Origin of the sequence: Micromonospora sonneratiae, from assembly GCF_042679305.1 — a bacterium.
Classification (GTDB): domain Bacteria; phylum Actinomycetota; class Actinomycetes; order Mycobacteriales; family Micromonosporaceae; genus Micromonospora_H; species Micromonospora_H sonneratiae.
On the sequence record NZ_JBHTMP010000003.1, the window covers coordinates 56,978 to 114,648 of the forward strand.

Annotated in this window: 50 protein-coding genes and 1 pseudogene (2 of these 51 running past the window's edge); 26 read left to right on the forward strand and 25 right to left on the reverse strand. The window is 66.6% G+C overall.

Annotation, left to right across the window (positions count from 1 at the left end):
• Window positions 1-914: the 3' portion of a helix-turn-helix transcriptional regulator gene (locus ACFQ4H_RS03300; protein ID WP_377566772.1), read on the forward strand. The gene continues 55 nt to the left of window position 1, outside the view; 914 of the gene's 969 nt are visible here — the last part of the coding sequence; its start codon lies beyond the left edge, outside the window; its stop codon occupies window positions 912-914.
• 33 nt (window positions 915-947) lie between these two features.
• Here the strand turns inward: ACFQ4H_RS03300 and ACFQ4H_RS03305 are convergent, their stop codons facing one another.
• Window positions 948-1,526, reverse strand: a complete 579-nt coding sequence (locus tag ACFQ4H_RS03305) for a YdeI/OmpD-associated family protein (protein ID WP_377566774.1) — start codon at window positions 1,524-1,526, stop codon at window positions 948-950.
• A 252-nt stretch (window positions 1,527-1,778) separates the two neighbouring features.
• A complete protein-coding gene (locus tag ACFQ4H_RS03310) occupies window positions 1,779-2,147 on the reverse strand; it encodes a nuclear transport factor 2 family protein (RefSeq protein WP_377566776.1) in 369 nt (122 codons plus the stop codon).
• A 52-nt stretch (window positions 2,148-2,199) separates the two neighbouring features.
• On the opposite strand from ACFQ4H_RS03310, the pseudogene ACFQ4H_RS03315 reads away from it, so the two are divergent.
• From ACFQ4H_RS03315 to ACFQ4H_RS03335, 5 genes and pseudogenes are all read left to right on the forward strand, one after another.
• Window positions 2,200-2,370: pseudogene (locus ACFQ4H_RS03315) on the forward strand (MerR family DNA-binding transcriptional regulator); the annotation flags it as partial.
• A gap of 140 nt (window positions 2,371-2,510) precedes the next feature.
• Entirely contained in the window at window positions 2,511-3,047 is a 537-nt protein-coding gene (locus ACFQ4H_RS03320) for a hypothetical protein (protein WP_377567051.1), read from the forward strand.
• 309 nt (window positions 3,048-3,356) lie between these two features.
• On the forward strand, window positions 3,357-3,539 hold the full coding sequence (locus tag ACFQ4H_RS03325) for a hypothetical protein (RefSeq protein ID WP_377566778.1): 183 nt from the start codon (window positions 3,357-3,359) through the stop codon (window positions 3,537-3,539).
• Window positions 3,540-3,579: 40 nt separating this feature from the next.
• The gene (locus ACFQ4H_RS03330) at window positions 3,580-5,277 is read left to right on the forward strand and encodes an HsdM family class I SAM-dependent methyltransferase (protein WP_377566780.1); all 1,698 of its coding nucleotides are present in this window, start codon (window positions 3,580-3,582) and stop codon (window positions 5,275-5,277) included.
• Entirely contained in the window at window positions 5,265-5,903 is a 639-nt protein-coding gene (locus ACFQ4H_RS03335; protein ID WP_377566782.1) for a restriction endonuclease subunit S, read from the forward strand. Before ACFQ4H_RS03330 ends, ACFQ4H_RS03335 begins: the two co-directional genes overlap by 13 nt.
• Window positions 5,904-5,994: 91 nt before the next feature.
• Here ACFQ4H_RS03335 and ACFQ4H_RS03340 read toward each other — a convergent pair whose 3' ends face one another.
• The 9 genes from ACFQ4H_RS03340 to ACFQ4H_RS03380 form a co-directional block, all read right to left on the reverse strand.
• Window positions 5,995-7,569, reverse strand: a complete 1,575-nt coding sequence (locus tag ACFQ4H_RS03340; protein ID WP_377566784.1) for a serine/threonine-protein kinase — start codon at window positions 7,567-7,569, stop codon at window positions 5,995-5,997.
• Window positions 7,570-7,598: 29 nt separating this feature from the next.
• Window positions 7,599-10,799 (reverse strand): type I restriction endonuclease subunit R, encoded by a 3,201-nt coding sequence (locus tag ACFQ4H_RS03345; RefSeq protein WP_377566786.1) that lies wholly within the window; start codon window positions 10,797-10,799, stop codon window positions 7,599-7,601.
• A gap of 387 nt (window positions 10,800-11,186) precedes the next feature.
• On the reverse strand, window positions 11,187-11,708 hold the full coding sequence (locus ACFQ4H_RS03350; protein WP_377566788.1) for a PIN-like domain-containing protein: 522 nt from the start codon (window positions 11,706-11,708) through the stop codon (window positions 11,187-11,189).
• A 3-nt stretch (window positions 11,709-11,711) separates the two neighbouring features.
• Window positions 11,712-12,350, reverse strand: a complete 639-nt coding sequence (locus ACFQ4H_RS03355; RefSeq protein ID WP_377566790.1) for a DUF433 domain-containing protein — start codon at window positions 12,348-12,350, stop codon at window positions 11,712-11,714.
• 140 nt (window positions 12,351-12,490) lie between these two features.
• Window positions 12,491-13,006 carry a SitI3 family protein gene (locus ACFQ4H_RS03360; protein ID WP_377566792.1) on the reverse strand — a complete coding sequence of 172 codons (516 nt, stop codon included), beginning with the start codon at window positions 13,004-13,006 and terminating at the stop codon, window positions 12,491-12,493.
• Window positions 13,007-13,060: 54 nt separating this feature from the next.
• The gene (locus tag ACFQ4H_RS03365) at window positions 13,061-13,483 is read right to left on the reverse strand and encodes a hypothetical protein (RefSeq protein ID WP_377566794.1); all 423 of its coding nucleotides are present in this window, start codon (window positions 13,481-13,483) and stop codon (window positions 13,061-13,063) included.
• Window positions 13,480-14,715 (reverse strand): helix-turn-helix domain-containing protein, encoded by a 1,236-nt coding sequence (locus ACFQ4H_RS03370; RefSeq protein ID WP_377566796.1) that lies wholly within the window; start codon window positions 14,713-14,715, stop codon window positions 13,480-13,482. Before ACFQ4H_RS03370 ends, ACFQ4H_RS03365 begins: the two co-directional genes overlap by 4 nt.
• On the reverse strand, window positions 14,712-14,855 hold the full coding sequence (locus tag ACFQ4H_RS03375) for a hypothetical protein (protein ID WP_377566798.1): 144 nt from the start codon (window positions 14,853-14,855) through the stop codon (window positions 14,712-14,714). The genes ACFQ4H_RS03370 and ACFQ4H_RS03375 overlap by 4 nt, the downstream gene beginning before the upstream one ends.
• Window positions 14,856-14,877: 22 nt before the next feature.
• Window positions 14,878-15,159: a hypothetical protein gene (locus ACFQ4H_RS03380; RefSeq protein WP_377566800.1), complete on the reverse strand. Its 282-nt coding sequence runs from the start codon at window positions 15,157-15,159 to the stop codon at window positions 14,878-14,880.
• 449 nt (window positions 15,160-15,608) lie between these two features.
• On the opposite strand from ACFQ4H_RS03380, the gene ACFQ4H_RS03385 reads away from it, so the two are divergent.
• The 5 genes from ACFQ4H_RS03385 to ACFQ4H_RS03405 all read left to right on the forward strand — a co-directional run bounded on the left by ACFQ4H_RS03385 (window position 15,609) and on the right by ACFQ4H_RS03405 (window position 19,382).
• Window positions 15,609-17,009 (forward strand): tetratricopeptide repeat protein, encoded by a 1,401-nt coding sequence (locus tag ACFQ4H_RS03385; RefSeq protein ID WP_377566802.1) that lies wholly within the window; start codon window positions 15,609-15,611, stop codon window positions 17,007-17,009.
• Window positions 17,010-17,064: 55 nt separating this feature from the next.
• A complete protein-coding gene (locus ACFQ4H_RS03390; protein ID WP_377566804.1) occupies window positions 17,065-17,253 on the forward strand; it encodes a DUF397 domain-containing protein in 189 nt (62 codons plus the stop codon).
• Window positions 17,254-17,654: 401 nt separating this feature from the next.
• Window positions 17,655-18,155, forward strand: coding sequence for a DddA-like double-stranded DNA deaminase toxin (locus ACFQ4H_RS03395; protein ID WP_377567041.1), 501 nt, complete (start codon window positions 17,655-17,657; stop codon window positions 18,153-18,155).
• Complete coding sequence (locus ACFQ4H_RS03400; protein ID WP_377566806.1) at window positions 18,152-18,610, forward strand: Imm1 family immunity protein; 459 nt, start codon at window positions 18,152-18,154, stop codon at window positions 18,608-18,610. Before ACFQ4H_RS03395 ends, ACFQ4H_RS03400 begins: the two co-directional genes overlap by 4 nt.
• Before the next feature lie 211 nt (window positions 18,611-18,821).
• Entirely contained in the window at window positions 18,822-19,382 is a 561-nt protein-coding gene (locus tag ACFQ4H_RS03405; RefSeq protein WP_377566808.1) for a hypothetical protein, read from the forward strand.
• Between the two features lie 74 nt (window positions 19,383-19,456).
• Here the strand turns inward: ACFQ4H_RS03405 and ACFQ4H_RS03410 are convergent, their stop codons facing one another.
• The 3 genes from ACFQ4H_RS03410 to ACFQ4H_RS03420 are packed head-to-tail and all read right to left on the reverse strand — an operon-like array spanning window position 19,457 to window position 24,601.
• Window positions 19,457-20,779, reverse strand: coding sequence for a restriction endonuclease subunit S (locus ACFQ4H_RS03410; protein WP_377566811.1), 1,323 nt, complete (start codon window positions 20,777-20,779; stop codon window positions 19,457-19,459).
• Complete coding sequence (locus ACFQ4H_RS03415) at window positions 20,776-22,767, reverse strand: type I restriction-modification system subunit M (protein ID WP_377566814.1); 1,992 nt, start codon at window positions 22,765-22,767, stop codon at window positions 20,776-20,778. Before ACFQ4H_RS03415 ends, ACFQ4H_RS03410 begins: the two co-directional genes overlap by 4 nt.
• A gap of 40 nt (window positions 22,768-22,807) precedes the next feature.
• Complete coding sequence (locus ACFQ4H_RS03420; protein WP_449289015.1) at window positions 22,808-24,601, reverse strand: N-6 DNA methylase; 1,794 nt, start codon at window positions 24,599-24,601, stop codon at window positions 22,808-22,810.
• A 283-nt stretch (window positions 24,602-24,884) separates the two neighbouring features.
• Here ACFQ4H_RS03420 and ACFQ4H_RS03425 point away from each other — a divergent pair, with 283 nt between their 5' ends.
• From ACFQ4H_RS03425 to ACFQ4H_RS03445, 5 genes are all read left to right on the forward strand, one after another.
• Window positions 24,885-25,007: a hypothetical protein gene (locus ACFQ4H_RS03425; RefSeq protein ID WP_377567053.1), complete on the forward strand. Its 123-nt coding sequence runs from the start codon at window positions 24,885-24,887 to the stop codon at window positions 25,005-25,007.
• Window positions 25,008-25,155: 148 nt separating this feature from the next.
• Window positions 25,156-26,382 (forward strand): DNA sulfur modification protein DndB, encoded by a 1,227-nt coding sequence (locus ACFQ4H_RS03430; RefSeq protein ID WP_377566816.1) that lies wholly within the window; start codon window positions 25,156-25,158, stop codon window positions 26,380-26,382.
• 185 nt (window positions 26,383-26,567) lie between these two features.
• On the forward strand, window positions 26,568-30,650 hold the full coding sequence (locus tag ACFQ4H_RS03435; protein WP_377566818.1) for an AAA domain-containing protein: 4,083 nt from the start codon (window positions 26,568-26,570) through the stop codon (window positions 30,648-30,650).
• Complete coding sequence (locus ACFQ4H_RS03440; RefSeq protein WP_377566820.1) at window positions 30,650-31,486, forward strand: hypothetical protein; 837 nt, start codon at window positions 30,650-30,652, stop codon at window positions 31,484-31,486. Before ACFQ4H_RS03435 ends, ACFQ4H_RS03440 begins: the two co-directional genes overlap by 1 nt.
• 76 nt (window positions 31,487-31,562) lie before the next feature.
• Window positions 31,563-33,407, forward strand: coding sequence for a hypothetical protein (locus ACFQ4H_RS03445; RefSeq protein ID WP_377566822.1), 1,845 nt, complete (start codon window positions 31,563-31,565; stop codon window positions 33,405-33,407).
• Between the two features lie 92 nt (window positions 33,408-33,499).
• Here ACFQ4H_RS03445 and ACFQ4H_RS03450 read toward each other — a convergent pair whose 3' ends face one another.
• Entirely contained in the window at window positions 33,500-34,519 is a 1,020-nt protein-coding gene (locus tag ACFQ4H_RS03450; protein WP_377566824.1) for a M64 family metallopeptidase, read from the reverse strand.
• 109 nt (window positions 34,520-34,628) lie between these two features.
• Here ACFQ4H_RS03450 and ACFQ4H_RS03455 point away from each other — a divergent pair, with 109 nt between their 5' ends.
• From ACFQ4H_RS03455 to pruA, 3 genes are all read left to right on the forward strand, one after another.
• Window positions 34,629-35,627 (forward strand): LysR family transcriptional regulator, encoded by a 999-nt coding sequence (locus ACFQ4H_RS03455; protein WP_377566826.1) that lies wholly within the window; start codon window positions 34,629-34,631, stop codon window positions 35,625-35,627.
• Between the two features lie 235 nt (window positions 35,628-35,862).
• Window positions 35,863-37,371, forward strand: a complete 1,509-nt coding sequence (locus ACFQ4H_RS03460) for a S28 family serine protease (RefSeq protein ID WP_377566828.1) — start codon at window positions 35,863-35,865, stop codon at window positions 37,369-37,371.
• Between the two features lie 184 nt (window positions 37,372-37,555).
• On the forward strand, window positions 37,556-39,190 hold the full coding sequence (pruA, locus tag ACFQ4H_RS03465) for an L-glutamate gamma-semialdehyde dehydrogenase (RefSeq protein ID WP_377566830.1): 1,635 nt from the start codon (window positions 37,556-37,558) through the stop codon (window positions 39,188-39,190).
• Window positions 39,191-39,339: 149 nt separating this feature from the next.
• On the opposite strand, the gene ACFQ4H_RS03470 is transcribed toward pruA, so the two are convergent.
• The gene (locus ACFQ4H_RS03470) at window positions 39,340-40,680 is read right to left on the reverse strand and encodes a M64 family metallopeptidase (protein WP_377566832.1); all 1,341 of its coding nucleotides are present in this window, start codon (window positions 40,678-40,680) and stop codon (window positions 39,340-39,342) included.
• Between the two features lie 263 nt (window positions 40,681-40,943).
• On the opposite strand from ACFQ4H_RS03470, the gene ACFQ4H_RS03475 reads away from it, so the two are divergent.
• Genes ACFQ4H_RS03475 through ACFQ4H_RS03495 form a run of 5 tightly spaced genes read left to right on the forward strand, consistent with a single transcriptional unit; the run spans window position 40,944 to window position 46,703 of the window.
• Window positions 40,944-41,915 (forward strand): ABC transporter permease, encoded by a 972-nt coding sequence (locus tag ACFQ4H_RS03475; RefSeq protein ID WP_377566834.1) that lies wholly within the window; start codon window positions 40,944-40,946, stop codon window positions 41,913-41,915.
• Window positions 41,916-41,942: 27 nt separating this feature from the next.
• The gene (locus ACFQ4H_RS03480; protein ID WP_377566836.1) at window positions 41,943-43,688 is read left to right on the forward strand and encodes an ABC transporter substrate-binding protein; all 1,746 of its coding nucleotides are present in this window, start codon (window positions 41,943-41,945) and stop codon (window positions 43,686-43,688) included.
• Window positions 43,689-43,744: 56 nt separating this feature from the next.
• Window positions 43,745-44,722, forward strand: a complete 978-nt coding sequence (locus ACFQ4H_RS03485; protein WP_377566838.1) for an ABC transporter permease — start codon at window positions 43,745-43,747, stop codon at window positions 44,720-44,722.
• Window positions 44,719-45,705, forward strand: coding sequence for an ABC transporter ATP-binding protein (locus ACFQ4H_RS03490; RefSeq protein ID WP_377566840.1), 987 nt, complete (start codon window positions 44,719-44,721; stop codon window positions 45,703-45,705). Before ACFQ4H_RS03485 ends, ACFQ4H_RS03490 begins: the two co-directional genes overlap by 4 nt.
• Complete coding sequence (locus ACFQ4H_RS03495; RefSeq protein WP_377566842.1) at window positions 45,705-46,703, forward strand: ABC transporter ATP-binding protein; 999 nt, start codon at window positions 45,705-45,707, stop codon at window positions 46,701-46,703. Before ACFQ4H_RS03490 ends, ACFQ4H_RS03495 begins: the two co-directional genes overlap by 1 nt.
• Before the next feature lie 83 nt (window positions 46,704-46,786).
• On the opposite strand, the gene ACFQ4H_RS03500 is transcribed toward ACFQ4H_RS03495, so the two are convergent.
• Both ACFQ4H_RS03500 and ACFQ4H_RS03505 read right to left on the reverse strand, forming a co-directional pair.
• Window positions 46,787-47,716, reverse strand: a complete 930-nt coding sequence (locus tag ACFQ4H_RS03500; RefSeq protein ID WP_377566844.1) for a proline dehydrogenase family protein — start codon at window positions 47,714-47,716, stop codon at window positions 46,787-46,789.
• Entirely contained in the window at window positions 47,716-48,999 is a 1,284-nt protein-coding gene (locus ACFQ4H_RS03505; protein WP_377566846.1) for an alpha/beta fold hydrolase, read from the reverse strand. The genes ACFQ4H_RS03500 and ACFQ4H_RS03505 overlap by 1 nt, the downstream gene beginning before the upstream one ends.
• Before the next feature lie 189 nt (window positions 49,000-49,188).
• Between ACFQ4H_RS03505 and ACFQ4H_RS03510 the strand changes: the two genes are divergently transcribed.
• Window positions 49,189-50,151, forward strand: a complete 963-nt coding sequence (locus tag ACFQ4H_RS03510; RefSeq protein WP_377566848.1) for an NAD(+)/NADH kinase — start codon at window positions 49,189-49,191, stop codon at window positions 50,149-50,151.
• An 86-nt stretch (window positions 50,152-50,237) separates the two neighbouring features.
• Here the strand turns inward: ACFQ4H_RS03510 and ACFQ4H_RS03515 are convergent, their stop codons facing one another.
• From ACFQ4H_RS03515 to ACFQ4H_RS03545, 7 genes are all read right to left on the reverse strand, one after another.
• The gene (locus ACFQ4H_RS03515; protein WP_377566851.1) at window positions 50,238-52,226 is read right to left on the reverse strand and encodes a hypothetical protein; all 1,989 of its coding nucleotides are present in this window, start codon (window positions 52,224-52,226) and stop codon (window positions 50,238-50,240) included.
• A complete protein-coding gene (locus ACFQ4H_RS03520; RefSeq protein WP_377566853.1) occupies window positions 52,223-53,389 on the reverse strand; it encodes a 5'-methylthioadenosine/S-adenosylhomocysteine nucleosidase family protein in 1,167 nt (388 codons plus the stop codon). The genes ACFQ4H_RS03515 and ACFQ4H_RS03520 overlap by 4 nt, the downstream gene beginning before the upstream one ends.
• Entirely contained in the window at window positions 53,386-54,120 is a 735-nt protein-coding gene (locus ACFQ4H_RS03525) for an NUDIX hydrolase (protein WP_377566855.1), read from the reverse strand. The genes ACFQ4H_RS03520 and ACFQ4H_RS03525 overlap by 4 nt, the downstream gene beginning before the upstream one ends.
• Window positions 54,121-54,350: 230 nt before the next feature.
• On the reverse strand, window positions 54,351-55,820 hold the full coding sequence (locus ACFQ4H_RS03530) for a fibronectin type III domain-containing protein (protein ID WP_377566857.1): 1,470 nt from the start codon (window positions 55,818-55,820) through the stop codon (window positions 54,351-54,353).
• Window positions 55,821-55,937: 117 nt separating this feature from the next.
• Window positions 55,938-56,621, reverse strand: a complete 684-nt coding sequence (locus ACFQ4H_RS03535) for a hypothetical protein (protein WP_377566859.1) — start codon at window positions 56,619-56,621, stop codon at window positions 55,938-55,940.
• 132 nt (window positions 56,622-56,753) lie between these two features.
• Window positions 56,754-57,134, reverse strand: a complete 381-nt coding sequence (locus ACFQ4H_RS03540; protein ID WP_377566861.1) for a VOC family protein — start codon at window positions 57,132-57,134, stop codon at window positions 56,754-56,756.
• 5 nt (window positions 57,135-57,139) lie between these two features.
• Complete coding sequence (locus ACFQ4H_RS03545) at window positions 57,140-57,502, reverse strand: DUF1801 domain-containing protein (RefSeq protein WP_377566863.1); 363 nt, start codon at window positions 57,500-57,502, stop codon at window positions 57,140-57,142.
• A 156-nt stretch (window positions 57,503-57,658) separates the two neighbouring features.
• Here ACFQ4H_RS03545 and ACFQ4H_RS03550 point away from each other — a divergent pair, with 156 nt between their 5' ends.
• Window positions 57,659-57,671, forward strand: the start of a protein-coding gene (locus tag ACFQ4H_RS03550; protein ID WP_377567045.1) for a LysR family transcriptional regulator. Its footprint extends 890 nt past the window's final position; the window shows 13 of its 903 coding nt (coding positions 1-13); its start codon is at window positions 57,659-57,661; its stop codon lies beyond the right edge, outside the window.

The following is a 57,671-nucleotide window of genomic DNA, read 5'->3' on the forward strand; positions in this document are numbered from 1 at the left end:
TTGCGGAGCGGCTGGAGGTCAGCGACCGTACGCTGCGCCGCGATGTGGAACATCTTCGGGAGTTGGGCTACCGGATCAGCGCGATCAAGGGGCCGGACGGCGGCTATCGGCTCGACGCGGGTTCCGAACTGCCGCCGCTGCTGTTCGACGACGACCAGGCCATCGCGCTCGTCGTCGCCCTGCAGGTCGCCTCGGTCTCGGGCGCGGCAGACGGCGAGGCTGCGCTGAGGGCTCTGACGACGGTGCGGCAGGTGATGCCGTCGCGCCTGCGCCACCGGATCGACGGCGTGGCGTTCACGACGCTTTCCGCCGACAACGCCGCGACGATGGCAGTGGATCCGGAGGTGCTCATCGCGGTCAGCGCGGCGGTCCGGGCACGAGAGGTGCTGCGGTTCGACTACGTCTCGGTGGGGCGAGGCCCCGATGGGGATCCTTCCCTACGGCGCGCCGAGCCCCATCATGTCGTGTTCAGCAGCGGACGCTGGTATCTCGTCGCCTGGGACCTCGACAACGACGATTGGAGCGTGTTCCGGCTGGACCGGATGACCCCGCGCATCCCGACAGGCCCCCGATTCACGCCGCGCACCGTGCCCGGAGGCGACGTCCACGATTTCCTCGCCGGCTGCTTCAAAGGATCGGACCGCGGCAACACCTGGCCCTGCACCGGGGAGGTCGTCCTGGAACTGCCCGCCCGGAAGGTGATCCCCTTCGTCCACGACGGCATCGTGGAAGAGGTCGCCCCCGACCGCTGCCGCCTCGTCGTCGGCTCCTGGTCATGGGTCGCGCTGGCCGCCTCGATCGGTCGCTTCGACACGGCCATCCTGCAGGCCGCACCCCGTGAACTCGCCGATGCCTTCAGCCTGCTCTCCCAGCGTTTCGCCGAAGCCGCCACCCGAAGCAGCGCCGACGACTGAAGCATCCGCCCGGCCAGGGCCTTCTTCTCGGCTTCAGTCCTCCGACGTGGCTGCCGGCTGAGCGTTCCCGAGCCGCTGGACCAGGGCGGCGATCCGTCGTGCCCGTAGTGCGGGCGCAGCGGTCATGATCGGGAAGAGATGTGGGTAACGCTCGCCCGCGTTCAGGGCTGCGAACCGGGCGGCGGCGGTCGGCGATGCAGCGAGCGCGGCGGTGAGGTCGTCCGGGACCTCGGCGGTCGCGGCCCCGGGATAGGCCCGGTCCCATCGGCCGTCGATTTGTGCCCGGGTGATCTCCGCCTGACCTCGTGGCCGCATCCGCCCCTGCTCGATCAGGGTTTCCACCAGCCCTACGTTTCGCTGCGACCAGATCGACCCGCGCCGTCGTGGCGTGAATCGTTGGAGGAACGTGGCGCTGTCCAGCCCGCGTTTCTGCCCGTCGATCCACCCACTGCACAGCGCCTCGTCCAAGGCCTGGGCGTATGTCAGCGTCGTGGGTGACACCGTCCCCTTCTTTGCCAGGACCAGCCAGACGCCGTTCGAGAGGTCCTCGTTCGCGTCGAGCCAGGCCCGCCAGGCCGCAGCGTCCGGGATCAACAGCGACTGCTCATCCATAGAATCGTTACCTTTGCCGGGTGATGACTTGACGGCCGGGATCGGGCTCGTGCCGATCGGCCGGTCCGCCAAATGCGTGGGCGATGATGACCATACCCAGTTTGACTGTCGGGGTGGCGGCCACGACGTGCGGGCCGCCGTCGTTCGTCGTTCGCCATCGAGTAGGTCTCTGTCGCCTACGAGCAGGCTACGGAGATCCGCGCCGCAGGGAGCTGAGGTCGTGCCCTCGCCCCCTGTGGGCGGCGAGGGCTGCTAGGGGCTGATCGTCAGTTCTTGGATCAAGGGGCCGGTCAGGGTGAACCGGTAACGCAGGTCGACCCTGCCGCCGGGGAAGTTCCCTTCGAGATGCTGGACCACCTCGAAGTGTCCATCGTCGACTCCTGGTGGCGGCGATGGGTTCGGTCGTGTGGTCGTACTCGCTGCTGCGCCGTCCAGCCAGGCCCGGATCTCGTTTCGGCCGCGACAGGTACGGCCGTCGTCGGTCACGACGGCATTGGCGGCGTAACCCGCGATTGCAGTACCGGTATCGCGCTTCTGATGCTCGGCAAGATAGGCAGTGATCAGGTCTGGCAGGTCCGCCAGCGGGATCCTGGTGCCGGTACTCCAGTCGACGGTGTTCATGAGCCCACCTTCAGGTCTCTCCTGGGGAGAGGGTCAAGGAAAGACTGTGCTGATGCGTACGGGATTGACCATCGGGGAGTTCGCCATGCTCAGCCACCTGAGCGTGCGGACCCTGCGCCGCTACTACGAGGCTGGGCTACTGGTGCCCGCCACGGTCGACCAGCATACGAGCTACCGCTACTACCTGCCTGACCAGATCCCCACGGCGCAGTTGATCCACCGACTCCGGCAGCTCAGCGTACCCTGGTCGAGCTCAGGTCCATCCTCGCCGCGGACGATCCGCAGCAGCGCGCCGACGCGATCACGGGCCACCTGCGGCGACTTGAGGACGAGCTCGACCGCACCCGATCCGCGATCGCATCGTTGCGCCGGCTGCTGCACCCCGATCCGGCGGCGCTGCACGTCGAGCTGCGTTCCGTCCCAGCCCGTACCGTCGTTGCCGTCAGCGACCATGTCGCCCTCGACGAGGCGGTCGACTGGTACGACACCGCCATGGCGGAGCTGAACGCCGCCTTCCCACCCGCCGAACGCACCGGACCGCCAGCCGGACGGTACGCCAACGAGCTGTTTATCGAGGACGCGGGCACGATGACGGTCTTCCGGGCGGCACGGGAACCGCGCTGGTCCGCGCGGATCGACGTCGTCGAGCTGTCGGCGGTCGACCTGGCTGTCGCCGTCCATCCGGGGCCGCACGACGACATCGACGTCACGTACGGCCGCCTCGGTGGGTGGTCACGCATGCCCCGGGCGTCGACGGGCCGATCCACGAGACCTACCGCGTCGGCCCCCGCGACACCAGGGACTCCGATCGGTGGCGTACGAGATCGGCTGGCCGGTCCTCCAGCTCGCTCTCGGTTGACTTCCGCCCCAGTCACCGAGCGCGCGTGGCAGAGGACATGATTCTGGCAACCGCGCTCGATGTTTCACCGACGAGGTTGGATGCTCAAGTGCAGTGTTGCTAGCTGCTGGATTAGGCCGGCGATCCCGCGACTTTGCCAGCACGTCCTTTTTGGAGGCTCGGTCGATACGGCGTCTGCCTCGGCACCGGGGCGTCCGGATGGTGCCCCTTTTGTTCAACCGCGGTGATGCTGGGCCGACTGCCGGCCACCGGCGAAACAGATTTCGCGTATCATTGCTGCGCGCTGTCGCGCGTAGGGCTGCGTTGCCTACGGTCGTTCCGTGGTAAGCGCAGTAGAGGAGGAGCCGGGCATGGTTGCCAGGTTGATCGACGCGGTGGCGGTCGTCGATGCACGCATCGTGGTCCCGATGGTGGCGGTGCTACTCGTCGGGTTCCTCAGTTGGGTGATCTTGAACGAGGGGCGTACTCGGCGCATGGAACGGCTGATCCGCGCTTTCAGGGGCCCGGACAAGGGAGATGACGAGGATGCCTGACCGTGCAGTGAGCGGGCCGGAGCGGTCCGGTGAACAGTCGTTGCTGACCAGGGCGCAGATTGCCGAGGCTGCTGGGGTCAAGGAGCAGGCGGTCAGCAACTGGGTGCATCGGTACCCTGACTTTCCCAGGCCGGTCCAGGGGGATCAGCAGATCCTGTTTCCCGCCTGGGACGTTGCGGCCTGGTTGGACCGTCGCAAGATCCAGCGAGGCGATCTGCGGAAGGGGGAGGTACTCGGTGTTACCTATGGTCACCGGTTCCGTGGCGTGACCGGCCTGCGGGCCGTCGCTCCCCACGCGGCGCCCACTGTGGATACCGCGGTCGATCGACTCAAGCACGGCCTGTGGAAACGCCTGGAGTCCAGCTACAAACAGAGCGCAGACCCCAGCATGTTCGAGGAACTGGTCATGTCGCTGGTCTGCGTGCAGGCCCTCGCTCCAGCGGGGTGGGCGTCGATCGCGGCCGCGTCCAGGCAGGCGATCCCCGAGGTCTTCCACCACGTCTGGTCTGTGCTGCCGATTGCACACAGCATGCGTACCGAGCTGATGATGAAGATTAGGCAGGACGGGTGGTGGCGAGACCGTCTCAGCGCCAGCACCGATGCATTGCGGGGCCATGTGCAGCCCGGCGGCGTTCTGACACCGACTACGGCGGCTGGCCGGATGACGGCGGTGGAGGCGTTCGACTTCCTTCTCGACCGGTTCGCGCAAGCCCGCCACAGCAGCAACGACGAATACCTGACCCCGGTGGAGGTGGCCCGGCTGATGGTGCGGCTCGCAGACCCCGAACCCACCGACCGCGTCCACAACCCGTGCTGCGGCTCTGGCGAAATTCTGACGGCCGTGCTGGCACATCAAGAACAGCCCGGACCGGGCCCGGTAAGACCCGGCCGTGTCAGTGGTCGCGCTCTGGCCGCTCGAACCTGGCGTCTGGCCGTCATGAACGCCGCGGTACACGGCGGATCCATCGACCTCGGCGACCAGCCGCCCGAAGACCTGGCCATGATTGACGTAGGCGTCGGTCCCTATGACGTCATCGTGACGAACCCGCCCTTCAAGATGGACGACTGGCAGTCGTCGGCAGGCCTTCTACCGACAGGCTGGCCCTACGGCGAGCCACCCCGTCACAACCCGAACTTCGCCTGGCTGCAACTGGCCGCAACGGCCCTGGCTCCCGCAGGCCGGGCGGTCGTCGTCCTACCTCAGACGGCGGCCTCCAGCCAGAACCCCAAGGACAAGCAGATCCGCGCCGCCATGGTGAAAGAAGGCGCAGTGCGGTGCGTCATCGAACTGCCGGGCCGCATGTTCCGGGAGACGGCGAGCCCGATCACGCTGTGGGTTCTCGGCCGTCCCGAGGAGCGACCACACCACGAGGTTCTCTTGATCGACGGGAAAGAGGCCACAGAACGCGACGGTGCCACCCACCGTGTCCTGACCGACGACAGTAGTGACACCATCGTCCACCTCTATCAGGAGTGGCTCACCGACGGCAGCAGACTGCCTCAGCGGCACGGCAACGTGACCGCCACGCCGGTCACCCTCGACCGTCTCGAACAGCACGGCTACGACCTACGCGCGGCGGCCTACCTCCGCCCCTGTCAACCGGACACCGTGCTACCACCAGGAGCAACGACCATCGCCGACCTACGTGACAATCTCCGCATGCTCGACTTCGCGGCCGCCGAGGCCGACCGCATCCTGAATCTTCGTCTTGATCGGTTGCAGCCGTGGAACCTTTGATCAGTCCCACCCCCGACAACTGGCAGCATCGGCGACTCGACGAGCTCTGCACCGTACAGTCCGGACCAGGCGGGTCGATTCTGAAGGCCACCGACCGAGTTGCCTTCGGCATACCGGTCATCAAGACGGTCGACATCGGCGATGGTCGGATCACTGCGGCACCGCCCTTCATGGTTGGTGAGGAGAAGGCACGACGCCTCGATCGGTATCGACTTGCCGAGGACGACATCCTGCTCGCCAGGCTCCGCGCCACCACCAGCCATGCGCTCATTACCTCGGTAGAGTCAGGGTGGCTGATGGGCGGCTCCACCATCAGGGTCCGCGTCACCGAGGCCGCCGGCTCGGAACTCCTACCGCGCTACCTCAGCTGCTACCTGAGACACCCATCGGTCCACGAGTTCCTGACCCGTCAGATCAAGCAGGGGCTCGTACCCAGCTTCACCAGCACAATCGTCGGTGGACTACCCCTCGCCTTACCACCGCTGGAGATCCAACGGCGAGTGGTCGAGGTAGCTCAAGCCATTCACGACAAGATCGAGGCCCACGAGCAGATCATCCACGCCACCCGCGAACTCGGAGGCGCGCTGATCCCGCGGCTTGTTTCCGGTGAGGTCACAGCCACGTAGGGGGTCGTGCCCTTTCTTGTCGGATTCCGGCACCCGCTCGGCAACAGACCGTGGCGATCCGCGCCGGTCACACACGGCAACTCGAGGCTGCTTATCCACCGCCAGCTCGCCGGAGGCGGAGGAGTACGTCGGCGACCTCCTGGGTCTCCTCGTGATCCGGCCCGTAGACCAGGCATAGGTCCTCATGCAGTGGTACCAGCTCGGCCGCTGCCTGATCGAGATCGCCTTCGGCGAGTAGGAGTATGCCGATGTCGCGGCGCAGTTCCAGGGCCTCGGTGGATACGTCACTCTCGGCGGCACGGACATGGTCGAGGACCTGCCGGAACTGGCGCAGGGCAACGGTGGCCTGGCCCAGCTCCGCCCGGCAGTGGGCCGCCTGCCGGAGGCAGGACAGCGCATCGACACCGGTTGGCCCGCTGGTACGGGCGAAGGCCGAATACAAGGCGTCGAATTCGGGCAGAGCCTGGCGGAAGTCGCCACCGACGACGAGGATGGCCGCTCGGCGCTTACGAAGGGTAAGTACTCGGGGGTTCTCGACGCCAAGCGCGGCGCTGGCGGGGGTGATGACCTGTTGTAGTGCCTCCGCCGCCTGGGCGTAGCGTTCCTCGGCCAGCAGGTCGTTGGAGTGCGACAACGCGTTGCTGATCGCTCCCCGGAGATCCGTGGTCGGCACTCCGTCTGACGAGGGCGGCAGGGTAGGGAACGGGCGGTTGCCCAGCTCGGGTGCGGGCTCCGGGCGCTGCCTGGGCGCGTTGGGGCGGCGGTAGAGCAGGGTCGGATCGGGTACGACTCCAGAGGGCGACGCTGCCGGGACCGTAGCGCCCGGCATCGGGAGGTACGGCAACAGTCGCTCGTGGACGTCGTACGCGTCCTCGGGCCGGTGCTCGGGAATCTTGGCGGTGAGCTGGAGTACCAGATCTTCGAGGGCTTCGGGGACGTCGGCGCGCAGCTTCCGCAGCGGCACGGGTGAATCGTTGACGTGCTGCCGCATCAGCTCGAACTCGCCGGGGCCGTCGAACAGCGGCTTGCCGACGAGGAGTTCGTGCAGCAGGCAGCCGAGGGCGTACAGGTCGCTCTGCGGGGTGATCTTGGCACCGCGGATCTGCTCGGGTGACATGTATCGGTGCGTGCCGAGCATCTGCCCGGTGACAGTCAGCCGGGTGGCGTCGGTACGCAGCAGGGCGGCGACACCGAAGTCGAGCACCTTCACCGCACCCGCCTCGGTGACCAGCACGTTGTCGGGCTTGAGGTCCCGGTGCACCACGGGGATCGCGTGCGCGTGGGAGAGCACCGTGCAGATCTGGGCGGCGACTGCGGCAGCCCACGAGACGGGCAGCGGCTGGCCCGGCCGGAGGTACGCCCGCAGGGACGTGCCGGGTACGTACTCCATGACCAGATAGACCCGGTCGTACGTCTGGTCGAGCACCGCGTCGTACACCTGCGGCACGCCATGGTGCTGGATGCGGGCGGTGATCCGCGCTTCCCGGCGGAAGCGTTTGGCGAATTCCTCAGCCTCCTCGGCGGAGGAGATGACGTCGGTGCGGATCAGTTTGACGGCGACTTCGCGGTCGAGCACTGCGTCGTAGCCCCGCCACACCTGCCCCATCCCGCCGGAGCCCAACTGCTCCACCAGCTCGTACCGGCCAGCGATCGGCTCGGGCCGCACTGCCACCCCCTAACGTATCGATCACACTGTCAGGCCACGTCGTCGATGACGCCTTCCTGCTGGCGGATCATCCGCCAGGCCGCGCTGCGGGCACTACGGTTGAGCGAGCTGCGGAAGTCCCGATCGGGTCCGAAGTACTTACGGCCGAGGTCGGCGACGGTGTCGAAGTGGTCCATCATCTTCTCCTCGAACACCGGCTCGAAGACGTGACCGAAGTTCTCCTCGTCGTCGTTGGCGACCGCGGCGAGCCGTACCTTCGGGTCGGCGACCGCCTCCTCGAACGGCTTGACCACGTCCTCGTCGGTGAAGCTGGTGCCGAACCGTTCGTTGAACCGAGCGATTAGCTCGGAGAGCAGGGACTTTTCCGGATCCTTCGCCCCGCCGGTGCCGTTGCCGAAGCCTGTCATCTCGGCTGGGCCTTCGGGGTCGAGGCTGACGTCGTGCTCACCGGTCTTTTCCACCCGCAGGTGGCTGAGGTCGACCTCGCCGATGTCGACGCCACCGTCGCTGCGCCGGGGCAGCTTGTTGAGCAGGTGCCGGCCGTAGAGGTAGAGCCGTTCGAGTTCCGCATCGGCGTAGGGGACGATCTGGGCGAGGAAGCCGTACTTGCGGACGTAGTCGGTCAGGTCCGCCCGGAACCCCTCGGCAGCCTCCCGATCCTCCTCGTCCTCGCTGTGCAACAGTGCGGCGAAGCGCACGACGGCCGGCGCGAGGTGCCGGTACAGCTCGGCGTGTAGCTTCTCCCTCTTCGCCGTGTTGCCGGCGGCCTGCTCCTCGGCTGCCAGATACGCTTCGACGAACGCCTGCATCTCCGCGTCGACCAGCAACGACCGGGACATCACCCGGCTCTGCGCGGTGTAGAGCAGGTTCGGGTCCGAGGGCAGGGTTTCGGCCTCCTCGAAGTACGGCCGGAACGCGTCCTTGATCTCCTCGGCGTCGTTTACGAAGTCCAGCACCGCCAGGTCGCTCTGGCTTTTGCGTTGGGCGGTCCGGTTGAGCCGGGACAGGGTCTGCACGGCCGAGACACCGGTGAGCTTCTTGTTGACGTACATGGTGGTGAGCAGCGGCTGGTCGAAGCCGGTCTGATACTTCTCGGCGACCACCAGGATCCGGTATTCACGCTGCCCGGCGGCCGTGCCGGCGCGGGCGCTCCTGTCGTCGGCCCGGGTGTAGGCGAACGCCTTCGGTAGGGCGGACTCCGCCAGACCGCCGTTCTCCTTCGACTCGGTGACCTCCTCGCCGTCGTAGCTGAGGGTGCCGGAGAACGCCACCAGTACGCCCGGGTCCGGGTAGCCGCGGTCGCCGAGGTAGCGCTTGATCGTCCGGGACATCTGCACCGCGCTCTGCCGGGAGGCGGTGACCACCATCGCCTTGGCTCGGCCGCCGAGCCGACCGGCGGTGTGCGCCCGGAAGTGTTCGACGACGATCTGCGCGTGCTGGGCCACGGTGGAGTCGTGGGTGAGCGCGTAGCGGGCGAGCTCCTTGTTGGCCTTGGTGGAGTCGACCTCGCGCTCGTCCGGATTCTCGTTGACGAGCTTCCAGTACGTCCCGTAGGTGACGTAGTTCCGTAGCGGATCGAGGATGAAGCCTTCCTCGATCGCCTGCCGCATCGAGTACGTGTGGAACGGGTGGTACTTGCCGTCCTCGCCGAGGCGGCCGAAGAGTTCGAGGGTCTTGTGCTTCGGGGTGGCGGTGAAGGCGAAGTAGGAGAGGTTGGCGCTGCGCTGCCGCTTACGGGCGCTTACCGCGAGTTTCTCGTCGGCGGTCTGTGGTCCGTCGGTGCTGGTCGCGCTCGCGTCTGCACTGGTCGCGCCCGCGTCGTCGGAGTCAGCGTCGAGGCCGAGGTCGCGCAGCACCCGCCGGACGTCGGTGGCCGCCTCGCCCGCCTGCGACGAGTGCGCCTCGTCCACGATGATGGCGAACCGGCTGCCCCGAATCTCGGTCGGGTTGTGCTTGAGGTAGTCGACCAGGGCCGGGAAGGTGTGCAGGGTAACCGTGACGATCTTGCCGGTCTCCTGGGAGAGCGCCTTGGCCAACTGCTCCGACTTCGCGCCGTGGTTCTCGTCGATTTTCACGACGAGCCCGGCGGTCTGCTCGAAGCTGCCGACAGTGTCCCGGAGTTGGGTGTCAAGGTTCCGCCGGTCGGTGATGATGACGACCTTGTCGAAGACCGGGCTGCCCAGCTTGACCCCGGCGGCGAGCGCATCCGGGTCGAGCGCAGCCGGGTCGTTCGGGGTGTGCAGTGACGACAGCCGGTGGGCGAGCCAGGCGATGGTGTTCGACTTGCCGGAGCCGGCCGAGGCCATCACCAGGTAGTTGTGCCCGGCCCCGTGCCGCTCGGCGTGCGCGGTCAGCTTCCTCACCGCGTCCCACTGGTGGTAACGGGGGAAGATCAAGACCTTTCGGGTACGCCCGCCCGCGCCCTTTTCCTGGTGCAGGTGGACGAAGCGTTCCAGCAGGTCGAGCCAGTTGTCCGGCTGCCAGATCTCTTCCCACAGGTAGGAGGTGGCGTACTTGCCGTAGGTGGTGGCCGGCGGGTTGCCCTTGCCGCCCGGTCGGCCCGGCCCGGCGCTGCCGGTGTTGAACGGCAGGAACCAGGTCTTCGCGCCCCGCAGTTGGGTGGTGACGAAGACCAGGTCCGGGTCCACGGCGAAGTTCGCGACGACCCGACGCGAGAAGATCAGCTCGGTCGGGTCACGCTCGGCCCGGTACTGCTCCTTGGCGTGCTCGACCCCGGAACCGGTGAGCGGGTTCTTCAGCTCGGCGGTGGCGACGGGGATACCGTTGAGAAAGAGCGTCAGATCGAGTCGGTTGCCCCGATCGGCCTGCTTGGTGGCGTAGGGCAACTCGCGGACCACGGTGAGCCGGTTCTCGCGGTAGTCGGCCAGGATCGCGTCCGACTCCACGAAGGACGGCTTGAAGTACGCGAGGCGAATGCGTACCCCGTGGTCCTTGACGCCCTTCCGGAGTACGTCGAGCAGCCCCCCGTCGGCGATCGCCTGGTCGAGCCGCTTGACGAACCCGCGCTGCGCCTCGTTGGGGTCGCCACCATAGTAGGTGACCAGGTCATCCCACTCGGCGGCCTGGGTCGCCCCGATGAAGGTGAAGAGCTGGCGGGTGTCGAGCCCAAGCTCGGGCCGGTAGTCGGCCGGGTTCCCCTCCGACCAGCCATTGGCGAGCATCGCCGCGACGATCGCTTCCCCGAAAACTGACTCGTGATGCACCGCCATGCCGCCTCGCCGCCTTCCGTACCGGTCCGTGCGCCGCAGCCGGACCACCGCTGAGCCTACTGATCGAAGCGGATCTAGGCGAGTGATCTTCGGCCGCCGATGTGCACTTCCAGACCACTACCGCGCCGGCCTTCGGCAGTATCCAGTCATCGACCGATATGGCGATAAGACGTGTGTCATGCAGGCTGGGGGTACATTCCACGAATGCCGGACGGGTGAGGGTGAAGTAGTCCAGTCCGCGAATCCGCGCGTCATCAAGATCCCCCCAATCGACCAGGGGCGACGAAGGCTCTCGGGACCACAGCCAACCTAGCGCGCTACACGATGTCCGAAATGCGCATGCAGTGCGCGGGCGCGCAAGCCTGCGAGCGCGTCACGCGGGAAGGGCTAAGAGTCGCGCTGCTTGCTGGTAGTGCTGTTTCTTCGCTGCTGTGGGGGCTTCCTGCCTGAGTTGTTACCAGCTCGACCCCTGCCCGGCCAGTAGGTAGGAGGATTAAGTCGAGGATCTACGATCTCGTACTGTTTCCTATCACTGCGTACGGGCTTGAGTAGCACCAGTCGTTGACCGTCCGCCTGCTCAAGCTCGGGCAGAACGGCCGGCAGACCCGCGACGATGGTGGCTATCACGCTCGCCATCGCGGTGATCCCCGTCCCGACCTGTTGGAACCGTACGTGATGAAAACCGTACTTACGAATGAGCTTGCATTCCTCTTCCCGGTAGAGCTGGTTCAGGTCCGCGGTAACCAGAATCTCGTATCCCCGGGCAGCCAGATCGGGCAGGAGCTGAATATCCTTCTTGCGCTTCCAGCCGATGGTTTGGACATGATCAACAGTATGGCGAGGGTGAAACATTTGACTCAGCGGGCCGATTACGGGCTGTGGTACCTGCTCATCGAGGAGAATTTTCAATTTTTATGCCGTCCGCTTGTTGGCGTCCCGTCTGTTGTATGTCCGGACGTAGCGGTCGAACTCCACCGCTCCGGTCACCCCTGTCTCATCCACGGACGGATAGAAGTACCGGATGCCTGCTAGGTCCAGGCCATCGGTCACCAGACCCGACACTGTGCTGTAGGGGATGCGGGTGCTCTCAATGACCGGGAAACCCTGCAGAACGTCGGGATCGATTTCAACACCGGCCTTGGGTCTGCGTAGTGGAACGATGGTCGCGCCCGTCCATCCTTCGAACTCCCCGAGCACGTCCTTCATAGTAATCAGCAGTCTCTGCCCCGGCTGCTTAAGAATGTCCACCTGTTCGCCCTCGGTGGCCCAGACTATGGTACGACCGTCGCCGAGTAGGCGATAGTTGGCAAGGTGTTCGACGTCAGTGAGGTCTTGTAGGTTGGCTAACGCCTTGCGGATCTTTTGCAGCGAGAAGTCGGTACGGAGGTTGGCAACCGTACGGATCGCTATGAGGTCTCTGAAGCTGTATTGAATCGGCCTGGTCGAACTTGTCTCGGGAACCAGGAGCGGCGATGATCCAGACCGCCATCGGCGGAGCTGATGGACGGTCACACCGCCAAGCGCTGCGGTCAACGCCTCGGGGTATGCCACTGCCTCCCACCCTCCTGAAGTACGGCCCAGCTGAGGTCCACCTTACTCAATACGTGGACTGATCTGGGTCCCAAAATTCGGGCAACGCGCCAACCGAGAGAACAAGACCGATTGCCCGAAGGGCTGAAGCTACTGGTGAGTCAGGCAGATGGTGGCAGTGCTGCCGAGGGCGGCCATGACCTAGCTAGGGGCCGGTGCTGCCGATCATCGAGCGAGGAGTCCTCGACCCCGTAGTGGCTCCACCACGTCGTCCTGTGCTTGCGCAGTTCGCCGTCGATGCGCGTCAGTAGCAGGTAGTCGCCGTTTTGCACCAGGGCCGCGTCCTCGCTGCGACCTGCCAGGATCCGGGCCACAGCGGCGACCACGTTAGGGATCCCCTTGTCCACCAGGTCGTCCGCGCCCATAGAGAAGTCGACGTCGACATAGGTCTCCGGCTCCCACTCCCAGCGTGATCCGTCGTCGTCCTCGGCGTCGAAGTAACCGTGGTCACCGGAGTAGACACTGAGGGCATACCCGCGCTGGTCGTAGAGTCGGGCGGTGAGCAGTCGGGGATTAGCAGTCGGTGCCGGCTTCTCGGTGATGTTGACGGCAGCAAGTTCGGCCACGTCCTCCAGCGGGATGTCACCGGCCAACGTCAGTCGGAACTCCACAGCCATCTCCGCAACCTCTTCTCAGTCCCGCCGCACGATCTGCGCGATTGAGCACCTTTTCTACATGTACTCGGCGGCGAGTTGCTCAGCCTCGGCCACGAACTCATCGAGCTCTGCTGGGGTCAGGTGCGCCAGGGGAAGTAGGTGACCGAGGACGAAGATCTCGATCCCGAGCATGTCTACGGCAGCAATGGGGTCGGCGAGTTCCGGCTCGCCGAGGGCGGCCTGGATCAGGTGCTCCATTTCGAGAGCTGGCAGGCAGTCGAGTTTCTGGTATGCCGCCCGGATCATCGACACGAAGGCGGCCACGTCGGTCGGGGTGGCATTGGCTCCGAAGTGTTCGTTGACCGCGAGCGCGAACGCGGCTCCGATGACTTGCAGGCCGCCGGCCCAACCGTCGCGGTCGATCTTAATCACGAGGGCATCGGCGGCGTCCCAGTCGGCTCTGGCCAGGGCTCGGATCAGGTTGCTGAGCGCGATCATGTTTGGTGGCGGGTCAGGCCGATGGTGGCGGCGAGGCGGGTCACGTCGGCCGAGGTGGTGCCAGCGCGGAGCACGCTGGTCAGCACTGCGCGGGCGGCGGGGCGGATGCGGGTTTCGGCGGGGGCGATCCGGTCGGCGGTGACCAGTGCCCGGCCAGCGGCCGGGTAGTCGCCGAGGTCGAGGTGGGCGCGGGTGATGTCGATGAGGTGGGCGGCCCGGTGTTCGGCGGGCAGCCGTCGCCAGGCGTCGCCGCTGGTGGCGTACTGGTGGGTGGTGATGGCTTGGTAGTTGTCGCCGAGGTCGGCGGCGATTAGGGCACGGGCGAGATCGACCACAGTGGACCCGAATCCGAGGTCGCCGCTGTCGCGGTCGGGGTGGGTGTCGTGGAGTTCGGCGAGGCGGGCCGCGTGGTCGGCCAGGTGATGTGCGGCGGTCGCGTCACCGCAGGTGGCGGCGGAGAGGGCGGCTTCGACCAGCAGGGTTCCGGTCAGGGCGAGGTCGTCGGGCGCGGCATCGTGGGATGGCGGCGGGGTGAGCTGGCGTACGGCGGTGAGGGTGGCGGCCGTCGCCAGCCGGCCCCGGTCGAGTGCGCGGAGCGCCTGGGCGAGTGGGATGGCGGCGACGGCGGTGTGTCGTGGATTGCCGGTGGCGGTGGCCATTGCCCGGTCGGCGGCCAGCCAGGCCAGGTTCGCTTCGCCGAGTTTGACCAGCACCTGGGCAGTGAGCCGGTATACCTGCACCAGTGGATCGAGGGTGTGTTCCGGGCGGGTCGTGGCGGCAAGGGCGCGGGCGTCGCCGAGCAGGCCGGGCAGCATCCGCAGCACCTGTGGGTGGTGAGCGTGCTGGTACGCGGTCCAGGCGTACTTCAGTTGGGCCGCGACTGGCGACGGCGGCTGGTGTTCGTCGACGCCGGGGGCGGGGGAGTCGTAGCAGGCCAGGGCGGCCCGCACCTGCTCCACTGCTCCGGTGACGTCGTCGGTGGGTTTGGGCTGTCGTACCTGGCGGGTGAGCAGGATTTCCGGGCTGACGCCGAGCACCTCGGCGACCGTCTCGATGACCGAGAGTCGGTCGAGGTGTCGTTCGCCGCGTTCGACCTTGTCAACCCAGCTCTTCGACCTACCGATCCGGTTGGCGAAGACCTGCTGGGTCATTCCGCGTCGGGCTCGTAGCTGCGCCATTCGTCGCCCGATCGGCGGCATCTCGCTGTTGCGCTGCCGGCCTGGCCCGGTCATCGGTGGTCCGTGCGGTGCATGGCCTCGGTGGATTCGCCGCAGCGTGGGCACCACCGCGACTTGACCTTGAAGGCAAGGAGTCCGAGTACGAACCCCGGCAGTAGGCCGCCGAACAGGATCGACAGGATCTCCTCGATCACGAGAGCTGGCACCTCCGCCCGGTCACCGCTGACCACCGACGATCCGGCGCAGGGCTTCGCAGCGTACGCGTAGCTGGATGCAGGGTGGGTGGTATTCGCTGCTGGGCCAGGTGCATTCGGGGGCGTGACCGGTGACCCAGACGGAGAAGCTGGTGGCGGATGAGCTGTCGGTGTGGACCTTGGCGACGATGAGGGCAACGTCGCGGTCGATCTCAAAGGTGGCTTCGTCGGGGTGGTACCAGTCTTCGCTGTCGAGCAGAAGCAGGCTGCCGGGTGGGATGTCGGGCAGGTCCGGTGCGGTCATCGGCTGCCTCCCCACCCTGGGAGGATGCGCTGCTGGGCGTGGGTGAGGACCGGCCCGATCAGGGCGGTCGGCGCGTCCCACGCCGGCCGGGTAGGGGTAGCGGGTCGCCGGTCCTCCAGCCGATGCCGACCGTGGTAATCCCGCCGCCGGCTCACCGCGGTGTCTCCGGTTCTATAGCTCTGAGTAGGGACTTCGGTAGCAAAGGGCCGTACAGAATCGACAGGTCTTCGTCAATCACGAGCACTCTCACCTTCTGGCGTGGCCGGGGGCAGGGGCGTTGCCGCGCCCGCAACCCCGGCCGTTCCACCGGACTCGAATCGGGTCACCGTCCGTTCGGGTGCGTCGAGTTGACCTCATCGAGGCGGTGGTGCGGTTCGGTGCGCGCGGTGCCTATCGGTGCGGATCAGTGCCGAGGGCTTCCTGATCACGATGGGTTCGATACTCTGCGTGTGACCTACCGCTACGCATGGGGGGCAAGGAAGGTGGCATCCAGCGGCGAGGCGATCACCCGGTTGCTGGCCGAGGTGGGCTGGCAGCCCGAACAGCTCGCCCGGCGTCTCAACGAGTGTGCTGATCGGCATGGCCGGACAGAGCGGCTACATCTCAAGACGCCGTACAAGTGGAAGAAGGGCGACGTTCCCCGCAGTCCGTGGCCATCGTTGACCATCGCGTTGTTGTCCGAGCAGTTACGGCGAGCGGTCACCCTCGATGAGCTGGGTTGGCCTGACGACGGGTTCGAGGCGGTACCCGCCTCTGCTGGTTTGGAGCTGTCCTGGTCACCAGCCGGGGCCTTGCAAGCGGCCGAGGTTGTGAACGAACCTGAAGGAATGATGTACCGACGGATGTTTCTCACTCTGCTCGGTTCTGCACTGACGTCACCAGCGCACGAGTGGTTGGTCGCGCAGCCGCCGGTTGATGTTGCGTCGAATACCGGTCGTCCGCTTTCCGGTGAGGTTGTCGACCACCTGGACGCCGTGACGGCCAGCTTGCGACGCATGGATGACCATCTTGGCAGCGGTCAAACCCTCGGGATGGTCCGGCAACACCTGAACACGGTGGTCGGAGTGCTGCGCAACCGCCGCTACACCGACAACGTAGGCCATCGCCTGCACGCCACCGCCGGTGAGCTGCTGCGACTTGCCGGTTGGCTCTCATTCGACAACGGTTACCACAGTCAGGCTCAGCGCTTCTGGATCGCCGGTCTCTACCAGGCACACACTGCTGGTGACCGGGGTCTCGGGGCAAACATTCTCGGATTCATGTCCTGCCAGGCCAAGGACCTCGGCCAACTCCGGCAAGCCGTGACCCTCGCGGAAACCGCGCGGGCGAGTTACCCAGCCACGAGCCCGAGGGTGGCGGCAATCCTCGACCTACGGGCTGCCGAGGCGTACGCCAACAATCAGTCGGTGGCTGATACCCGCCGTGCGCTAGACAGCGCCTTCGACCGGCTCGCCGAAAACCGGCCTGAGCATGGTGATCCTGGCTGGGCCTATTGGATCAACGAGGCGCAAGCCCACGCACAGGCAGGCTACTGCTACGTCAAGCTCGAAGATTGGCCACGTGCCCGAGAGCACCTACGAGCAGCACTTCGTCTGCAGGGCAACGAATACAGCCGCGAAGGTGCGCTGCGTAACGCCCTGCTTGCCGCTACGTACGTCCGGCAGGGACATCCCGACCTGGACAAAGCGCTAGCCCTCGGCGACCAAGCCGTCGAGACCCTTACCGGCCAGGTCACCTCCGCGCGGTGTATCAAGCACGTCCGCAACCTCGTCGGCGCTCTGGCCCCGTACCGCCGTACCCCCGCCGTCAGCCGATTCTGTCAGGACGCCAAAGACCTGATTGCCACGTGAAGAGGCTACGTCCTTGATCGGTGGGCCGAGTGAATCGAGGAGTTGAGCAAGCACGATGCGTAACGTCTGGCGTAAGTCAAGCCGATCGGGCAGCAACGGGGGCCAGTGCGTCGAGGTGCGCGATCGGGGCACTCAGGTCGACCTACGCGACTCCAAGGCCCCCACCGCCGGGATGCTGAGCTTCGACCGCGCCGCATGGGCCGCCTTCACCGGAAGCCTCAAGGCCAGCGGCATTCGCCCATAACTCATTATCGCGGTGGTCGATCTCCACTCTCGGGAGTGCCCCGTTTCGCTCGTACGGAATCTCGATGCCGCCGACGGACGTGAGGGTGAGATGCACCGCTGCGCGAGACCTGTTCCGTCAGATCGATGAACTGATGGAGGGACATGGGTGCACTCGCCGAGGTCGCTGCGATCGTACGTGCCAAGATCGCTGACCTGAATGCCGCAGTCGCTGCCCTGTACACAGCCCGTACTAAGCTTGACCAGGCGTATTGGCGGCTCGCTTTCGCTACGCAAGGAGCGGAACGGCAGGAACTTGCCGACGCCGCGACCACGCTATCCGGGGCAGCCGGGCGAGCCGACGAGGCCGCCGCGCTTACCGTGCGGGCTGCTGAAGCGCTCGCCTACTACTCGACCGACGCCATGGGATTCCCGCTGTCCGCCGCAGGCAGCACAGCTGCGGGACAAGTAGACTTGCCAGCCGCATCCGCTGTTCCTGATTGGGTGCACCGCGTTGGGGATGATATCCGTCGACTGCTTCCTCGGAACAACAAGACCGTCGGGGTGCTTGCGACCGCCGACGGACTTACCCGGAGCAAGCCGATTTGGAGTGGGGCACACGGGCCAGCAGCCGGGGCCCTGGGATTACGCCGTGACGACAAGAGCAACCAATGGCATCGACTTAAGTCGGCAGTCGAGCACGTAGAGGGGCATGCCGCCGCGATTATCCGCCGGCCGAATGGCCCGAAGGATGCTGTCTTGGTGGTTTCTGCGCCGCCCTGCCCCGGTCCGTACGGCTGTAGCACGATCTTGTCCGCGCTGCTACCAGCGAACTCACGTTTGTCGGTCTACGTTATGGGGGCGGATGGCCGGGCGAGGTTCTGGAGAACATACGTCGGTACGGGAGAAGGAACCACGGGATGACCACCTATGAAGCGACCTGGCTCGGTACTGGTCACGCCACACTGAACAGGCCGGAGCAGGTCGATCAGGTCCTTGTTCCGCTGCACGAGATGGGGCAGCCGATCGTGGTCGATGTGTTTCGCTATCGCGACGGGCGACCCGACGGCGGCGTCCAGGTCGGTGTTGGTCACCCGGATCGGTCGTTTGTGCTCTACTTCGGCCATCCTGAAGGTGGCTACGCCGTCGTGCCCGATGTCAGCTTGTGGAAGAGCGACATCGAGTTCAGCTATGGCGGCCAGGCCACCGACTATCACCCTGCCGAAACCCGCATCACCCCCGAGTTGGCTTTCGAGGTCGTACGGCAACTCGTCGCGACAGACGAGCGACCTACTTTCGTCGATTGGGGCGACCAGATCGAGGCAGATGACGATCCAGTGGGTCATGACCGGCTGCTGGCCAGTGATCCTTGGGACTAGGCGCTTCTATCGTGGTGGCCTGACCACCGATGCTTTGTGTGTGTGTAGGACCTCGGTCTAAGCGGCGGCCAACCGCGGCTAGTCCGCCAACACCTCGTATCTCCGCCTGGGCAAAGAACCAACTGTCCACTGTCGACTATCGACTCCTCGCCTGGAGGAAAGTCCGACTTCGGACACCCTGCTGTAAGCCCAACGTCGGGGGCGTTTCTCCATGGAGCAAGCTGCGTTGAAGGTGTTGTACCGGGCCATCCCCAACCTTGTCCCCGGGTTTGCTAGGTCAAGCGGTGGGGAGGCCATACCCTCAACGCATAGGAACGGCATGAAGATCGATAGCAGGGTCGAGTCGATCGTGCGGAATACCATCTATCCGGCTGTCATAAGCGACTTTGCCAGGCTGGATAAGGCCCTACAGGCTTTCCCGGATGACGAAACCACTCGGAAAGCTATAGAGCTAGGTCTCTCGATCGTCTATACCCTGATGTTTGACATTTATGAGGGCAAGCCAAGTGAGGGCGAGATTCGGGGAGTAGCTGCCGAGATCGTAAGGGCCGAAGCCTGGGCTAGACCGACAGATGAGGAGGTGAGCGCCTTCCTCCTTCGGCTAATGAATGGTGAGCCGTTCGTCGGCGTGCTCCCGATCGAGAGCATTATTATTCTGACGTTCGTTGTTGCGGCTCACCTGTTGTCGTCCTGTCGGCGTGACGACGAGGACTGGTGGGACTACCTGGACCGGGTAGAAGCGTTCCTGGAGAATGCCTACCAAGGTGGTTGAATAAGGTGAACTCCCGGGTGTCCTATTGCCCGGGAGTTCTTGTTTGTGGCTCTCAACGCTGCTTCGATGGATGCTCAGGCGTTGACTGTGCTAAAATCCTGACCGCCAGTCGTTGGTATATCGACTTGCCCTGTCACTGCTGCCGTAATCAACGTCTGTCGTCGCTCGGTAAGTAGCGCTAGCTGGCGGTCGAGTTCCTTCTTTGTTCGGTTGAGGACTTCCTGTCGCCGCATAAGGTCGCAAACAAGTTCGCGCTGAAGAGTGACGGGTGGTAGTGGGATAGGGAAACTCATGATTTTGCTGCTGCTGGTTGAGGCGAGGTTAGTTGTCCGCGATCCAGTACTTTCGAAATAGGCTCGACCATGCAAGGTCTGTGTCATGAGGGCTAAGTAGTGAGCATCAAGCCGATCGGGCTCGGGGCGCAGTGCAAAGACGTGATTTTGGTGTAGGCACCCTTCAAGTTGGCCATCCCAGACGGTCCCTCGGCCTAGCTTATCGATGTCCCCGCCTTCGGTCATGAGGACATCTCCCGGGCGCAGTGTGCTGCGTTCCGCCATCGTTCTAGGGACGGTAACTTCCGTTACAGACGTCAGGTCTATGTGGCTGGATTGAACATTGGCTACACGAAGGTATGGGCGGGTAACAGCATCCCTATCGACCTCGCGATTGCCGTCCACGGTAATACCGCCTTGTAGACGGCATACGTAGCCGAGTCGCACCAGAGGTCGCTCCTTCTGCATCGGCGGTAGCCACGGCCATGGCCCGGCTCCGCGAGCCGCCTGCGTTGATCCAGGAATGAGGGTCTCGGAGACACCGGCGTACCAACGCTCATCCAACATTGCGCGTTGTCGGATGCGAGCGCCAACGAGGTAATCAATGCGGGCGGTTTCGACGTCGAGGAAGTCGGCGATGCGTCGCTGCTCGTCAGGGGGTGGAACTTTTATCCGAAGTGCTCGTACGCGCTCGGCGCTCAAGTGATAGATGTTTGCGCCGCCGGCAAGCGAGGCAAAGACGCCTGAGCCGAACGCTGACTGGGCCCACCAGCCTAGAAACCTTCCATCCATGACGTAGCTGCGCGGCCGCAGGCGTAACAAAGTGTTTTGGAAGCAGATCGGCCCTTTTATCTCGCCCTGCCACACTGCGGAGGCCCCGACGGAAGACAAGCTTCCGCTGCCTTCAGTAACGAGAACATCTCCCGGATGTAAGGCGAAGATCCGCTGCTCGCCTGGGGTGAAGTTCATAGACTTCATATCGCTAAGGTCGAGTACTCCGTCCTTGACGTTAGCCGCCCGGAGATACTGCACCATGAACGGGCCTTCGGCGTGCTGCGGTGAGCGCTGCCGCCCGAGAGAAACATCTGCAACGGCCCGTAAGGCAACGTTTTGAGCCCAGGTCACTTCGTTACCTCGCTGAGGAGGGTTTGGATTTCGGCTTCGAGGGCCTTCAGTTCGGCGTCGATTTCGGCGAGGGGCCTTGGGGGCTTGTAGACGTAGAAGTGACGGGTGAACGGGATTTCGTACCCGATCTTGGTTTTGGTGTGGTCGATCCAAGCGTCCGGGACGTGCGGGAGCACCTCGCGGCGCAGGTATTCGTCCACGTCCTCGTGCAGCGGCACGTTTTCGTAGTCGCGCAGCTCCGGGTCGGGCTCAGGCTCGCCCTTGACGAGCTGCACCTCGCCCTCTGGGTCGCGTACGCCGAGGACTTCGCGCAGCGCCTTCTGGAACGGGGCACCGCTGGGCCAGAGCACGCCGCCCTCGGCCATCGCCGAGCGGACCGAGTCCCAGGCTGCCCGCTTCGTCTTCCACGATCGGCCGACCAGCGGCTTCAGCGCGACCTCGAACGCGTCGACATCCAGCGCCTTGCCGATCGCCTTCGAGTCGCGTACCTGGGTCAGGGTTTCCTCGGTGACCTCGAAGCGGAGCTTGAGCGGACGCTCCACAGTGATCCGCCGGTAGCCGAAGTCCTCGTTGGCGAAGACCTTCACCTTCTGGTGCAGCCTGTGCTCGGGATCTTTGGCGACGTGCAGCGCCTCGGCGTAGAGGTTGGTGATCTCGGTGATCTGCTCGGAGGTCAGATATTTGCGCTTGTCGCCGAGCGACTTGCGCATTTTGGCGAAGTACTCTCGGGCGTCCAGCAGGATGACCTTGCCCTCGTGGTCGGGCAGCTTGCGGTTGGTCAGGATCCAGAAGTACGTCGAGATCCCGGTGTTGTAGAAGAGCTGGTCGGGCAGGGCGACGATGCCCTCCAGCAGGTCGTTCTCCAGGATCCACTGGCGGATGCGGGACTCGCCGGACTCGGCCGCCCCGGTGAACAGCGGCGAGCCGTTGAAGACGATCGCGATCCGGCTGCCGCCCTTGCCCTCGGGGGTCACCAGCTTCATCTTCGAGATCATGTGCTGGAGGAAGAGCAGCGAGCCGTCGTTGATCCGGGGCAGGCCGGCACCGAACCGGCCGCTCTCACCCTGCTGCTCGTACTCCCGCTCGACCTCGTCCTTGACCTTCTTCCACTCCACCCCGAACGGTGGGTTGGCCAACAGGTAGTCGAACTTGGCGGTCCGGTGGCCGTCGTCGCTGAACGAGTTGCCGAACTTGATGTTCTCCGGATCCTGGCCCTTGATCATCATGTCGGACCGGCAGATCGCCCAGGACTCCGGGTTCAGCTCCTGTCCGAAGACCTCCACCGTCGCCGACGAGTTGTGCTTGGTGATGTGCTCCTCGGCTGCGGACAGCATGCCGCCGGTGCCGCACGCCGGGTCCATCACCGTACGCACCACGCCGGGCACGCTCAACGCGTCCTCGTCCGGGGCGACCAGCAGATTCACCATCAGCTCGATCACCTCACGCGGGGTGAAGTGCTCACCGGCGGTCTCGTTGGACTGTTCCGCGAAGCGCCGGATCAGCTCCTCGAAGACGTACCCCATCTGGTGGTTGGAGACCACCTCGGGCCGCAGGTCGAGGTCGGCGAAGCGGCCGACCACCTGGTAGATCAGGTTCGCGCCGTCGAGCCGGCGGATCTGCTGCGGAAACTCGTAGCGGTGCAGCACCTCCTGCGCGTTCTCAGAGAACGCCCCGATGTAGGCGAGCAGATGCTTCGCCGTCTGGCTGGAGTCGTTCGTGATCGACTTCAGGGTGTAGCCGCTGATGTTGTAGAAGCCGTGCCCGGCGGCGCGACGCAGGAACCGCGCCACGTCGACATCCTCACCCTTGTACTTCTCGTACGTCTCCAAGACCTTGTCCCGGGTCGGTGCCAGGACACACTCCAGGCGGCGGAGCACTGTGAACGGCAGGATCACCTTGCCGTAGTCGGACTGCTTGTAGTCGCCGCGCAGCAGATCGGCGACCGACCAGGCGTGGTTTGCCAGTTCCGTGTGCTTGCTGGTGCTCAACGGATTCCTTCCGCTTCAGACCGACGTCAGAACGAGGATGTCAGGATGTCGAGGATGGGGCAGGTGGGGCAGTCTCCGGTGGGAGCAACGCGCCGCCGGTGAGCCCGGCAGTGAGCGTACGCGTTGTCTCGTCCGCCAGCAGGTTGGTCAGGTCCGCCGTCGCGCGGAGCGTGTTGAGCTGGCGAAACGCTTCGCCATACTGCCGCTGGGTGGCGAGCGGAAGCAGCGGGATCCGCAGCCGGCGCGGGTCGACACGTACCACCGTGGAGCCGGACGACGCGGCGTTGAGGTTGCTCTCGGCGGACAGGAACCCGGCGAGGAACCACGAATCGAGACGGCTCGGGTCGGGACGCAACAGATGCAGGTGCCGGCCGAGGAGGTGACCGGCGTCGGCCGCGTCGGCGACCCGCGCTGTGCCGGCCCGCTCGGGCAGCATTTCGGGAAGGATGATGTCCCCCTCCTGGAGGAGGATCCTCTCGTCCATGGGCTGCTCATCCGCGTCGCCCGAAGCCGGCCGACGAGACATTACGTCCCGGGCGGTGAGCGTGCGAAGTGTGGTCGAGCCCGGTCCGCTGGGGGAGACGCTGCGGATCGCCACCGACGCGCGGAGCAGGGTCAGGGCCTCACCCCGCACCAGGTCCGCGACACTTGCCGTACGCCAGGAGAGCGGCGCGGCACCGGCCGGCTGCCAACTCGCTTCGCTGCTGAGGTTGAGCAGCCCGGTCACCGCCCGGCGTAGTTGGCTGCGCAACTCGTGTGCCATTTCGGCGAGTTCGTTGGGCTCGACAGGTGCCGGGGCGGCCCGGACGTGGCGGGCGGGAGTGAGGTCGACCGCCTCGTCGAGCAGATCGATCACGGATACGGCGCGGGCCGTACCGCTGATTGGTGGGAAGTTGTCGGGCTGCTGGGTGAAGTCGTGCCAGGTGTCGAGCACCCTGCGGGAGATCGTGGACCAGGCCGGGATGTTTCGCTGGTTTGTCGGCTCGCCCGCCGCTCCGACGGCGTCCGGGGCGGCGGTGTCCACCAGAAGGACACTCGACGGCAGGGGCGCCTCGGACCGGGGCCGTTCCAGTAGCCACAGATGCAGACCGATATGCAGCGGCGGTGCGATTCCGGCCGGCAGGGCGACGACGGCTCGTAGTGCCCCACTGCGGAGCATCTCGGCCCGGATCCGCCGACCCGCTGGGCGCTCTGCGCTGGCCGGGGGCATGAGCAGCACGGCCCGGCCGCCCGGGGGCAGGTGGGCAAGGCAGTGCTGCAGCCAGGCGAGTTCGGGCTCGCCCCTGGCCGGCAACCCGAAGATCCACCGAGGGTCGTACGCCAGGTCTTCGTGACCCCAACCGCGCTGACCGTACGGCGGTGCACAGAGCACGGCATCGGCTGTCAGCGTCGGGAACGCGTCGGCACGCAGACTGTCGCCCACCCGGATCTGCGCCTCGCTGACCTCGACCTGTACGGCAAGGCGGGCGGCGGCCTGTGCGGCGGCCAGCGGTAGGACGTCCTGGCCGTACAGCTCATCAGCTCCGTGCTCGGCGGCGGCCAGGAGTAGCGCGCCGGTGCCGCACGCCGGATCGAAGACCCGGTTCGGGTACGCCTTGTCGGGGCGGGCGAGCAGCGCCGCCATCAGGTCGGCCAGCGGTGTCGGCGTGTGATAGACGCTGGTCGCCTTGGTCTCGTTGGCGTCGCCTTCGGCGAGCACGTCCATGGTCTGCACCGCACCTACCTCGGCGACGCAGCGCAGCAGTGCGCGAAGCAGTTGGGCCGATGTGGGCGGAAGGTTCAGATCGCCGGTTTCGGGGGAGTTGGCGGAGGCTGACCGGGTTGCCTGCTGCACCCATGTGGACAGTTGTTCATCAGAAAGTTCAGCGACCTTTTTCAGTTCTGTGTCGGATTGCCGACTCGCGGTCACAGCGAGTGAGAGCAATCTGCTTCTGTGTGCGGGGTCGGCTGCGGTGGCGCGCAGGGCAATGCGCAGACCGTCGGTGGGGGTGCTGGCAGGTAACTGTCCGCGTGCGGCAAGCCAGGCTCGAACAGCGTCCAAGTCGTACGTCGGGCTCGCCTCTGTCCCGCCAGTTGGGGCGGGGAAGTCGGGGTGCCGCCGACGCCAGTTGCTCACGGTGGCGCGCGTGACCCCGGCCAGCCGGGAGATTTCGGCGGCGGTGACCTGGGTGGGCTGCGGCATGGGAGTCCTGTCGGTTGCTGGCCTGTTCTCGCACACCTTACAGGAGTCGAAGGCGTAGATGTCGTTTGACACTGCTTTCGCTTATGGCTGTGCTAAGGTCTGGTTTCAGTTGAGGTGGCTCGCTTCCTGATCCGCCGCTGACGCCCCGGTTCCCCCTGCCCGCGTACGACCAGGCGGGCTAAAACCCCTGCTCAGGAGGACCCTCCGTGTCCATCACCCTCCCCACTGCTGCTGTCGAAGGCATCCAGCTGACCGTCACCCCATTCCGCGCCGATGCGGTGATCGGCACGATCGGGCTGCCGGCACTGTTGCAACTCGTCCCCTCGCCCAAGGTGGAGGAGGACAAGCGGGCGTTGAAGTTCTCGTCCGGGGCGATGCGTCGGCACGCCGAGATCCGTTCGCTGGTCCAGCGCACCCTCAAGGCAACGCAGAAGGGCCGCAACGTCGCTGGCTACGCCCGCTACATCGCCGCCGGCATCAACGGTGACTTCGGCTCCGGCTGGTCCACCCCGCCGATTACCCTCTGGCTGGCCGACGAGCCCGGTGCTGTCAGTGACGAACTCGTCCCCGGAACCGGCATCCGGAGGATCACCCTGTTGGCCGGTTCCTCGGTCGTCGCGATCGACGGCGAGACCCAGGTGACGGCACTGCACGAGCTCTACGACGACCCGGAGCAGTACGGTCTCACCTACGCCGCCCTGAACACGGTCCGGCTGCCCTTCGAGCTCTACTGGGGACTCACCGTCGAGGATGCCCGGCAGATCTTCTACGACCGCAACGTCGAAGGCGTTTCCGTCGACAAGAATCTCGCGATGTCCATGGACCAGCGGGACTTCGGCACCCAGCTCGCGCACCGTATCGCGGAGGCTGTCAAGGTCGAACACGGCGGCAAGCTGGTCTCCTTTAGCACCTTCGTCCAGGCTCGCAAGCGTCAGCTCACCAAGACCGACCCGGAACTGATCACCCTCTCCGCGCTGCGGGTCCTTGTCATCACCACCATCTTCGGTCGGCCGGGGCTCGGCCTCTCCTCGGCAACCGTCCGCGTTAACGACCTGCCCGAGTCGGTGACCGCCGAACGGATCGAACGTCGCGTCGTACCGCTGCTGTCCACCCTGCTCGCGCAGCTCTATCCGCAGCTCGCCGCCCGGTCCGCAGCCTCCGCCCCGGCGGTCCTGGCCGGCCTCGGCATCGCCACGCACCAGGCCACCGGCTGGGCTACGGGCGGCATCCCTCTCACCGAGGGCGACCTGCTGGACCTGTTGCAGAGCATCCGCTGGGAGCGCGAGGCCCGCTACTGGGACGGCGTTGCCGCCAGCGCCAACGCCGCCGGCGTGCTCAACTTCGGCGGTGGAGCGAAGGACTCCGGTGGTCGGGTCGCCGACGCCATCCTCTACCCCGACACCGAAAGCGGTCGCAAGATCCGCGGTCGGTAGCCCGTCCGGCTCTGCGCTGTCACCGGCCACAGAGCCAACGATCGGATGGCCGGCTGGTTAACCGGCCATCCGATCGTCACTGTCGGAAATCCGACACATACGCAGAAGTGCCCTGAGTCCTATCCTGGAGGGCTTTGCCTCGGGCCGGTGGCCCGGCGAATCGGCATTGGCCTATGCCAACTGACATGGGAGACGAGATGGTGTCGACCCAACCGGATGTGCTCAACCTCGTCCAACAGGCTGCCGGCCGATGGGCAGACCAGCTAATCGACTTCGGTCCGCGCAACACGTTGCTCTACTTCAAGGAGCGACAGGCCGCCACGCTTGATCTTGCCGGGGCCGCCACCGAAGCGGTCGCCGATCTGCTGCGCGGGCAGAAGGTCCGCCTGAGGACGCTCTTTCCAGACCAGTCGCGCCACAGCAGCGCCTGCACCACTGCCCGCAGTCTGCGTCGCAAGCTGGTGGAGTTGGAGGAGGAGCAGGGCATTCAAGCCGGTTGGGTAGCTCGCGGCCTGCTGTGCATGGTCGACTCGTACACCCGTGGATCCGTACCGATACAACTGCTGCGGGCACCTCTGATCCTGCATCAAATGACGCTGGACAGTCGGACCGCGACCGAGAACGAATTCACACTGGAGCTCTCCGAGTCGCCCGAGATCAACCCCGTGCTGCTGTACGCGCTTGAGCGGCAGTACGGCGTGGAGGCGGACATCAACGCCCTACACGAGAGCCTGACAAACATGTTGGGCGACACCACCGATCCGGAACAGCAGTTGAATGCCGCGTACGAGATGATCGCCAAGGCTGTCGCGCCCAGCGGCCTGTCTCTCCGGCTTGAGCCAACTGTGATCGCTGGCGTCTTTAGCTTCGACAAGTTGCCCATGGTCCAAGACCTACGCAATTCGGCCGAACTGCTGGCCTCGCACCCGGTGATCGCGGCGATGGCCGGCGGACAAGACGCCAGGCAACAGTTGCGCACTGAGCCGGCTCAGGAGCCCAACTCCAGCGCTGATCGAATCGACCCGGCCAAGGAGTTTCTGGTTCACGACGCGGACTCGTCTCAGCAGTGCGTGATTGACGCGGTGCTGTCGGGACGGCATGTGGTGATCGAGGGGCCGCCCGGCACCGGCAAGAGCCAGACGATCGCGAACATCATCGCGTTCATGGGCGCCATGGGACGCAGCGTCCTGTTCGTCTCCGAGAAACGGGCCGCCATCGAAGCGGTGACAAACCGTCTTGGCGACGTGGGACTCGACAACCTTGTGCTCGACCTGCACGATCGCAAGATCAGCAAGCGGCAGGTTGCTCAACGTATCGCCGAGGTCCTCGCTCAGGCCGGCACAGAGCCGCCAGTCGACGTTGGTGACCTTCACCGACGCCTGCGCGGCCGACGCACCGCAGCACAACGGCACCCGGCCGAGCTGCACGAAATCCGGCAACCCTGGGGCGTCAAAGCCTTTTGGGTGATCGAGCAGCTACTCGCCCTACCGGCGTACGACGTCAGTAGGTACAACCTGCGGGCATCAAGCCTCAGACACCTGGACCGGTCGGCCGTGGAGGCTGCGCGGGAGGATCTCCGGACCTTCGTGGACCGGGGCGGCCTGCGGATCTGGCGCGGGGAGTCGCCATGGGCAAAGGCTGCCATCCACACATCGGACGACGTGGCCGATGTGCTGGTCCACCTTGACAGACTCGCTGCCGGTGTACTGCAAGGCGCACAGCAGCAGATCCGAGAGCTCGTTGACCGGGCCGGGTTGGACGTACCCGATGACTTCGCCGCCTGGGCGGAGCTGTTCGAGCTGCTCAGCGAGGTGGAGCGCAGCATCGCCAGCTATGGCGAGCAGGTCTTCGGCCCGGAGTTGGCCGACTTGGTCTACGCGACGGCACCGAGACGCCTCAGGCCACACCGGCTGGAACCACTCGGGCTGCTCCGACGGTTCCAGCTACGCCGAGAGCTGCGGCGGCGTTGCCCAGCCGCGCCTCGGAAGCGACCCGAGATGTACCAGGGCCTGGTAGCCGCAGCGGATCAACGTGAGCGTTGGCAGAAGCTCAGCCGCCAGGACATCGCACCCACGGCGCTGGCCGGCACGGATCTTTGTGTGTCCTCCTTCGTGCAGGTGCGCAACCATCTCGCTGCGGTGGCGGCCTGTGCCCGCATTGACGGCCTGGACCGGGGATCAGCCGCCAGCGCCGCCAATGCCCTAGCGGAGCTGGACGCCGACCGCGACACCCTGTTCCGGATGCCCGACCTAAACAAGCAGCAGGAGCGCTTCCGCTCTCTGGGACTGAGCTACCTGCTTGACGATCTCGCCGCGCGGCATGTCTCGAGTGACGAGGCAGCCGACACCCTGCTGCGGGCCTGGCTTCAGGTGGTTTTCGACGAGATGCGCATGCGGGTGCCGTACCTCGGCCAGTTCGTGGGGCAACAGCACGCCGCGGTGGTCGAGGACTTCCGTGCAGCGGACAACGCGCACATCGCCGTGGCCGCCCAGCGGGTGCGCCGCAACGTAGCGGTGAACCTGCGCAAGGTTCGGGATGCCAACCCGGACCAGAACCAGCTCGTACGCGGACAGGCGGCTAAGAAGACCCGGCACCTGCCGTTGCGGAAGCTGCTCAGCAGTGCACCGGAGGTGCTCCTCGCCGCGTTTCCGTGCTGGGCCATGTCGCCCCTCGTGGTCAGTCGCATCCTTCCCAGCGAGCGAGTCTTCGACGTGGTGATCTTCGACGAGGCGAGCCAGGTCGAGCCACACGACGCGGTCGCGTCGATCATGCGCGGTAGTCAACTCGTCGTTGCCGGCGACCCGAAACAGCTCCCACCCACGTCGTTCTTCCGGCGGCTCGCCCAACAGACCGACTCTGGCGATGACGATGACGACATCGAAGAAAGCCTCGCTGACTACGAGTCCATTCTCGACGTCCTCAGCGGCATGGTTTCGGATCGGTACCGCCTGACCTGGCACTACCGCAGCCGGGACGAACGATTGATCGCGTTCTCCAACGTCGAGATCTACGACCGGACGCTGGTGACCTTCCCTGGTGTGCAGGTCGACAGTCCGCTGCGCTTGGAGACGGTGGATGGCCGCGTCGTCCCGGGGCAGGGATCGTCGCCTGAGGAGGTCAATCGGGCGGTCGAGCTCATTCTGGAGCATGCTGAGCAGCGCCCGAACGAAAGCCTGGGTGTAATCACCATGGGGCAGAAGCACGCCCAACGGATCGAGATGGCACTGCGTAGCCGGCGTCGTGACCGCGAGGACCTCAACGACTTCTTCTCCCAGGACCGGGCCGCGAGTCAGCGCTTCTTCGTTAAGAGCCTGGAAAACGTCCAGGGCGACGAGCGAGACACGATCATCCTGAGCATCGGCTATGCCAAGACCCGGGATGGGCGACTGCCACTGAAGTTCGGACCGCTCAACCAGGAAGGCGGGGAACGGCGGCTGAACGTCGCGGTCACCCGAGCGCGGAGCCGGATGACGGTGCTCAGTGCCTTCTCACACCACGACATGGATCCGACCCAGACCGTGGCGACAAAGAACCGTGGCCCCGAGTTGCTGCGTCGCTACCTTGAGTTCGTTGCCCTCGGTGGCGACCTCGGCGCGCGGCAGCATACTGAAATCAAGTCGAATGGCCTCGAGCAAAGTGTTCTGGCCGCGGTGAGGCAGCAGGGCATCGTTGCCGCGCCGCAGTGGGGGGTGTCCGGCTACCGGATCGACCTGGCGCTCGCCCACCCGGAGCAGCCCGGCCGGATGGTGCTTGCCGTGGAGACCGACGGGCATGCGTACCACGAGGCGCACAGCGCCCGGGACCGGGACCGGCTGCGCCAGCAGCATCTGGAGCGGCTCGGCTGGGAGTTCCACCGGATCTGGTCGACCGACTGGTACCGGGACCCGGCAGGCGAGACCGCACGGCTCGTCGCCCGTTGGCGGCAGGCGGTAGACCGTGCCGACCAGGCTGACCGGGCTGATCGGGTGGCAGAGACCAAGCCGGCAACGGCCCCGAGCCCGGCAACTCAACCGCCGTCGACCCCGTCGTCCCGTCGTGGCCCGCGTCCCAACGTTCCGGCTGGTCTGAGGATCACCGAATACACCCGAGAACAACTGGTGCGGGTCTGTACCTGGCTGCTGAGCGACCAGCTCCAGCGTGATCGGGATGAACGCGTACAGGAGGCCATGACCGAGCTCGGGTTCCGTAAACGGGGGTCCGTGATCTTCCGGCGTCTGACCGAAGCACTCGACATCGCGCAGCAGCGCGTCGACCTGGAGGTGTCCTGATGGTTTCCCTCGACCCGCTCACCCTGGAACGGGTGGCTCGCCTAATCTGTGACGTCGATGGTCCGTACGAGCGGACCGGATGGCAGATCGAGCGATTCCTGACCCGGGTCCGGTGGCCTGGCGATCCGCAGTACGACGGCTCGCCGAGGGTGCCGTGGCTTGCCGAACTGCTGATCAAGCATGCGGATGATGCGGCAGCGCTCGACAGACTGCTTTGCCGCATCGGCGATCCGCTTGAGTACGACGGCGGCATCGAGGTTGCGGAGCCCATCGCGCAGGAGCTGAATCGCATCCTGGCTCCCGAACAGCTCACCGTCACGTATGTCAGCGGGCGCCCGGTGCTTGGCCAGCTCAGTCAGACCAGCGACATGCCCCTGTACGGACCACCGCCCGACCTCCACGCGCGGGTGCGGCGACTCGTCGCGGACAGCAAGGTAGCCGACATCCTTTTGGCGCGCGCCGATGAGGCATCGATCTGTCAGAACCACGGTGCCTACGCGTTGGCGATCATCGGTATCGGCAGTTTCGTGGAAGGACTCCTGCACATCTTCGTCACTGAGCGTGATGAAAACGTCCGGAGGAATGGGCTGGTCGGTCGTAACGGCCGTAGGTTTTCGGCTGAACGTGCCGGCCTACAACTCCTGCTTGAGTACGCGCACCGACAGAAGTGGGTGCAGACCGATGCCAAGGACTTCATGGAAAAAGTCCGGGATTACCGGAACTTCGTCCATCCCCGGCAGCAGATCGAATACGGGCTCATACCCGACCTGGACACCGTGCGGATGTGTTGGGCACCCGTACACGCTTTCCTCAACGACTTGGAGTCTGCCCTCTAATCCAGCCGCAGTCACGAGCGAGTCGGGCTAGGCAGCTGGCCTAGCCCGTTCGCGGACAACCCCTCAGGACGGCATCATGCTCGGATTCAGGTCGGTGTTCACGACCCACCATGAACGGAACTACCTACTACCACTGGTACGGAAAGAACTCGACCGGTGGATTGCGGGCCCCAAGGGCTGGGATCCAGGTGCGCTACGCCTGAACCGGTGGGCGACGATCGGCGATAACGTGCGGGCGCTGGTTCTCGAACACGAGGGCCAGGACGGCTCGGCGTCGGTTCGGGTACGGATTGTCGAGAAGAAGTCGGACGGCCAGTGGGTCACGCAGTTGACCACACATGTGCCCAATGCCAGGGGTCGTGCGGCGTGGGCCTGGATCGACATCGAATCTCCGGACCCCGACGGTGATAACCCACGCAGTCGAGCCCGCCGCGCCGGCACCCCCCGGTTTGTCGCACCGATTCTTGATGTCATCGATGCGTGGGACGGTGCTGCTCGGCTGACGACCCGTCCAGTAGTCATCCGTGGCGATGAAGTCGACGAGCTTTACCGTGCTCTGGTCGATCCGGATCGGCGGGGGGTCGCCTTCGTTGCTGGGAACGACGACACATTGCCGTTCGGCCCGTGGGTGGATTTGATTGCGAAGCTGACTCAGTTCACTAAAGGCGTGGCCTCGTGTTATGTGCTCGACGGTGAGGCGACCCGGTTGCTTAACGACCGGGTAGGCCAGGCTCACGCCGTTCTACCCGGTCGGTTGCGCACCTATCGATCCCAGGTCCAGCCGGACTCGGACGTCGACGGACTGCGTCACCGGGTGTTGAGCACCGAACGGATCAACGACTACAGCGAACATCTTCGGTTGGCGCGGATGCTCGCCGCGCACGCCCAACTTCAGGCGCTTGAGCAGCCGCTGCCGACTGCGGTGACCCGGGTGCACCGGATGCTGGAACGTATCGCTGACGAGATTCTGGTGAATCGCCTCGGCGACGCCGGCGCTAAACCGGCACCGCCGGTGTCCTTGGCACCTCCGGCAACGGCTGCCGAGGCGCAGAAAAGCGATCGTCATCCGGACGAGGTCACCGAGCAGCAGAGCATGCTGCTCGACTACCTGAAGATAAGGCTTGGCCTGGAAATCCTGACCGTTGACCGGATCGACGAGATCGCCGAGTGGGTCGAGATCGGCGGGTCGTCCCAGGAAGCACAGAAAGACATCGCTGCCCGACTGGAGCAACTGCAGACCGAGCTTGACGAGACACAGACAACCCACCGAGAAGTCATCCGGCAGTTGGAGGACGAGCAGCTCGAAAACCGTGAGGCGGTTAAGCGTCTGACCCGGTCCGAGGAGACCGTGCGGGTGCTACGCCAGCAGTTGGCATCGAGCGGTCAGGCGGATGTGGCCTGGACAGCGCAGCCAGCCGAGGAGGATGTACTGCGGCCGGACAGCTTCGGCGAGTTGCTCCGTTGGCTGCCGAAGCTCAAGCACGTCGAGTTCACCGGCGATCCGGATCCTGCAGCAGATCTCGACAACAACGACATCCTGGGTGCCTGGGCCTCGAAGACCTGGGACGCGTTGTTGGTGCTGGAGGACTACGCGACCGCGAAGGCTGACGGACGCTGGGACCGGGACGTGCACGGCTTCCTTGAAAACACCCCGGACGGCTGCCACGAGTGGCCGACGAGACGGCATGCCCGTGACGAAAGCGAGGAGGTACGAAATAACCGGACATATAAGAGGGTGCGTGAGCTCCCCGTCCCCACATCGGTCCACCGGAACGGGAAGACTTTCATGGGAGCACACTTCAAGATCGCCCAGTTCGCGATGATCAGCCCGAGGATGCACTACTACGACGACACGGCGCAGAGCGGCCGGATCTACGTCGGCTACATCGGCAAGCACCTGCCGACCGGGCAGACGAACTGACGTCAGCGCTGGATGGCCGTCGCCGGGGAGGGCGGGCGGATCGTCCAGAAGACCCTCCCCAGCGCGGACCGGATCGAGTAATTACGCAGTGCCTACCCGCCTGTTTCCAGATCGGCGACGAACGTGGGCGGGGCGTTGAGGTTGATCTTCGCGAGGAGCTTCTGCGTCATGACGGTCAACCCGATCGTGTTGAACGGCTGGCCGAGCGAGCGCATGAGCGAGTTCTGTGAGGGCCGGTAGAGGCCGTACCTGTAGTACGCCGCCCCTTCGTACGCACCGATGACGCCACCGTCGGGGGTGCTCTGTCCCAGCAGCCCGTACCACTTGGCCTTGCGGGAGGTGAGTTGGCTGGCGGTGTACCGCGTCACGTTGGGCGCGCTGGGTTCCGCCCCGGAGTAGCGGTTGTACGGGGTGTCGTACTCGTCGGCCAGACCCCCGATGGAGTGGCCCAGTTCGTGCTGGACGATCTGGCCGGACTGGGCGTTGCCACCGGATGCGGTCGAGAGGCTGTTGTAGCCGGCGCCGCCGTATTTGGTGCTGTTGCCGATGGCGACGATCATGTCGACGGCCGGGGCGTTCGCCGCGTACGACTGGGCCGACGACTCGTTGAGGCACAGCAGGCGCTCGGTTCCTGAGCACCAGAAGTACATGCCCAGTGCCGTGTTCTTGCTGATTCCCTGGGTGGGGTCGTTGTCCACGCCGGATTGGGCGGAGACGACGTCCACCATCCAGACGTTGAAGTAGTTCTTGTAGGTGCTGTACGGGGCGATCGTGGTGAGGGTGGCCCACTTCTCGGCGACGTGCTGGTGGTAGAGGGCGAGTTCGGACGACGTGTAGCCGTCGCCGACGAAGACGAGGTCGAAGCGGTCGGCCGTGCTCCCGGTCTGTTGGAGAGCGGTGACCGTGGCGGGCGGCGGGGCGGCGGTGATGGTGGCGGCCGGTGCCGGGGCGGCTTGGGTCGGGGCGGCGACCTGGGTTATCGTCCCGTCGGGCGAGAACGCTTCCAGCCATCGTGTTCCGGTCGGGGCCGCGATTGTCGGAGCCGATGGTACGACGGCTGTTGCCGCCACGACGAGCGCCGCCACGGCGGCTATTCGGGTGATTGAACGCAACTGGAGCCTCCTTGAGCCGTTTGCGAATAGAAGGCTGCGCAACCTGAATTTAAATATCGGCATGTAGCCGAGGTGTTCGGCAATCGCGACGTGCCATAACATCCGCCTTATGAACCTGGAGCTGCGTCACCTGCGCGCCCTGTGCGTGATCGCCGACACCGGCAGCATCACGAAGGCCGCAGCCACGCTGGGCGTTTCCCAGCCGGCCCTCACGGCGCTACTGCAGCGGGTGGAGCGGGAGATCGGCGGCCAGGTCTTCGCCCGGGGGCGGCACGGCGTACGGCCGACGCCCCTGGGGCAGTTCGTCCTCGTCCGCGCCCGTACGGTGCTGATGGCCATGGATGACCTGCACCGTACCGCCGCCCGCCAGATCCGGCCGGTGATCGACACGGTTCGCCTCGGTGGGATCGCCGGCCCGGTCTCGGTCGGGCTCGCCGATCGGCTCGGCGACCACCTTCCCGACGTCGAGGTTCGGCTGCACGCCGAGTATTCACCACGGCTGCTGTGGGAACTGCTGCAGTCCGGTCGGCTGGACGCCGCCGCCATGCTCGACTATCCGGGCTTCGAACTGCGGCCACCGCCCACCGTGTTGTGGGAGGTGATCGTGCTTGAGCCGGTATTCGTGGCCCTCTGGGAGGGGCATCGGCTGGCCGGGCGCGACGAGGTCGATCTGGCGGATCTCGCCGACGAACCGATGGCGCTGACCCCGTCGGACGGGGCTGGCTGGCCAGACTGTTGGCATCTGGCGTGTCAGCAGGCGGGCTTCACTCCACGCGTGCTGTACAGCATTTCCGATGCCGTCCCGATTCGGGAGATGGTCGCCACCCGCCGGGCCATCAGCCCCTGTCAGGCTGTCTTCCCGGCCAGCGACGGCGTCGTGGTGAAACCCCTCGCAGGCAGTCCGATCACCCTGCGCCACCTCCTGGTGTGCCGCCGGGACGGCCCGCTGGCCGAGCATTTCGACGACCTTGTCCGCCTCGCCCGTGAGGCGTACCAGGCGTATGCCGCGCGGCGACCCGAGTACCTCGGGTGGCTGCGCCGGCACGGGCACGAGGTGTACCCGGCCATCCCATCCGGCCATAATTCCAGTGTTATGGATGGTGTCTGACCTGGGGTTCTTGCAGGTCAGCCCGCCGTACGGCAGTGAGTAGCAGCGGTCGGTCCCCGGCGGCGCGACGGTAGCGCACCAATCATGGCGGGGCATCCATCTTCCCCAATCGGCTCGGATGGGCCACAGTCGATGTTGCCGCGTTCGCAGGACAGCAGGAACGCGACGGTACGGGTCGGTCAAGCCACGCCGTGGGTGATCGACCTGGCTGCCCACTCCGAGCCGAGGAGAGTCCGTGACACATTGGCGACGAATATCGAACTTCGCTCTCGTACTGGCGCTTGCCGGCAGTGTGGGCATCGCGGTCGGCTCCCCGCCGGCCGTCGCCGAGGCAACCGGCACCGCTGCGGCAACCGGCACGGCTGAAGCAACCGGCACCGCTGCGGCGGACATCCGTACCCGGATCGAGGCGATTCCCGGCGTGACGGTGCTTTCCGACCGGACGGTGGCGCTGGGATACCGGCAGTTCATCCTGACCCTTCGCCAGCCCAACGACCATCGTGACCCCAGCAAGGGCACCTTTGCCCAGCGCATCAACCTGATGCACCTCGACGTCGACCTCCCGACCGTTTTGTACACGTCCGGCTACGGCGTCTCCACCGGTACCTCCCGTGCGGAGCCCACGCGGCTGCTCGGCGGGAACCAGATTTCGTTGGAGCACCGCTTCTTCGTGCCGTCCCGGCCGACCCCGGCGGACTGGCGGGATCTGAACATCTGGCAGGCCGCAACCGACCAGCACCGCGTCGTCGAGGCGTTCAAGTCCATCTACGCCGGCAAGTGGATCTCGACGGGGGCCAGTAAGGGGGGTATGACCGCCGTCTACCACCGTAGTTTCTATCCCCGCGACGTCGACGGCACGGTCGCCTACGTGGCCCCCAACGACGTGGTGAACCGGGAGGACTCCGCCTACGACGACTTCTTCGCCAGGGTGGGTACCGACCCGGTCTGCCGGGCCGACCTGAACAACCTCCAGGCCGAGGCGCTGCGGCGGCGGGGCGAACTCGTGCCGCGATTCGAGGCGTACGCCACGACCAACGGCCTCACGTTCACCAGCCTTTTCGGCACCGCCGACGTGGCGTTCGAGATGCTGGTCATGGATACCGTCTGGGCGTACTGGCAGTACCTGGGCCAGGGCTCGTGTGCGAGCGTGCCGAAGACGGGGGCGACGACGGACGCCATCTGGACCTTCCTCGACGATGTCGCGGGCTTCAACTTCTACACCGACCAGGGCCTGACGCCGTACGCGCCGTACTACTACCAGGCAGCCACCCAGCTCGGCTCGCCCAGTCTCAAGTTCAAGCACCTCAGGGGCCTGCTGCGCTACCCCGGTGCCTACGACGCGGAGAACTGGGTGCCACGCGACATTCCGATCGCCCGGTTCGAACCGCAGGCGATGCGCCACGTCGACAACTGGGTGCGACACGACGGCTCGACGTTGATGTTTGTCTACGGTGAGCGTGACCCGTGGGGCTCCGAGCGGTTTCGGCTCGGCCCGGGCACGCGTGACTCGTTCGTCTTCGAGGCACCGGGTGCCAACCATGGTGCCAATATCGCCGGGCTGACCGTGGCTGACTCGGCCGTCGCCACCGCCGCATTGCTGCGCTGGGCCGAGCCGGACTCGACGGCCGAGTCGGCTCAGGGCCAGAACAGTAGGGGCGTGAGGCGCCTGCCGGTTCGGGGCTTCCGGACCGAGCTGGACGAACGATGCGTGGCGGACGGCGATCCACGGGCCTGCCGCCACTGACCGCAGCACCAGAGGGTGTCCAGGCCGGGGATGCCGTCCGGGCGGGCCTCATACCGGAGATATGCCTCTTTGTGATGGCCTGCCGAGCATCGGGTGACCGCAGAATGGGGCGGGCACCTCCGGGCATCCCGGTCTCGCCTGTCCAAGCGACCGCCCGTGACTCGGGCTTTCTCAAAGGAATGACATGGACGCCGTCGCCACAATCCCCGCACCTGTCAACGAGAGGGTGCTCACCTTCGTGCCGGGGAGCCAGGAACGCTCCGACCTCGCGGCGCGGATCAAGGAGCTCGCCGCCACGTCGATCGAGCTACCGATGAGCATCGGCGGCGGGGCGCACATCGGCCAGGGCGAGCGCATCGACGTGGTTCAGCCGCATCGCCACCAGCATGTGCTGGGGCACGCGCGTAGCGCCACCGCCGCTGACGTATCCGCTGCGATCCTTGCCGCGCGAACCTCGGCACACGACTGGCAGGCACTCTCCTTCGAGGATCGTGCCGCAGTGTTCCTGCGAGCCGCGCAGCTGCTGGCCGGCCCGTGGCGAGCCACCCTGCTGGCCGCCACCATGCTCGGCCAGTCCAAGTCGGTACACCAGGCCGAAATCGACATCTGCGAGCTGGTCGACTTCTGGCGGTTCAACGTCGCCTACGCGCGTCAGATCCAGCAGGAGCAGCCAGAGTCCGCACCCGGCGAATGGAACCGCGTGGACTACCGGCCACTCGAGGGTTTCGTCTATGCGGTCACGCCCTTCAACTTCACCGCCATCGCGGGTAACCTGCCCACCGCGCCGGCGCTGATGGGCAACACCGTCGTGTGGAAGCCGGCCTCGACCCAGCTCCTCGCCGCGCACCACACGATGCGTCTGCTCGAGGAGGCTGGCCTGCCTCCGGGCGTCATCAATCTCGTGACCGGACCGGGGCCAGCCATCTCGGATGTCGTGCTGAGCAGCCCCGACCTGGCTGGGGTGCACTTCACCGGATCGACCTCGGTGTTCCAGCAGTTGTGGTCCGCCGTGGGGCAGAACCTTCCCACGTACCGCTCCTACCCACGTCTCGTCGGTGAGACCGGGGGGAAGAACTTCGTGCTCGTCCATCCCTCCGCGGACGTCGAGACCCTGCCCGCGTTGCTGGTGCGCGGCGCGTTCGAGTACCAGGGGCAAAAGTGCTCAGCCGCCTCCCGCGCGTACATCCCGCGGTCGATCTGGAACCGCGTCCGCGATCCGCTCCTCGCCACCATCAGCGAGATCACCTACGGTGACGTGTGTGCCGACCTCAGCGCCTTTGGTGGCGCGGTCATCGACTCGCGGGCGCATGCCACGATTTCGAAGGCGATCGAGCGGGCGCGTGGTCAATCCGGCATCACCGTCGCGGTCGGCGGCGACTGCCCGGACGACGAGGGCTGGTTCGTACAGCCGACCCTGCTCGTCGGTGAGGATCCCCTCGACGAGATCTTCACGGTGGAGTACTTCGGCCCGCTTCTCGCGGTTCACGTGTACGACGACGCCGACTACGCGAAGATGCTCCCGCTCGTCGAGCAGTCCACCCGGTACGGCCTGACCGGTTCGATCGTGGCGCGGGACCCGAATGTCATCGCCCACGCGACCCGCTCGCTCCGGTTCGCCGCCGGCAACCTCTACGTCAACGACAAGCCCACCGGGGCCGTGGTCGGACAACAGCCGTTTGGTGGTGGGCGAGCCTCGGGAACCAACGACAAGGCGGGCAGTCCGCACAATCTCCTGCGCTGGACCAGCCCGCGCTGCATCAAGCAGAACTTCGCGCCGCCTCGCGACTACCGCTACCCCCATATGAGCGGTCAGGCGTGAGGTAGCCCGATCCCAACCCCGGGGCCGGGGGGCAGGGGCCGGCCCAGCGTGATCGGCCGGTGCCGCGGCGACCCTGGTTGCCGCGCCACCGCTGGATGGGCGGCCGGCGTAGCGGTGTACGACTCCGACCGTCGTTGCCGAAGGGTTGGTTACCCGGCGAGGCCGTCCCGGCCGTTACCGTGCCGGTTCTGGATCGTCCACGTGATCGTCGAGGTCAGGATGTCCTGCTGGTACGTGGTGTTCCGGACGAAATCGGTGGAGTCGAAGACCTGCACGGTGTAGGTGCAGGAGTCCCTGACCTGTAGGTCCCGGCGACCGCACCATGGCTGCTCCGCCTGCCCCCGGTGCGGCTTGGGCTTCTTGGTCGCGACCTCGACCGAGGTCCGACCGGCCCACTCGGTGATCTCGTGGCCGTTGATGAACCAGCGGGTGGACACGGTCGGGATGGGCACGGGGGCGACCGTCAGTGTGGCCCGGTCCCGGACCGGCGGGCTACTCGGAGTGGCGCTGTCGACCAGCCCGGTCATCTCGTAGAACTTGCGGGTCATCTCCTCGCGTCCGACCAGGTTGAACGGCTTGCGTAGGGAGCGCATCAGCGAGTCGTCGCTGGGGCGGTAGATGCCGAGGTTGTGGTAATAGGCACCTTCGAACGTGCCGATCACGCCACCATCCGGGCTCTCCTCGCCGAGCCAGTACCACCACTTCGTCCGCTGGGCGACCTGGTGCTCGGCGTTGTGGATGGAGACGTTGGCGTACGGTGGCTCATCTCCGGTGTACTTGCTCCCGTCGTTCGGGTAGGCCCAGTACGGGTATTCGTCGGCCAGGTCGCCGAGGGAGTGGCCGAGTTCGTGCGGCAGGATCTCCGCGCCGGCCGAGTGCCCGCCGGAGAAGGTGACCAGGTCGTCCTCGATGTAGCCGGCACCGCCGTACGTGGGGCTGTTGATCACGACCGCGATCTGGTCGAAGTCGGGAGCCAGCGCCGCGTAGGACTCGGCGACGGGGACGTCGAGGCAGATCAGACGGTCCAGGCCGTCGCAGTAGTACGTGCTGTTGAGCGCGGTGTCCTTGAGTACGCCCTCGGTCGGGTCGTTGTCGGACCCGGACTCGTCGGATACGACGTTGACCTGCCAGACGTTGAACAGCTTGCGGTAGCTGAGGAACGGTTCGCGCTGGGCCAGGATGTTCCAGCTGTAGGCCACCTGGCTGGTGTACAGCTCCTGCTCGGCCTCGGTGTAGCCGTCGCCGAGGTAGACCAGGTCGATGCGTTTGTCGCTGGGCCCGTTGATTTCGATCGGCGTCACCGTGGCGGTCGGCGTGGCCGGGGTTCGAGCACGGGAACCGATCCGGTCCGGAATCTCGACGTAGCCCGCTGGGCCGTGCTCGCTGAAGACCTCGACCTTTCGCCCACTCGGCTCCTGGGCGTGGGCGGGTACGGCCAGGGCGCAGCTGGTGACGAGAAGGGTGCCGACGAACAGAGGAAGTCTGCGCACAGGTTCTCCTTTCTGAGAGGTGCGCGCAGTGTTGCCCGCCGGCGGTCACGTTCGGGTCACGCCGGCCCGGTCCGGGTTGGCCAGTGGCTCGGCGGGTTGGGTAGATCCGCAGGTCAGGGCAGGGGATAACGCCCGGGTTATCCCGGACCGGGATGGGTGATCGGCGGAACCATAACTGGCCTGGTATGGCAAGACGAGAGGTATCCGGGTGCCGGGTCGCGTGTGACGATCGCTGCACTTCAGCCCCCTGTGAAAGGCGACCGATGCTCGTACGCCGACCTTCAGCCGCCGGAGAGCGCAAGGGGCGTTCGCCCTGGCGACTCGCCTGGATGAGGTTCCGTCGCGACCGGACCGGGGTCGTCTCTGGCGTCGTCGTCCTGCTGTTCTTCACTGTCGGGCTCGGCGCGCCGCTGATCGCCTGGTTGTACGGGAAGAACCCGTACGAAACCTATGGCCAGAACCAGCCCGGGCTGCTCAACGAGTACGGCTACCCGATCAAGCCCAACGGTGGCATCGACGGCGAGTTCTGGTTCGGCCTGGAGCCGGGACTGGGCCGTGACGTCCTTACCCAACTGGTGTACGGCATCCGTACCTCGCTGCTCATCGCGATGGCGGTGGTCGTCATCGTCACGGTCGTCGGTGTGCTCGTGGGGATCGCCGCCGGATACTTCGGCGGGTTCACCGACTTCGCGATCGGCCGGGTCATCGACGTCCTGCTGGCCTTTCCCGGTCTGCTGTTCTTCATCACGATCATGCCGGTGGTGACCGCGCTGTTCGTGTCACCGGACGAGGAGACCCCGGTGTCGCTGCGGATCGCGGCCCTGGTGATCGTGCTGTCCTTCTTCGGCTGGACCCGGACCGCCCGGCTGCTGCGTGGGCAGGTGCTGTCGCTGCGGGAGCGGGAGTTCATCGAGGCGGCGCGGGTCAGTGGGGCCCGGCCGTGGCGGATCATCCGGCGCGAGCTGCTGCCGAATCTGTGGACTCCCATTCTGGTCACGGTCACCCTCGACCTTCCTGCCTATGTCACGGCGGAGGCGGCACTGTCCTTCCTCGGGGTCGGCATCGTGGAGCCCACCCCGGACTGGGGCCGCATGATCCACCGGGGTGCCCAGGTCTATGCCAGCGACATTACGTACATGATCATCCCCGGTCTGGCGATGTTGATCTTTGTGCTGGCCTTCAACCTGCTCGGGGACTCCGTCCGGGATGCCCTGGACCCCAAGGCATCCCGCTGAATCACCATCCTCCGAAGGGATTCCGATATGCAAAAAACCGTGGGTAGAGCCACCTCTGCGGGCCTGTTGGCCGCGGTCGTGCTGGCCAGTTCGGCCTGCTCGGACGGCGGTGGCGGCGGGGGAGACGACAGCCCGCTGACCCCCGGCAGGGCGGAGACATCCACCGTGACGATCGGCGACGTAGCCGCCTCGACCGGTCCCGCCGCCCCGGTGCCGGGCGCCCGTACCGGTGGCACGGTCACCGTCTACGAACAGACCGACATCACCCACCTCGACCCGGCCGAGGTGTACCCCAACAACGCCCAGGCCGTCTCGATGCTGTTCACCCGGCAACTGACCGCCTACAAGAAGGTGGACGGGAAGTTCGTACTGGTGGGCGATCTCGCCACCGACACCGGGACCACCACCGACGGCGGTAGGACCTGGAAGTTCACCCTCAAGGACGGCATCAAGTTCGACGACGGCACGCCGGTCACCACCAAGGACGTCAAGTACGGCGTCGAGCGCCTCTATGACCCGGGGAAGGTACTCGGACCCAAGTACGTGCCGCAGTGGTTGTCGGGCAGCGACTACACGAAGGCGTACCAGGGGCCGGCGAAGAGCGGGTCGCTGCCGGACAACGTGGTCGAGACCCCCGACGACAAGACGATCATCTTCCACCTGAAGGACGTCCACGCGGAGTTCCCCTTCGCGGTCGCGATGCCCTACACCTCGCCGGTGCAGAAGAGCCGGGACGGCAGGGCGTACGACAAGGCACCCGTCTCCACCGGTCCGTACAAGGTGGAGGCCCACGACGACACCAAGCTGACGCTGGTGCGTAACCCGCACTGGGACCCGGCCACGGATCCGATCCGGCACAACTACCCGGACCGGTGGGAGGTCAAGTTCGGCCTACAGAGCCAGCAGGCCACCCAGCAGTTCATCGCCGACGTCGGCCCGGACAAGAACGCCATCTCGCTCAGCTTCGGCGTCGACAGCCAGTACGCCGAGCAGGTGCAGACCCGGGCGGACCTGAAGGGGCGGCTGCTCTCCGGCATCAACCCCTACGTCTACTACTACGCGATCAACACCAGTCGGGTGACCGACCTCAACGTCCGCAAGGCGATCCTCACCGCGTTCCCGAAGCAGCAGGTACGCCAGATCCAGGGCGGACCGGCCTACGGCGACTTCGCCACCACGATCCTCAGCCCGACCGTGCAGGGCTTCAGTAACTACGACCTGTTCAACGTGCCGCCGACCGGCGATCCCGAGGCGGCGAAGAAGCTGCTGGCCGGTGCCACCCCGACCATCGTCTACGCCTACCAGCAGACCGAGGTCAACGAACGCATTGCGGTCGCCGTCCAGCAGGGCCTGGAGAAGGCCGGCTTCAAGATTGTCAAGAAGCCGGTCAGCGCCGAGACCTGGTACGACGAGTCCAACAAGAAGGACAACGGATTCGACCTGTACTCCGGTGGTTGGGCCTCGGACTGGCCGGGCGGGTCCGGCTTCATCCCCGCGCTGTTCGACGGCCGGACCATCGCCGATGGCACCTACAACTACGCCCGGTACAACGACGCCACCGTCAACGCCGAGATCGACCGGATCGCCGCGATCGGCGACGTGGCCGAGCAGAACGCCCAGTGGATGGCGCTCGACAAGAAGATCATGGAGCAGGTTCCGGTCGTGCCGTACGTGTACGGACGTACCACCCGGCTGTACGGCTCCAACGTGGGCGGTGCCGAGCTTGACATCTATGGCGCGACTTCGCTGGCGAACCTCTTCCTCAGGAGCTGAACCCGCACCCGGGCGGGCATCCACCCGCCCGGGGCCTACCCCCCGAAAGTCCTGCCATGTTCTCTTTCCTCGTCCGTCGGCTGGTCGGGGCGGTCGCCATCCTGTTGGTGATCATCGCGGTCACGTTCATGCTCTTCTACGCGGTACCGCGAGATCCGGCGCGGCTGTTCTGCGGCAAGATCTGCACGCCGGAGATGCTGGCCCACGCGCGGCAGAGCCTCGGTCTGGACCAGCCCCTGCCGACCCAGTTCTGGAACTACCTGGTCGGGTTGGTGGCCGGTCGGGACATCGGTGAAGTGCACTGCGCCGCGCCCTGTCTCGGCTACTCCTTCACCGACAACCGCCTGGTCCTGGACGTGCTGGTCGACCGGTTCCCGGCCACCCTCTCCCTCGCGCTCGGGGCGGCCGTGCTGTTCCTGATCGCCGGAACGGGCAGCGGCATGCTGGCCGCGCGGTTCCGTGGCACCTGGCTGGACAAGACCGCCACGGGCTTCGCCCTCGTCGGCTCCTCCCTACAGATCTACTTCATCGGCATCGTGGCGATGTACGTGCTGGTGGACCAGTGGCAACTGTTGTCCCGGCCCGGCTACACCAGTCCGCTGGAGGACCCCGGCCAGTGGCTGGCCGGGATGTTGCTGCCCTGGATCGTCCTGGCCTTCGTCTACACGTCGACGTACACGCGGTTCACCCGCTCCACGATGATCGAGACACTCGGCGAGGACTTCGTCCGTACCGCCCGGGCCAAGGGCCTGCCGGGCCGAACCGTCTTCTTCAAGTACGCCGCGCGCGGCACGGCGGCACCGCTGGCCACCATCTTCGGCCTGGACCTGGCGGTGCTCATTGGCGGCGCGGTGATCACCGAGACCACCTTCAACATTCCCGGCATCGGACAGTTGGCGGTGAAGTCGGTGACCAACGCCGACCTGCCCATCCTGATGGGCGTCACGTTGGTGGCCGCCGCCGCGATGCTGGTGGCCAACATCGTCGTCGACGCCTGCTACGCCGCCCTCGACCCGAGGGTGAGGACCCGATGAGCCCACTGCTGTCCGTACGCGATCTGCGGGTGCGTTTCCCGCTGGACGACGGCGTGGTCAAAGCGGTCGACGGTCTCTCCTTCGACCTCGACCGGGGCCGCATGCTGGCGATCGTCGGCGAGTCAGGCTCCGGCAAGTCCGTGGCCAACCTGGCCGTGCTCGGCCTGCACGACCGACGGCGCACCGAGATCGACGGCGAGGTGCGCTTCGATGGCACCGACCTGCTCACCGCGTCCGAGCGGCAACTGGCCCGACTCCGTGGCGACCGGATCGCCATGATCTTCCAGGATCCGTTGACCGCACTCTCGCCGTACCACACCGTTGGTGAGCAGATCGCCGAGAGCTACCGCCGACACTGCGGCGCGAGCCGGGCCAGGGCCAGGGAACGGGCCATTGAGGTGCTCGCCCGGGTCGGCATACCACATCCCCGGTTACGGGCCACCGAGTATCCGCACCAGTTCTCCGGCGGCATGCGGCAGCGCGTGATGATCGCGATAGCCCTGGTCTGTGACCCGGACCTGCTCATCGCCGACGAACCCACCACCGCGCTCGACGTGACCGTGCAGGCGCAGATCCTCGACCTGCTCGGCGGGATCCGCCAGGAGTACGGCACCTCGGTCATCCTGGTCACCCACGACCTCGGCCTGGTAGCCGGTGCAGCCGACGAGGTGCTGGTGATGTACGCCGGCAGGTGCGTGGAGCGCGGCACCGTACGCGAGGTGCTGAAGGCGCCCCGACATCCCTACAGCCGTGGCCTGCTGGCCGCCACCCCCCGCCTGGACGGCGATCTGACCAGGGCACTGGAACCCATCGAGGGACAACCGCCCAGCCTGATCGACCCGCCGCCCGGATGCGCGTTCCATCCGCGCTGCGCGTACACCACGCTGGTCGGCGGTGACCGCTGCCGGACCGAGCGCCCGGTGGCGCGTGACGTGGCCTGCCATCTCGCACCGGACGTACTGCTCGACCGCAAGGACCGCTGATGAGCCCCCTACTGCAGGTGACCGGCCTGACCAAACACTTTCCCGTCGGTGGCGGTGGACTTCTCGGCCGCCGCCAGGGCGTACTACGGGCCGTCGACGGCGTGGACTTCGATGTCGCCGCAGGCGAGAGTCTGGGCCTGGTGGGGGAGTCCGGGTGCGGCAAATCCACCACCGGACGCATGGTGGCCCGACTGATCCAGCCGACCGCAGGGCACATCGGATACGGCGGACACGACCTGACCAGCATTTCCCGGCGGGCGATGGCGAAGATCCGTCCCGAGATTCAAATGATCTTCCAGGATCCGTACTCCTCGCTGAATCCACGTCAGACGATCGGCGCGATCATCTCCGCACCGATGGAGGTCAACGGCATCGAACCCGTCGGTGGCCGACGCCGTCGAGTCCAGGAACTGCTGGAAACGGTCGGCCTCAACCCCGAGCACTACAACCGGTTCCCGCACGAGTTCTCCGGCGGGCAACGCCAGCGGATCGGCATCGCCCGGGCCCTGGTCACCGAGCCGAAGCTGATCGTCGCCGACGAGCCCGTCTCCGCGCTGGACGTCTCCATCCAGGCCCAGGTGATCAACCTGTTGCACCGGCTCCAGGACGATCTCGGAATTGCGTTCCTCTTCATCGCCCACGACCTGGCGGTGGTCCGCCACTTCTGCCACCGGGTCGCGGTGATGTACCTCGGCGGGATCGTCGAGGTCGCGGACCGCCAGACCCTCTACACCCGCCCCGCGCACCCGTACACCCACGCGCTGCTGTCCGCGGTGCCGGATCCGGACCCGGACGGCACGGCCGGACGCGAGATCATCCGCCTCGGCGGTGACGTGCCCAGCCCGGTCGACCCGCCGTCGGGCTGCCGGTTCCGTACCCGTTGCTGGAAGGCCCAGGAACTGTGCGCGGCGCAGGTACCCGAGCCGGTCCAGGTGCACGGTTCGGGCCATCTGGTGGCCTGTCACTTCCCCGAACTCGCCGGCGGATCAACGACCTGAACAAGCAGTGCAGGACCGGGGAGAGGGCCTGTTCGGGTGGCTACCACCACCGAACAGGCCCTCTCCCTTACGGTCGATGACCGTCACCGCCGCCCGGTGAGTGAGCGCAGGAAGAACACGACGTTCGCGGGACGCTCGGCCAGCCGGCGCAGGAAGTACGCCGTCGAGTCGACACCGTACGGCAGATAGACCCGTACCGTGTGGCCGCCGGCGGCGAGGCGGCGTTGCTCGGCCGGGCGCACGCCGTACAACATCTGGAACTCATGGTCACCCGCGGCGCGGCCGTGCCGTTCCGCGAGTGCCTGCGCATATCCGATCATCGCCGGATCGTGGCTGGCGATCATCGGATATCCCGGGCCGCCGAACAGGATCTCCATGCACCGGCGGAAGGACTGGTCGACCTCGGTACGCTGCTGGAACGCCACCTCCGGCGGCTCGGCGTACGCACCCTTGCAGAGCCGGACCCGGGACCCGGTCTCGGCGAGCCGGACACAGTCCTCCTCGGTACGACGTAGGCGGGCCTGCACCGCCACCCCGACGCTGGGAAAGTCGACCCGCAGCCTGCCGAGGATGGCCAGGGTCGAGTCGGTGGTGGTGTGGTCCTCCATGTCGAGGGTCACCGTGGCCCCGGCCCGCTCGGCCGCCGTGCACACCTGCACCGCGTTGCCGTAGGCGACCGCGTCGCCGTCGGCTGGCAGTGCCTGACCGAGGGCGGACAGCTTGATCGACACATCTGGGCGCCCGGCGACGCTCGCTTCACGGAACGAGTCGATGAGCTTGACGTACTCCTCAACGGTCCGAGCCGCGTGGGACGGGTCGGTGATGTCCTCGCCCAGATGGTCGATGGTCACCCGCAACCGGTCGGCGGCCAGTTCCTCAGCGACTCGGACCACGGCTGCGGCATCGTGTCCGGCCACGAACCGTGCCACCACCGCTCGGCCACCTGGGGCCGCCTCCAGCCATCTCCGCAGCCGGGGTCGGCTGGCGGCGGCCAACAAAGTGCTCCGTAGCATCACACCTCACCCCGGACCATCGCGCGTAGCCGGTCGAACACCACAGGACGGGCACCGAGCCCGTCATGGCCGTGCTCGTTGGTGACCCAGGGGCGCAACCCACGGACCTGGCCGGCGGTCACCATCGAGTGCTCGAAGTCGACGTAGAGGTCGTCGAAGTAGATGGCGGCCGCGACGGGAACCGCATTGCCGGCCAACCGGTCCGGGTCGTAGAGCCGCGGCCAGCTGTCGTGCGCGGCCAGCAGGTCGGCGCACCCGCGCAGTGGCCTGAGCGCCGGATCCTGATCGAAGAGCCATGGATGGAACATCTCCGCCGTGAAGTTGACCTCGGCGCGGTGCCACAGGTCGAACTCGTCGAACTCGGCCGACACCCGGCTGGCCGACCAGGCCGAGGCGGCACCCTGGCAGTAGATCGACTCGTGCAGCAGTGCGTACAGCGGCCGGTCGGCCATCGACACCATCCGGTCGACGCCGCGCAGGAACGTATCGGAGAGGACCGGCCCGTGCGGGGTGGCGATGAAGGCCAGTTCGAGCAGGTGGTGGAGGTTGTCGAGACCACCCGTCGCGCCGAGCGTGATGCCCGTCATCTGGAACCGCTCGGCGGAGAGCCGCTCGCCACCGGGCAGTCGGATGTCGTTGTCGGCGAGATGGTCCACCACCTGCCGCGCCACCTTCCGGTCACCCGGGTACCGCGCGTAGAACCGTTCGCTGTGGGCCAGTGCCCGGGGATACGCGGCCCGGTACACCTGGTCCGGGTGGGCGGTCAGGCTCGGCAGGCCACCGGCGATCATCACCTCGGCCAGGCCCTCTGGGGCCAACGAGAGGTAGGTCATCGCACAGAAGCCGCCATAGCTCTGCCCGAGCAGGCTCCACGGTCGGTCGCCGAGCAACTGTCGGCGTACCAGTTCCGCGTCCCGCACGATCGCGTCCGCCCGGAAGTGACGCAGGTAGACCGCCGCCTCCGAGTCCGTGAGCCCGGCCAGCGACTGCCGGGTCAGCGGAGTGCTGAGGCCGGTGCCCCGTTGATCGAGCAGCAGTACCCGGTAGTCGCGTAGTGCCTGGTGCAGCCACGCGCTCGACGACGACGGCCGGTCGGCCGCATTCCCCGGCCCACCCTGTAGGAACAACAACCACGGCAGGTCCGTGGCGTCGGCGTTATGCTGGGCGACGACCTCACGGGCGAACAGTTCGATCCGTGGTCCGTCCGGATCGTCATGATCGAGTGGAACGTCCAGCCGATGCTCCACGCACACCTGGCCTGGACGGTTGTACCTCAATGTCATCCCGATGCATCCTCAGCAATAGTTGGGTTGCACGGACTATCACCCAGGTCTGCTCGGGCTGTCTCATCCCAGACACCGACAACCCCCCGGTTATGCCGGCTCCATCTGTTGCCTGCCGGTTGCCCGTTGCGACTGACTGGCAACGGCAAGTACCCGGTAAAGCGGGCGTACTGGACGATAATCGCGGTCATGGCGACGGGGACGGAGCGTGGTGCCGGCGAGCGTCCGTACACGATCGGCCTCGTGGTGCACCCGACCAGGAGCGTGCTGGACTCGATCCGGGTGATCACGGCGTTCGGGGCGGCCCACCACGCTGCCGTCATTGCCCGGGTGGCGGATGCCGACCGGGTCGGCAGCGACGTCACCCTGGTCGACGCGGAGGAGTTCGTCGACCGGGCCGACGCCGTGGTGAGCCTGGGCGGCAACGGCACGATGCTCGGCGCGATGCGGCTGGTCGTGGACCGGGGCGTACCGGTTCTGGGGGTCAACCACGGCCGGCTCGGATTCCTGGTGGAGATCGCTCCAGCGGAACTGGAGGCCGCCCTGGTCCGGGTGGTCGACGGCACCTTCACGCTGGAGCCGCACAGCTGCCTCGACGTGGGCGTCGAGGGGGTCGCGGCCGGGTGGATGGCCTTCAACGACGTGGTGCTCACCGCACCGGAGCCACTCGCCGGCATGACCGTCGACCTGCTGGTCAACGGGGCGCGGCACGGCTACTACCGGGGCGACGCACTCGTCTGCTGCACGCCGATCGGGTCCACGGCCTACAACTACGCGGCCGGCGGGCCCGTCGTCTCGCCATCCTCCCCGTCGGTGGTGCTCACCCCGGTGGCGCCGATGTCGGGGATCAGCCGGTCGGTCGTGCTCGGCCGTGACGACGCGATCTCGCTGGCGAACCCCGCACCCGATCAGCCGCTGCTCATGTCAGTCGACGGTGTTCAAGCGGGTCGGCTCGATCCGCAGCAGGCGCTGTCGATCAGGTTGCACAACGATGCGGTCTCCCTGATCCGGCTGGACGCGGACGTCCACGCCCAACGGGCCAGGGTCAAGCTCAGCCTCCTCGACCTTCCGCTGCGTCCGGACCAACTGCTCGAACTCATCCCGCAGCCGATGCGCGAACGTGCCGAACGGCACCGGCGAGCCGACTCCTGATCCCACGAACACGGCGTCACGGCGGCAGTGGTGGGGGGGGGACGCCGCCCCACCACCCCGTTCGCGGGAACCTGAGCGCCGGGGCGTCAGTTGATCAGGCCGTTCACAGTCGCCGTCAATTCTCCGAGCCGTTCGTCGGCCCGGCGGCGCTGGTGCCTGATCCACTCCTTTCCCTCGGCCGCGATCCCCTCCATGACATTGAGGGTGTGGAGGAGGCCGGAGGCATCCAGTGCGACCCGGGACAGGGACCAGGGATCCTCGCCCGGCTGGATCTCCTCGGTGCCCGATTCGGTCACCCGGACGTTGATTGGCGCACCGTTGACCAGCGTCAGCTCGAAGATCTGCTGCTGGGAGGCCACCCCGTCGATGCGTACGGCGGCGACCGCCTCGAAGCGGTAGTTCAGCCGTTGGGTGAAGTGGAACGAACAATCCTGGAAGTCGAGGTCGATGTTGACCTGACGTACGCCGTCGTCGGTCAGCAGGAAGAGCAGCAGTCGGTAACTCGAGTAGCGCCATGGCCCCTTACGAACCCGAGCCCGTTTGTACGCCCTACCGGGCGCTTCGATGAATGCGTGCGCGATCACCTGACTGGGCTTGAGCTGGTACTGCCGCATGGCCTCGTCGACCAGGATCCTGCGATCGCACTCCAGCCAGAAGGCCATCTGCGCGTCGGATGGCTTGTGGGACAGCTTCTCCTGCCAGCGGTTGAATGCCGCCCAGCGGGCCGCCCACTGCTGCTCCCGCTCCACCTTGTCGGCCTGCACACGCCGCTGTTCGGTGGTGACCCGGAACCAGGCCCGCGCGCTGATCACAGCGGCCCCGATGGCGACCAGAACTCCCACCGTAGCGCCCAGGGGAGCGGTGGCCATGGCGGCAGCCGCTACCCACAGACCCCCAAGGATGACCGCGACTAGCCCGGCTGCCATCAGGGCCATGGTCTGCAACGGTGTGCGGAACTGGCCCCGGTACGCCGTCAGCGTGTCCGTCTCCCACCGCTGCCGTACGTCGCCCACCAGATGACGGACCAGCCAGGCGATCGCGTCGGGCTTGATCCGCTGCTCGCGATAGATCTCGACAACTTCATTCCGTAGATGTCGTCGGATACCCGCGGTCTGGGTCAGCCAGTAGGCACGGTCCGTGCCCCGGGGGACGTACTTCGCGAAGTAGCGGTCGAAGAGCCGGTCCACCCCGTTGGCGAAGCCACCGTCCGGTGCGTCTGCCCGTTGGAGGGGTGGGACGAACTCCGCATCCTTCGACCGTCGTTGCTGCCACCGGAAGTGCCAGTCGATCCCACCGACCATGAAGGCCGCAGTTCCGGCGGCGGCGACGAGGTAGGCCAGCACTGGGGACAGTGCACCGCGTTGCAGCAACACGATCCCGATGTTGGCGATGGCAACCAGGAAGGCCGAAGTACCGATGATCGCCTGTAGCCAGTCGCCCACGGGAATCCATGCCGGCTGGACGGGCCGGACCCGGGGGTGTGCCGGGGCGGGCTGGAAGAACATCCAGATTCGATCGGCTCTGTCGTCAGCCATCTGTCCGGCCCTGGCCCGCTCGACCGAGCGATGCCAGAGTTGGTCCTCCAACGGACCTTCAAGCAGCACCCCGAGGTGGTCGAGGATCTTGCCGCGTTGCAGCGGCCTGAGTTCGTCGAGTTCCTTGAGGAGTACGTCGGTTTCCGTGGTCTTCAGGGAGTTGAGCAGCCGGAGTACGGCTTTCAGGCCAGCCGTCCACTCACCATTGCCGTCCAGCCGGGAGATCCCCCCGCAGATCGACGAAAGCTGGTTGAAGTCCTCGTTGCTCAGCTGTCGCAGGGTCCGGCCGCTCAACAGTGCCAGCAGCCGGTGGAAGCGCACCTCGTCGGTCTCGTACCCCCGCGCCACCGCGTTCTCGATGAGCTCCCGGGCCCGTTCCGGCAGTCGGGCATCGAGATGGTTGACGCCGATCCGGAACGTCTGTTCGGGCGACGCGTCCGGTGGCAGCTCGTAGTGATAGACGTCGCCATGGATCGTCTGTGCCTGGACGCCGACCCGGGCGTCACCCTGCGCCATGTTGAACATGCTCGGGGCTGTCATGACAGCCCCTTGGCCACGGCGATGATCGCGGCCAGCCGCGTGGCCAACTCCGCAACGTCGAAAACCAGACCACGTAGTCGTTTGAGCGTCACGACCAGGGTGTTTCTGCTCTGCGTCGTGTCCTCCCTGAGGCACTCACTCGCCACGTCCAGCTCCGTCTCGGCCGCCGCATAGGTGGCCTCGTCCAACTGGCCGTCCCGATGGGCCTGCTTGAGCAGGCTCCGGATGTCCGCGATCCCGGCCGCGAGGTCGATCGGCCGCTCCGGTTCGGCGCCGACGGTGATGTTGCCGTAGACCTGTCCGGCCTGGACTCCCACCCGCGCGTTACCGCTGGCGGAGTTGCTGTTCGTCACGCCCATCTGCGTCCGTCCGCTCGTGTCCGCCGTTGCTGGATGATCGACCGCGCCGTCCGCGACCAGTTCCTGTGCCAGTTCCTGTGCCAGTGCCGCCGCGAACGCGGCCGCGTGGGCGGCAGCCCGGGGCTGCCAGTTCCTTCCATCGGTGGTGGTCTTGCTGCCATCGGCCCGGTCGCTGATGCCCCGCACCACGACCACCGGCAGAGCCTGGTTGAGATGGGCAGCCTGCGCCACACCGGCCGCCTCCATCTCGATCGCCAGCGCGTCGTTGTAGTGCTGCCGTACCCACCGGGCCTGCTCGGAGATCGCCGAGTCCTGCACGATCTCGCCGGCGGCGATCGGTCCGAAGTGAACCCGGGGAGCGGCATCGGGAGGCAGTCCGTGCTTCCATTCACCGCTTCGGATGAGGTGATGAGCGATCTGCGCGGCGCCGTGCGAGATCTCCCATGCCTTTGGCCGGGCCTTGAGTCCGTTATTCTCGCTCGTGCCGCCGTGGTAGGCGTAGACCTGGGAGGCCACCACCACGTCCCCGAGTTGGATGCTCGGCCATAGACCCCCGGCGACACCGACGAAGAGCACGGCGGCGGGGGAGAATTCGGCCATCGCGCGCTCGGCCAGCACCGCAGCCGGATGGTTGCCCTTACCCACCAGACCCAGTGCCACCCGGCATCCGCTCCTGCCGAGTCGGCCGACTTCGAATCGGGTGCCCTTGGCGTGGCGGTGGATCCGCAGGTCAGTCAGTTGTTTCCGAACCGCCTCGTACTCAAGGTTCAGGGCCGTGAGAATCACGACGGGACTGCTGTTCATGGTTCTGCCGTCTCCTTGTCAGTCGGACCTGTCGATCGGGTCATCGGGGGGTGCAGCGCTCTGCGGGGGCCCGGGCGGAACAGCCGCGCGGGACGTCCGGTCTCCGTTCTTCTCGTCGGGCCGGCGGGCACGATGAAGCCGTCCACGCTCTGCACCTTGCGGTAGAAGTTCCGGGGGTCGAGGGGGACGCCCCACACCGCCTCGTAGACCTCTTGCAGCTCCGAGATGGTGAATGTCGGGCCGCAGAAGGCGGTCGCCAGGGACGAGTGCTCCAACTTGGAGCGGGCCCGCTCGACGCCGTCGGCGACGATCTGGCGATGGTCGAAGGCCAGCGGAACCTCTGGCGATAGTGCGTTGTCGGTGGGGGTCCAGCACGCGTCGGAGGCGTCGGTGCCAGCGGTCGGTTCGGGTAGCCGGGGTGCGATGGCCAGGTAGGCCACGGAGATGACGCGTCCCCTGGGGTCGCGTCCGGGCGTGCCGTACACCCCGAGGTGTTCGAGGTGCAGGTCGTCCGCGTCCAGGCCCGCCTCCTCCAGCAACTCCCGGTGGGCGGCGGTCAGCAGGTCCTCCTCGGCGTGGTTCAGGAAGCCTCCGGGAAGTGCCAACGCGCCCTGGTACGGCTCGATGCCGCGCTCGACAAGCAGCACCTGGAGGCGGGACTCGCGCAGGGTGAGGATGACGAGGTCCACCGCCAGCAGCACGGTGGGTGGGAGCCAATCATCGTTGTGCATGGATGCAGGATAGGCTTATTGTCACTCTGACAGGAAGGCCTGGCGAGTGTCGTATTTCAGCGGTATCTGCAAACCTTCCGGGTGGCGGCAGGCGGGTTTGCTGGGGATCGGGTGCTACTCGGGGCACCTGGTGAGCGAGATGAGGGGCGGTAACCAGCAAGCGACCGGCGTACCCCGGGGCAGTTCCGGGGGTACGCCGGTCGCGGGAACCTGAGCGCCGGGGCGAGCCGTCACGGCGGCGGCAGGTACGGCACCTGCACGGTGAGCGGGGCACTCTGGGCGGACTCCAGCCCGGCGGCGTTGACCGCTGCGATGGTCACCACCTGGGTCGTCGCCTTGGGCAGCGCGATGGCGACCTGGTTGGTTCCGTTCGTGGCGATGACGTCGGCGCCCCGGTAGACGCGGTAGGCGACGGCCGGGTCACCGTCGGCCGGCTGGGTCCAGTGCAGGGTCATAGTACCGGTGAACGGGTCGCCCGAGGCCAGGCGGACATCCGTGGGGCGGGCCGGACGGCTGGCCGGACCGGCCGCTGTGTCGACCCACGCCGCCGCGCTGGTCGGGCTCGCTCCGCAGCCGTTGGGCAGGGTCGCGGCCACCCGCAGCCGGTACGACGTGGCGGAGGCGAGACCGCTGACGACGGTGCCGCTGCCGACACTCGTCCCGACGACCTCGTCACCGGCGTACACGGTGTACGACATCGCAGCGGCGTCGTACGTCCAGTCCAGCCGGACCGACGAGGCGGAGAGCGCCACGGCGGTGACCAGGGCCGGTCGCGGTGGCCGGGCCTGGCACGTGGCGGTGTAGCCAGCGACGGTGCCGGCGGGGGACTCGTTGCCCCGGGCGTCCAACGCGGTGACCTGGTACGTGTACCAGGCAGCGTGGTACAGCCCGCGCAGGGTCGCCGAGGTGCCGCTGGTGGTGGCCACCCGACGGCCGGACTCGTAGATCGCGTAGCGGGTCGCCGGAGTGCCGGCGACCGGCGGAGTCCAGGACAGGGTGAGCGTCCGGTCGGTGCGCCCGGCGACGGTGGCGTCCACGGGAGCCGTGGGTGTGCCCGACCGGCCCGGTGCGGTCGTGACGGTCACGGTCGTTGCCGGAAAGCTCGGGCTACCCGAGCAGTGGGGCCGGCGTACGACGGAGAACGTGTACGTGGTGGCCGGGGCCAGTCCACCGATCCGGATCCCGGACGATCCGGTGGAGACCGGACCGTCGGGGCCGCCGGTGACCGTGACGGTGCCCGGGTCGCCGACGTTGACCCAGCTTAGGGTCACGGCCGACGGGGTCACCTGGCTGGCGGACAGCGTGGCCAGGCCCGCCGGTAGGCACTGCGGTGGCGCACCCGAGATGCCGAGGGTGCGGCTGACCGGGGTGGACGGTGCGGACTCTCGGCCCTCCGTGTCGACGGCGGTGACCGTGTAGGTGCGGGTGCGGGCGAACCCCAGGTTGGTCAGCGCAACCGAGGTGGTGGTGTTGCGGGCCACCTCCGTCGTGCCCTCGTACACCCGGAAGCTGCGGGCCCGCTCACCCGGCGGCTGCTGCCACGACAGCAGCGCAGAGCCGCCGGTGCCGACCAGCACCAGGTCGGTGGGGGCGGGTGGCGGATCGTCCACTTCCGATCGTGCTGCCGCGGGTCCTGCCCAGATGGCGCCCAGCACCACCAGGACTCCGGTCAGCCCGGCCAGGCTCCTGACGTGTCGCACCTCGTATCCCTCCCGGCCGGGAGGTTGTAGGTGGCAGTCCGTCCCGACCAGAAGTATCGAAGTATGCGGATGTCGTGTGCGTCAAGGTGCTGTCCCTCTGCCGCAAAGAGGCGCCAATCAGCCGCTGATCGCGATCCAGGTGGCGCGGGCCCGGGCAAGTTCGGTGCCGTCGGGGCCGTACAGCGTGGTGTGCACGAGGGCCTTGCGGCCGTCGACCGAGGTCAGGGCCCCACGCACCACGCACTGGTCACCGGGTACGGGCATGCGCCCGACCAGTACGGCGATCCGTCCGAGCACGTACGGCCGACCCGCGCCGATGACGGCCCAACCGCCGGGGCAGTCCAGCGCGGCCCACACGACGGCCGGTGACACGTCGGCCGGAACCGTCCACGGGGCGGCGGTGGTGTCGTCCGAGACGCGTCCGGGGAAGATGCGTAACCCGTCGGTGCGGTCCGGCCCGCAGACGTAGCAGGTGGGGAACGGGTGCTCGGTGAAGCCGGCGTACCCGGTGGCGGCCTCGACCGCCTCGGCGTACCCGATCGGTGGAACGACGGTGTCGATGTCGGCCGCCGACGCGACCGTGGCCACGACCGTGCCGTCGGGTGCGTGGACCTGGTCGTCGACCACGGACAGCGGCGTGTCCAGCGGCGGCGGCTTGCGCAGCGTGACCTCACCGGAGGTGGTGCCGGCGGAGCGTTCGGTGCCGCTGGTGGTGTGCTCGGCGCCGCCGGCGAAGATCCCGGCCGAGTAGCCGCCGTTACCCGAGCCGGGCGGCCCGTTGAAGCGGGCGGGAATGATCATCGGTCCACCTTTCCGGTTCGGCGTCGGAAAGGGGCCCGTCCATTACCTGAAGCGATGAGAAGGGGCCCTTCCCGGCACACCAGCGAGGGTACGTGGCGGCCAGCCCGCGTCTGCGCGCCGCCGCCACCTGCCTCAGGCGTCCTGCGGGTACCAGCGCAGTTCGACGCTGTTGCCGTCCGGATCCCGTACGTAGATCGAGGTTGCGTTGCCGCGTGCACCGAACCGGCCCACCGGCCCTTCGAGTACGGTGAAGACGCCCGAATCGATGATCTCCTGCCAGTCCAGTGGTTCGACGACCAGGCAGATGTGGTCGACGTTCGATTCGCCCCGAGGACGGCTGAACAGGTCGATGATGGTCTCCGGGCTGACCCGTACCGAGGGGAACGGGACCTTGCCCGCTCGCCACTCGTCGACGCGTACCGGTTCCAGCCCGAGGGGCCCGCAGTAGAACTCCAGCGCCCGCTCGACATCTTCGACGTTGAGCACCAGGTGGTCGAAGGCCTTGACCCGCATGGTCGTCACCCCAGTTCCAGTTCGTAGGCCTGGCGCAGCCAGTTGGTGAACAGTTCGGCGTCGATGTCGTCGACGGTGTGCAGTTTCACCGAGGCCATCTGGCGGGCCCCCGGAGTGAGCTGCCCGGACGGGTCGGCGAGTGCCTGGCCGCGCCACAACCCGAACGTGACGTACGACTTGTACGCCTTCAGCAGGCAGACCGGGTTCCTGCCCGGCTGGTCGCCGAGGCTCCAGGTCGGGTGGCCGTGCCACATCGCGCCCGTGGCGTCGGGCAGGGCCGAATCGATGACCGCCCGCGCCTGTTGGCCGACCTCCCGGAGCGGGGTGTCGAGACCGGTCAGGTAGTCGGTGACGCCGGTTGTGCTCATGATGCTGCTTCTCCTGTGGGCTGCGAGGTGGGTCAGGCCGGCTGGCGGTGCAGGTGGACCACACCGGCCGCTGTCCACGATCCGCCGGTCGACGGCGGCTACCAAGACCGGATCGGGCTACGATCGTTGAGCCAGATTCAACGATGAGGGGTCGTGATGCTGGAACGGC

Coding starts and splice junctions, on each gene's coding strand:
- ACFQ4H_RS03305 (WP_377566774.1), bottom strand. CDS start 1,526: ATGGATGAGCAGTCGCTGTTGATCCCGGACGCTGCGGCCTGGCGGGCC.
- ACFQ4H_RS03310 (WP_377566776.1), bottom strand. CDS start 2,147: ATGAACACCGTCGACTGGAGTACCGGCACCAGGATCCCGCTGGCGGAC.
- ACFQ4H_RS03325 (WP_377566778.1), top strand. CDS start 3,357: ATGGTTGCCAGGTTGATCGACGCGGTGGCGGTCGTCGATGCACGCATC.
- ACFQ4H_RS03345 (WP_377566786.1), bottom strand. CDS start 10,799: ATGGCGGTGCATCACGAGTCAGTTTTCGGGGAAGCGATCGTCGCGGCG.
- ACFQ4H_RS03360 (WP_377566792.1), bottom strand. CDS start 13,006: ATGGCTGTGGAGTTCCGACTGACGTTGGCCGGTGACATCCCGCTGGAG.
- ACFQ4H_RS03365 (WP_377566794.1), bottom strand. CDS start 13,483: ATGATCGCGCTCAGCAACCTGATCCGAGCCCTGGCCAGAGCCGACTGG.
- ACFQ4H_RS03370 (WP_377566796.1), bottom strand. CDS start 14,715: ATGACCGGGCCAGGCCGGCAGCGCAACAGCGAGATGCCGCCGATCGGG.
- ACFQ4H_RS03380 (WP_377566800.1), bottom strand. CDS start 15,159: ATGACCGCACCGGACCTGCCCGACATCCCACCCGGCAGCCTGCTTCTG.
- ACFQ4H_RS03390 (WP_377566804.1), top strand. CDS start 17,065: ATGCGTAACGTCTGGCGTAAGTCAAGCCGATCGGGCAGCAACGGGGGC.
- ACFQ4H_RS03395 (WP_377567041.1), top strand. CDS start 17,655: ATGGGATTCCCGCTGTCCGCCGCAGGCAGCACAGCTGCGGGACAAGTA.
- ACFQ4H_RS03400 (WP_377566806.1), top strand. CDS start 18,152: ATGACCACCTATGAAGCGACCTGGCTCGGTACTGGTCACGCCACACTG.
- ACFQ4H_RS03405 (WP_377566808.1), top strand. CDS start 18,822: ATGGAGCAAGCTGCGTTGAAGGTGTTGTACCGGGCCATCCCCAACCTT.
- ACFQ4H_RS03435 (WP_377566818.1), top strand. CDS start 26,568: ATGGGAGACGAGATGGTGTCGACCCAACCGGATGTGCTCAACCTCGTC.
- ACFQ4H_RS03440 (WP_377566820.1), top strand. CDS start 30,650: ATGGTTTCCCTCGACCCGCTCACCCTGGAACGGGTGGCTCGCCTAATC.
- ACFQ4H_RS03445 (WP_377566822.1), top strand. CDS start 31,563: ATGCTCGGATTCAGGTCGGTGTTCACGACCCACCATGAACGGAACTAC.
- ACFQ4H_RS03455 (WP_377566826.1), top strand. CDS start 34,629: ATGAACCTGGAGCTGCGTCACCTGCGCGCCCTGTGCGTGATCGCCGAC.
- pruA (WP_377566830.1), top strand. CDS start 37,556: ATGGACGCCGTCGCCACAATCCCCGCACCTGTCAACGAGAGGGTGCTC.
- ACFQ4H_RS03475 (WP_377566834.1), top strand. CDS start 40,944: ATGCTCGTACGCCGACCTTCAGCCGCCGGAGAGCGCAAGGGGCGTTCG.
- ACFQ4H_RS03480 (WP_377566836.1), top strand. CDS start 41,943: ATGCAAAAAACCGTGGGTAGAGCCACCTCTGCGGGCCTGTTGGCCGCG.
- ACFQ4H_RS03485 (WP_377566838.1), top strand. CDS start 43,745: ATGTTCTCTTTCCTCGTCCGTCGGCTGGTCGGGGCGGTCGCCATCCTG.
- ACFQ4H_RS03490 (WP_377566840.1), top strand. CDS start 44,719: ATGAGCCCACTGCTGTCCGTACGCGATCTGCGGGTGCGTTTCCCGCTG.
- ACFQ4H_RS03495 (WP_377566842.1), top strand. CDS start 45,705: ATGAGCCCCCTACTGCAGGTGACCGGCCTGACCAAACACTTTCCCGTC.
- ACFQ4H_RS03500 (WP_377566844.1), bottom strand. CDS start 47,716: ATGCTACGGAGCACTTTGTTGGCCGCCGCCAGCCGACCCCGGCTGCGG.
- ACFQ4H_RS03505 (WP_377566846.1), bottom strand. CDS start 48,999: ATGACATTGAGGTACAACCGTCCAGGCCAGGTGTGCGTGGAGCATCGG.
- ACFQ4H_RS03510 (WP_377566848.1), top strand. CDS start 49,189: ATGGCGACGGGGACGGAGCGTGGTGCCGGCGAGCGTCCGTACACGATC.
- ACFQ4H_RS03515 (WP_377566851.1), bottom strand. CDS start 52,226: ATGACAGCCCCGAGCATGTTCAACATGGCGCAGGGTGACGCCCGGGTC.
- ACFQ4H_RS03520 (WP_377566853.1), bottom strand. CDS start 53,389: ATGAACAGCAGTCCCGTCGTGATTCTCACGGCCCTGAACCTTGAGTAC.
- ACFQ4H_RS03525 (WP_377566855.1), bottom strand. CDS start 54,120: ATGCACAACGATGATTGGCTCCCACCCACCGTGCTGCTGGCGGTGGAC.
- ACFQ4H_RS03535 (WP_377566859.1), bottom strand. CDS start 56,621: ATGATCATTCCCGCCCGCTTCAACGGGCCGCCCGGCTCGGGTAACGGC.
- ACFQ4H_RS03540 (WP_377566861.1), bottom strand. CDS start 57,134: ATGCGGGTCAAGGCCTTCGACCACCTGGTGCTCAACGTCGAAGATGTC.
- ACFQ4H_RS03545 (WP_377566863.1), bottom strand. CDS start 57,502: ATGAGCACAACCGGCGTCACCGACTACCTGACCGGTCTCGACACCCCG.